General features: G+C 53.8%; 55 protein-coding genes (1 of these 55 cut by a window edge). 21 read left to right on the plus strand and 34 right to left on the minus strand.

The window, feature by feature from the left end; all coding sequences use genetic code 11:
• The 9 genes from ACLJPQ_RS11875 to fkpA form a co-directional block, all read right to left on the minus strand.
• The coding region (locus ACLJPQ_RS11875) for a GTP-binding protein (RefSeq protein ID WP_079965015.1) at positions 1-677 on the minus strand (677 nt) is incomplete at its 3' end.
• Between the two features lie 71 nt (positions 678-748).
• Positions 749-2,863 (minus strand): elongation factor G, encoded by a 2,115-nt coding sequence (gene fusA, locus ACLJPQ_RS11880; RefSeq protein WP_000124693.1) that lies wholly within the window; start codon positions 2,861-2,863, stop codon positions 749-751.
• A gap of 96 nt (positions 2,864-2,959) precedes the next feature.
• Positions 2,960-3,430 (minus strand): 30S ribosomal protein S7, encoded by a 471-nt coding sequence (gene rpsG, locus ACLJPQ_RS11885; RefSeq protein WP_001138042.1) that lies wholly within the window; start codon positions 3,428-3,430, stop codon positions 2,960-2,962.
• 95 nt (positions 3,431-3,525) lie between these two features.
• Entirely contained in the window at positions 3,526-3,900 is a 375-nt protein-coding gene (gene rpsL / locus ACLJPQ_RS11890) for a 30S ribosomal protein S12 (protein WP_000246815.1), read from the minus strand.
• A 125-nt stretch (positions 3,901-4,025) separates the two neighbouring features.
• Positions 4,026-4,313: a sulfurtransferase complex subunit TusB gene (tusB, locus tag ACLJPQ_RS11895; RefSeq protein ID WP_000903400.1), complete on the minus strand. Its 288-nt coding sequence runs from the start codon at positions 4,311-4,313 to the stop codon at positions 4,026-4,028.
• 7 nt (positions 4,314-4,320) lie between these two features.
• Complete coding sequence (tusC, locus tag ACLJPQ_RS11900) at positions 4,321-4,677, minus strand: sulfurtransferase complex subunit TusC (RefSeq protein WP_000820705.1); 357 nt, start codon at positions 4,675-4,677, stop codon at positions 4,321-4,323.
• Positions 4,677-5,063, minus strand: coding sequence for a sulfurtransferase complex subunit TusD (gene tusD, locus ACLJPQ_RS11905; RefSeq protein ID WP_001268010.1), 387 nt, complete (start codon positions 5,061-5,063; stop codon positions 4,677-4,679). Before tusD ends, tusC begins: the two co-directional genes overlap by 1 nt.
• Complete coding sequence (locus ACLJPQ_RS11910) at positions 5,063-5,785, minus strand: transcriptional regulator (protein WP_000091471.1); 723 nt, start codon at positions 5,783-5,785, stop codon at positions 5,063-5,065. Before ACLJPQ_RS11910 ends, tusD begins: the two co-directional genes overlap by 1 nt.
• A 276-nt stretch (positions 5,786-6,061) precedes the next feature.
• Positions 6,062-6,880, minus strand: a complete 819-nt coding sequence (fkpA, locus tag ACLJPQ_RS11915) for an FKBP-type peptidyl-prolyl cis-trans isomerase (protein WP_000838225.1) — start codon at positions 6,878-6,880, stop codon at positions 6,062-6,064.
• Positions 6,881-7,099: 219 nt separating this feature from the next.
• Between fkpA and ACLJPQ_RS11920 the strand changes: the two genes are divergently transcribed.
• Positions 7,100-7,318 carry a protein SlyX gene (locus ACLJPQ_RS11920; protein ID WP_001152701.1) on the plus strand — a complete coding sequence of 73 codons (219 nt, stop codon included), beginning with the start codon at positions 7,100-7,102 and terminating at the stop codon, positions 7,316-7,318.
• A 188-nt stretch (positions 7,319-7,506) separates the two neighbouring features.
• Here ACLJPQ_RS11920 and slyD read toward each other — a convergent pair whose 3' ends face one another.
• The 4 genes from slyD to kefG form a co-directional block, all read right to left on the minus strand.
• Positions 7,507-8,097, minus strand: a complete 591-nt coding sequence (gene slyD, locus ACLJPQ_RS11925) for a peptidylprolyl isomerase (protein ID WP_000861341.1) — start codon at positions 8,095-8,097, stop codon at positions 7,507-7,509.
• 94 nt (positions 8,098-8,191) lie between these two features.
• Positions 8,192-8,392, minus strand: coding sequence for a YheV family putative zinc ribbon protein (locus ACLJPQ_RS11930; RefSeq protein WP_001007735.1), 201 nt, complete (start codon positions 8,390-8,392; stop codon positions 8,192-8,194).
• Between the two features lie 10 nt (positions 8,393-8,402).
• A complete protein-coding gene (kefB, locus tag ACLJPQ_RS11935) occupies positions 8,403-10,208 on the minus strand; it encodes a glutathione-regulated potassium-efflux system protein KefB (protein ID WP_023138256.1) in 1,806 nt (601 codons plus the stop codon).
• On the minus strand, positions 10,208-10,759 hold the full coding sequence (kefG, locus tag ACLJPQ_RS11940) for a glutathione-regulated potassium-efflux system ancillary protein KefG (protein ID WP_080185142.1): 552 nt from the start codon (positions 10,757-10,759) through the stop codon (positions 10,208-10,210). Before kefG ends, kefB begins: the two co-directional genes overlap by 1 nt.
• Before the next feature lie 265 nt (positions 10,760-11,024).
• Between kefG and ACLJPQ_RS11945 the strand changes: the two genes are divergently transcribed.
• Together ACLJPQ_RS11945 and ACLJPQ_RS11950 are read left to right on the plus strand one after the other, a co-directional pair.
• Complete coding sequence (locus ACLJPQ_RS11945; protein WP_000634765.1) at positions 11,025-12,932, plus strand: ABC transporter ATP-binding protein; 1,908 nt, start codon at positions 11,025-11,027, stop codon at positions 12,930-12,932.
• Positions 12,933-13,094: 162 nt separating this feature from the next.
• Positions 13,095-13,316, plus strand: coding sequence for an ATPase component of ABC transporter with duplicated ATPase domain (locus tag ACLJPQ_RS11950; RefSeq protein WP_010835113.1), 222 nt, complete (start codon positions 13,095-13,097; stop codon positions 13,314-13,316).
• Position 13,317: 1 nt separating this feature from the next.
• Here the strand turns inward: ACLJPQ_RS11950 and ACLJPQ_RS11955 are convergent, their stop codons facing one another.
• A complete protein-coding gene (locus ACLJPQ_RS11955; RefSeq protein ID WP_000047689.1) occupies positions 13,318-13,629 on the minus strand; it encodes a monooxygenase in 312 nt (103 codons plus the stop codon).
• A 197-nt stretch (positions 13,630-13,826) separates the two neighbouring features.
• On the opposite strand from ACLJPQ_RS11955, the gene ACLJPQ_RS11960 reads away from it, so the two are divergent.
• The 3 genes from ACLJPQ_RS11960 to ACLJPQ_RS11970 are packed head-to-tail and all read left to right on the plus strand — an operon-like array spanning position 13,827 to position 16,030.
• Complete coding sequence (locus tag ACLJPQ_RS11960; RefSeq protein WP_001214115.1) at positions 13,827-14,894, plus strand: hydrolase; 1,068 nt, start codon at positions 13,827-13,829, stop codon at positions 14,892-14,894.
• Positions 14,891-15,109, plus strand: coding sequence for a YheU family protein (locus ACLJPQ_RS11965; RefSeq protein WP_000586568.1), 219 nt, complete (start codon positions 14,891-14,893; stop codon positions 15,107-15,109). The genes ACLJPQ_RS11960 and ACLJPQ_RS11965 overlap by 4 nt, the downstream gene beginning before the upstream one ends.
• Positions 15,110-15,160: 51 nt before the next feature.
• A complete protein-coding gene (locus tag ACLJPQ_RS11970; RefSeq protein ID WP_001274690.1) occupies positions 15,161-16,030 on the plus strand; it encodes a phosphoribulokinase in 870 nt (289 codons plus the stop codon).
• A gap of 95 nt (positions 16,031-16,125) precedes the next feature.
• Here the strand turns inward: ACLJPQ_RS11970 and ACLJPQ_RS11975 are convergent, their stop codons facing one another.
• Positions 16,126-16,530 (minus strand): OsmC family protein, encoded by a 405-nt coding sequence (locus tag ACLJPQ_RS11975; protein WP_001148919.1) that lies wholly within the window; start codon positions 16,528-16,530, stop codon positions 16,126-16,128.
• A 307-nt stretch (positions 16,531-16,837) separates the two neighbouring features.
• Here ACLJPQ_RS11975 and crp point away from each other — a divergent pair, with 307 nt between their 5' ends.
• Both crp and ACLJPQ_RS11985 read left to right on the plus strand, forming a co-directional pair.
• Positions 16,838-17,470: a cAMP-activated global transcriptional regulator CRP gene (gene crp / locus ACLJPQ_RS11980; RefSeq protein ID WP_000242758.1), complete on the plus strand. Its 633-nt coding sequence runs from the start codon at positions 16,838-16,840 to the stop codon at positions 17,468-17,470.
• 48 nt (positions 17,471-17,518) lie between these two features.
• Complete coding sequence (locus ACLJPQ_RS11985) at positions 17,519-19,606, plus strand: YccS/YhfK family putative transporter (RefSeq protein ID WP_000269311.1); 2,088 nt, start codon at positions 17,519-17,521, stop codon at positions 19,604-19,606.
• Between the two features lie 42 nt (positions 19,607-19,648).
• On the opposite strand, the gene ACLJPQ_RS11990 is transcribed toward ACLJPQ_RS11985, so the two are convergent.
• From ACLJPQ_RS11990 to ppiA, 5 genes are all read right to left on the minus strand, one after another.
• On the minus strand, positions 19,649-20,866 hold the full coding sequence (locus ACLJPQ_RS11990) for an aspartate aminotransferase family protein (protein ID WP_080185141.1): 1,218 nt from the start codon (positions 20,864-20,866) through the stop codon (positions 19,649-19,651).
• Between the two features lie 85 nt (positions 20,867-20,951).
• A complete protein-coding gene (gene pabA, locus ACLJPQ_RS11995) occupies positions 20,952-21,515 on the minus strand; it encodes an aminodeoxychorismate synthase component 2 (RefSeq protein WP_000601879.1) in 564 nt (187 codons plus the stop codon).
• Between the two features lie 31 nt (positions 21,516-21,546).
• Entirely contained in the window at positions 21,547-22,149 is a 603-nt protein-coding gene (locus ACLJPQ_RS12000; protein ID WP_024156916.1) for a putative adenosine monophosphate-protein transferase Fic, read from the minus strand.
• Positions 22,139-22,306: a YhfG family protein gene (locus ACLJPQ_RS12005; RefSeq protein ID WP_001519136.1), complete on the minus strand. Its 168-nt coding sequence runs from the start codon at positions 22,304-22,306 to the stop codon at positions 22,139-22,141. The genes ACLJPQ_RS12000 and ACLJPQ_RS12005 overlap by 11 nt, the downstream gene beginning before the upstream one ends.
• A 108-nt stretch (positions 22,307-22,414) precedes the next feature.
• On the minus strand, positions 22,415-22,987 hold the full coding sequence (gene ppiA / locus ACLJPQ_RS12010) for a peptidylprolyl isomerase A (RefSeq protein WP_000920478.1): 573 nt from the start codon (positions 22,985-22,987) through the stop codon (positions 22,415-22,417).
• Between the two features lie 276 nt (positions 22,988-23,263).
• Here ppiA and tsgA point away from each other — a divergent pair, with 276 nt between their 5' ends.
• The 7 genes from tsgA to ACLJPQ_RS12045 all read left to right on the plus strand — a co-directional run bounded on the left by tsgA (position 23,264) and on the right by ACLJPQ_RS12045 (position 36,367).
• Positions 23,264-24,445 (plus strand): MFS transporter TsgA, encoded by a 1,182-nt coding sequence (tsgA, locus tag ACLJPQ_RS12015; RefSeq protein WP_000185267.1) that lies wholly within the window; start codon positions 23,264-23,266, stop codon positions 24,443-24,445.
• Positions 24,446-24,705: 260 nt separating this feature from the next.
• The gene (nirB, locus tag ACLJPQ_RS12020; protein ID WP_000049247.1) at positions 24,706-27,249 is read left to right on the plus strand and encodes an NADPH-nitrite reductase large subunit; all 2,544 of its coding nucleotides are present in this window, start codon (positions 24,706-24,708) and stop codon (positions 27,247-27,249) included.
• On the plus strand, positions 27,246-27,572 hold the full coding sequence (nirD, locus tag ACLJPQ_RS12025) for a nitrite reductase small subunit NirD (protein WP_000084814.1): 327 nt from the start codon (positions 27,246-27,248) through the stop codon (positions 27,570-27,572). Before nirB ends, nirD begins: the two co-directional genes overlap by 4 nt.
• Positions 27,573-27,754: 182 nt before the next feature.
• Positions 27,755-28,564 carry a nitrite transporter NirC gene (gene nirC / locus ACLJPQ_RS12030; protein ID WP_000493576.1) on the plus strand — a complete coding sequence of 270 codons (810 nt, stop codon included), beginning with the start codon at positions 27,755-27,757 and terminating at the stop codon, positions 28,562-28,564.
• Positions 28,565-28,575: 11 nt separating this feature from the next.
• Complete coding sequence (gene cysG, locus ACLJPQ_RS12035; protein WP_000349889.1) at positions 28,576-29,949, plus strand: siroheme synthase CysG; 1,374 nt, start codon at positions 28,576-28,578, stop codon at positions 29,947-29,949.
• Between the two features lie 328 nt (positions 29,950-30,277).
• Positions 30,278-36,004, plus strand: coding sequence for an autotransporter adhesin BigA (locus tag ACLJPQ_RS12040; RefSeq protein ID WP_409527732.1), 5,727 nt, complete (start codon positions 30,278-30,280; stop codon positions 36,002-36,004).
• A 192-nt stretch (positions 36,005-36,196) separates the two neighbouring features.
• The gene (locus ACLJPQ_RS12045) at positions 36,197-36,367 is read left to right on the plus strand and encodes a YhfL family protein (protein WP_000472323.1); all 171 of its coding nucleotides are present in this window, start codon (positions 36,197-36,199) and stop codon (positions 36,365-36,367) included.
• 144 nt (positions 36,368-36,511) lie between these two features.
• Here ACLJPQ_RS12045 and trpS read toward each other — a convergent pair whose 3' ends face one another.
• The 12 genes from trpS to ACLJPQ_RS12105 all read right to left on the minus strand — a co-directional run bounded on the left by trpS (position 36,512) and on the right by ACLJPQ_RS12105 (position 46,797).
• A complete protein-coding gene (gene trpS, locus ACLJPQ_RS12050; protein WP_000165562.1) occupies positions 36,512-37,516 on the minus strand; it encodes a tryptophan--tRNA ligase in 1,005 nt (334 codons plus the stop codon).
• Positions 37,509-38,267: a phosphoglycolate phosphatase gene (gph, locus tag ACLJPQ_RS12055; protein ID WP_079820822.1), complete on the minus strand. Its 759-nt coding sequence runs from the start codon at positions 38,265-38,267 to the stop codon at positions 37,509-37,511. The genes trpS and gph overlap by 8 nt, the downstream gene beginning before the upstream one ends.
• Positions 38,260-38,937, minus strand: coding sequence for a ribulose-phosphate 3-epimerase (gene rpe, locus ACLJPQ_RS12060; protein WP_080185085.1), 678 nt, complete (start codon positions 38,935-38,937; stop codon positions 38,260-38,262). Before rpe ends, gph begins: the two co-directional genes overlap by 8 nt.
• A 17-nt stretch (positions 38,938-38,954) precedes the next feature.
• Positions 38,955-39,791 (minus strand): adenine-specific DNA-methyltransferase, encoded by an 837-nt coding sequence (dam, locus tag ACLJPQ_RS12065; protein WP_000742132.1) that lies wholly within the window; start codon positions 39,789-39,791, stop codon positions 38,955-38,957.
• A 180-nt stretch (positions 39,792-39,971) separates the two neighbouring features.
• On the minus strand, positions 39,972-41,249 hold the full coding sequence (damX, locus tag ACLJPQ_RS12070; protein ID WP_000343144.1) for a cell division protein DamX: 1,278 nt from the start codon (positions 41,247-41,249) through the stop codon (positions 39,972-39,974).
• Between the two features lie 97 nt (positions 41,250-41,346).
• Entirely contained in the window at positions 41,347-42,435 is a 1,089-nt protein-coding gene (aroB, locus tag ACLJPQ_RS12075; RefSeq protein WP_000439824.1) for a 3-dehydroquinate synthase, read from the minus strand.
• Positions 42,436-42,491: 56 nt separating this feature from the next.
• Complete coding sequence (aroK, locus tag ACLJPQ_RS12080) at positions 42,492-43,013, minus strand: shikimate kinase AroK (RefSeq protein ID WP_000818621.1); 522 nt, start codon at positions 43,011-43,013, stop codon at positions 42,492-42,494.
• Positions 43,014-43,477: 464 nt separating this feature from the next.
• A complete protein-coding gene (hofQ, locus tag ACLJPQ_RS12085; protein WP_000832803.1) occupies positions 43,478-44,716 on the minus strand; it encodes a DNA uptake porin HofQ in 1,239 nt (412 codons plus the stop codon).
• Positions 44,631-45,032, minus strand: a complete 402-nt coding sequence (locus ACLJPQ_RS12090; RefSeq protein ID WP_020899316.1) for a DUF2531 family protein — start codon at positions 45,030-45,032, stop codon at positions 44,631-44,633. The genes hofQ and ACLJPQ_RS12090 overlap by 86 nt, the downstream gene beginning before the upstream one ends.
• Positions 45,022-45,495: a hypothetical protein gene (locus tag ACLJPQ_RS12095; RefSeq protein ID WP_020899317.1), complete on the minus strand. Its 474-nt coding sequence runs from the start codon at positions 45,493-45,495 to the stop codon at positions 45,022-45,024. The genes ACLJPQ_RS12090 and ACLJPQ_RS12095 overlap by 11 nt, the downstream gene beginning before the upstream one ends.
• Positions 45,479-46,018: a PilN domain-containing protein gene (locus ACLJPQ_RS12100; RefSeq protein WP_000951390.1), complete on the minus strand. Its 540-nt coding sequence runs from the start codon at positions 46,016-46,018 to the stop codon at positions 45,479-45,481. The genes ACLJPQ_RS12095 and ACLJPQ_RS12100 overlap by 17 nt, the downstream gene beginning before the upstream one ends.
• The gene (locus ACLJPQ_RS12105; RefSeq protein WP_000874747.1) at positions 46,018-46,797 is read right to left on the minus strand and encodes a hypothetical protein; all 780 of its coding nucleotides are present in this window, start codon (positions 46,795-46,797) and stop codon (positions 46,018-46,020) included. Before ACLJPQ_RS12105 ends, ACLJPQ_RS12100 begins: the two co-directional genes overlap by 1 nt.
• Before the next feature lie 120 nt (positions 46,798-46,917).
• On the opposite strand from ACLJPQ_RS12105, the gene mrcA reads away from it, so the two are divergent.
• Positions 46,918-49,470 carry a peptidoglycan glycosyltransferase/peptidoglycan DD-transpeptidase MrcA gene (gene mrcA / locus ACLJPQ_RS12110; protein WP_000673808.1) on the plus strand — a complete coding sequence of 851 codons (2,553 nt, stop codon included), beginning with the start codon at positions 46,918-46,920 and terminating at the stop codon, positions 49,468-49,470.
• 95 nt (positions 49,471-49,565) lie between these two features.
• Here mrcA and nudE read toward each other — a convergent pair whose 3' ends face one another.
• Positions 49,566-50,129, minus strand: coding sequence for an ADP compounds hydrolase NudE (gene nudE / locus ACLJPQ_RS12115; RefSeq protein WP_000045725.1), 564 nt, complete (start codon positions 50,127-50,129; stop codon positions 49,566-49,568).
• A gap of 322 nt (positions 50,130-50,451) precedes the next feature.
• On the opposite strand from nudE, the gene igaA reads away from it, so the two are divergent.
• From igaA to hslO, 4 genes are all read left to right on the plus strand, one after another.
• The gene (igaA, locus tag ACLJPQ_RS12120) at positions 50,452-52,584 is read left to right on the plus strand and encodes an intracellular growth attenuator protein IgaA (RefSeq protein ID WP_000104092.1); all 2,133 of its coding nucleotides are present in this window, start codon (positions 50,452-50,454) and stop codon (positions 52,582-52,584) included.
• Positions 52,585-52,648: 64 nt separating this feature from the next.
• The gene (yrfG, locus tag ACLJPQ_RS12125) at positions 52,649-53,317 is read left to right on the plus strand and encodes a GMP/IMP nucleotidase (RefSeq protein WP_001520508.1); all 669 of its coding nucleotides are present in this window, start codon (positions 52,649-52,651) and stop codon (positions 53,315-53,317) included.
• Positions 53,318-53,327: 10 nt separating this feature from the next.
• Entirely contained in the window at positions 53,328-53,729 is a 402-nt protein-coding gene (hslR, locus tag ACLJPQ_RS12130; protein WP_000660721.1) for a ribosome-associated heat shock protein Hsp15, read from the plus strand.
• 24 nt (positions 53,730-53,753) lie between these two features.
• Positions 53,754-54,632 (plus strand): Hsp33 family molecular chaperone HslO, encoded by an 879-nt coding sequence (gene hslO, locus ACLJPQ_RS12135; protein ID WP_001135571.1) that lies wholly within the window; start codon positions 53,754-53,756, stop codon positions 54,630-54,632.
• A gap of 110 nt (positions 54,633-54,742) precedes the next feature.
• On the opposite strand, the gene ACLJPQ_RS12140 is transcribed toward hslO, so the two are convergent.
• Positions 54,743-56,452, minus strand: coding sequence for a DUF4153 domain-containing protein (locus ACLJPQ_RS12140; protein ID WP_080185086.1), 1,710 nt, complete (start codon positions 56,450-56,452; stop codon positions 54,743-54,745).
• Positions 56,453-56,831: 379 nt separating this feature from the next.
• Between ACLJPQ_RS12140 and pckA the strand changes: the two genes are divergently transcribed.
• Positions 56,832-57,520, plus strand: the 5' portion of a protein-coding gene (pckA, locus tag ACLJPQ_RS12145; protein ID WP_020899320.1) for a phosphoenolpyruvate carboxykinase (ATP). The gene runs 931 nt beyond the window's last position; only the first 689 of its 1,620 coding nucleotides appear in the window; its start codon is at positions 56,832-56,834; its stop codon lies off the right edge, out of view.

Below are 57,520 nucleotides of genomic sequence, written 5' to 3' on the forward strand. Positions count from 1 at the left end.
GTACCACGACCGGAGATGGAGAATACGTCTTCGATCGGCAGCAGGAACGGCTTGTCAATCGCACGCTCTGGTTCCGGGATGTAAGAATCCAGGAAGCCAGCCAGTTCGATGATTTTCGCTTCCCACTCTGCGTCGCCTTCCAGCGCTTTCAGAGCAGAACCACGAACGATCGGCGTGTCGTCGCCCGGGAAGTCGTACTGAGACAGAAGTTCACGAACTTCCATTTCAACCAGTTCCAGCAGCTCTTCGTCATCAACCATGTCGCATTTGTTCAGGAACACGATGATGTACGGAACGCCTACCTGACGACCCAGCAGGATGTGCTCACGGGTCTGCGGCATCGGGCCGTCAGTCGCAGCAACAACCAGGATCGCGCCGTCCATCTGCGCAGCACCGGTGATCATGTTTTTAACATAGTCGGCGTGCCCCGGGCAGTCTACGTGTGCGTAGTGGCGGGTCGGGGTATCGTATTCAACGTGAGAAGTGTTGATGGTGATACCACGCGCTTTTTCTTCCGGAGCGTTATCGATCTGGTCGAATGCACGAGCAGCACCGCCGTAGGTTTTAGCCAGTACGGTGGTGATTGCAGCGGTCAGGGTAGTTTTACCGTGGTCAACGTGGCCGATGGTGCCGACGTTAACGTGCGGTTTTGTACGTTCAAATTTTTCTTTAGACACGGCTATATTCCTTACTATAGCGCTCTCCCCTTCAGGAGAGAGCACGGGATTTTGGTTTTTAACCCTGCGGCTTATTTACCACGGGCTTCGATTACGGCCTGAGCAACGTTGTTCGGCGCATCATCATACTTCAGGAATTCCATAGTGTACGATGCGCGACCTTTGGTCAGAGAACGCAGCTGAGTTGCATATCCGAACATTTCAGACAGCGGTACTTCAGCGTGGATCTTAACGCCTGTAACTTCAGATTCCTGACCTTTGAGCATACCACGACGGCGGCTAAGGTCGCCGATAACGTCACCAGTATTCTCTTCAGGTGTTTCTACTTCAACCTTCATGATCGGCTCAAGCAGAACTGGTTTTGCTTTCTTAAAGCCTTCTTTAAAGGCGATAGACGCAGCCAGTTTAAACGCCAGCTCAGAGGAGTCAACGTCATGGTAAGAACCGAAGTGCAGACGCACGCCGAGATCAACTACCGGATAACCCGCCAGCGGGCCAGACTTCAGCTGCTCCTGGATGCCTTTATCAACGGCCGGGATGTATTCGCCAGGAATTACACCACCTTTGATGTCGTTGATGAACTCGTAACCTTTCGGGTTAGAGCCCGGCTCCAGCGGGTACATGTCGATAACAACATGACCATACTGACCGCGACCACCAGACTGTTTCGCGTGTTTACCTTCGATGTCGGTAACTTTCGCGCGAATCGCTTCGCGGTAAGCAACCTGAGGTTTACCCACGTTAGCTTCAACGTTGAATTCACGCTTCATACGGTCAACGATGATATCCAGGTGAAGTTCACCCATACCAGCGATGATGGTCTGGTTAGATTCTTCATCAGTCCATACGCGGAATGACGGGTCTTCTTTCGCCAGACGGCCCAGAGCCAGACCCATTTTTTCCTGGTCAGCTTTGGTTTTCGGTTCTACCGCGATGGAGATTACCGGCTCAGGGAATTCCATACGTTCCAGAATGATCGGGTTTTCCGGATCACACAGGGTGTCACCGGTCGTCACGTCTTTCAGGCCGATAGCAGCCGCGATGTCGCCCGCGCGAACTTCTTTGATCTCTTCACGTTTGTTGGCGTGCATCTGAACGATACGACCGAAACGCTCACGTGCGGTTTTCACGGAGTTCAGTACGGTATCACCAGAGTTAACCACACCGGAGTACACACGGAAGAAGGTCAGGTTACCCACAAACGGGTCGGTAGCGATTTTGAACGCCAGCGCAGAGAACGGCTCGTCGTCGCTTGCGTGACGCTCAGCCGGAGTATCTTTACCGTCGTCCAGAATACCGTTGATCGCAGGTACGTCTACCGGGGATGGCAGGTAATCAATTACCGCATCCAGCATCGCCTGAACACCTTTGTTCTTGAATGCAGAACCACAGGTTACCAGGATGATTTCGTTGTTCAGAACGCGCTGACGCAGAGCTTGTTTGATCTCTTCTTCAGTCAGTTCTTCACCACCCAGGTATTTTTCCATCAGCTCTTCAGAAGCTTCTGCGGCGGACTCGATCAGGTTCTGGTGCCATTCGTTAGCCAGGTCCTGCATGTCAGCCGGGATATCTTCGTATTCGAAGGTAACGCCCTGGTCGGCATCGTTCCAGTTGATGGCTTTCATTTTCACCAGGTCAACAACGCCGGTGAAACCTTCTTCAGCACCAATTGCCAGCTGCAGCGGAACCGGGTTCGCGCCCAGACGGGTTTTGATCTGACCAACAACTTTCAGGAAGTTCGCGCCCATGCGGTCCATTTTGTTAACGAACGCAATGCGCGGAACTTTGTATTTGTTTGCCTGACGCCATACGGTTTCAGACTGCGGCTGAACACCACCAACTGCGCAGTAAACCATTACCGCACCATCGAGAACACGCATGGAACGTTCTACTTCGATAGTGAAGTCAACGTGCCCCGGGGTGTCGATGATGTTGATGCGATGCGGTTCATACTGCTTAGCCATACCAGACCAGAATGCAGTAGTCGCTGCGGAGGTGATAGTAATACCACGCTCCTGCTCCTGCTCCATCCAGTCCATGGTAGCTGCGCCGTCATGAACTTCACCGATTTTGTGGTTTACACCGGTGTAGAACAGAATACGTTCGGTAGTAGTGGTTTTACCGGCGTCGATGTGCGCACTGATACCGATATTACGGTAGCGTGCGATGGGTGTTGTACGAGCCATTTGATTCCTCGTTGATATCTTTAGGCGTTCAGTTAAGTTATCCAACACGGGCGACTTACCTGAAGCGCCCGCCTGGTGACTATGACTCCGAAGGGATTACCAACGGTAGTGTGCGAACGCCTTGTTGGCTTCTGCCATACGGTGAACGTCTTCACGTTTCTTAACTGCAGTACCTTTGTTGTCTGCAGCATCAGAAAGTTCGTTCGCCAGGCGCAGAGCCATGGATTTATCACCGCGTTTACGAGCAGCTTCTACGATCCAACGCATTGCCAGAGCATTACGACGGACCGGACGGACTTCAACTGGTACCTGATAAGTAGAACCACCTACACGGCGGGATTTAACTTCTACAGTCGGGCGAACGTTTTCGAGAGCGACTTCGAAAGCTTCCAGTTCAGATTTACCAGAACGCTGAGCCAGGGTCTCCAGCGCGCTGTATACGATTGATTCTGCAGTAGATTTTTTACCATCTACCATCAGGATATTGACAAATTTAGCCAGCAGTTCTGATCCGAACTTCGGATCCGGCAGAATTTTACGCTGACCAATGACGCGACGACGTGGCATGGAAATACTCCGTTGTTAATTCAGGATTGTCCAAAACTCTACGAGTTTAGTTTGACATTAATTTAAAACGTTTGGCCTTACTTAACGGAGAACCATTAAGCCTTAGGACGCTTCACGCCGTACTTAGAACGAGCTTGCTTACGGTCTTTAACGCCGGAGCAGTCAAGCGCGCCACGAACGGTGTGGTAACGAACACCCGGGAGGTCTTTAACACGACCGCCACGGATCAGGATCACGGAGTGCTCCTGCAGGTTGTGACCTTCACCACCGATGTAGGAAGTCACTTCAAAACCGTTAGTCAGACGAACACGGCAAACTTTACGCAGTGCGGAGTTCGGTTTTTTAGGAGTGGTAGTATATACACGAGTACATACGCCACGTTTTTGCGGGCATGCTTCCAGCGCAGGCACGTTGCTTTTCGCAACTTTGCGAGCACGTGGTTTGCGTACCAGCTGGTTAACTGTTGCCATTAAATAGCTCCTGGTTTTAGCTTTTGCTTCGTAAACACGTAATAAAACGCCCTCACACAATATGAGGACGCCGAATTTTAGGGCGGTGTCGAAAAGGTGTCAAGAAATATACAACGATCCCGCCATCACCAGGCCATCTGGTTGGCATACTTAACCGTGAGTCTGACAAACTCAGTATAGTCAACCCTGACGACACTGTCTGAAATTTGACCACCCAGGCCGCGGGCGTCAATGTCTTCTTTCAAGGCATAGACCGTTATGGGGGCATCGCGCAGACTTTCAAGGAAGCGGTTACCTTCAATCGCGACGGTAACGCCATCCTGGAGCAACAAAAGCGCATCGCCCTCTTTTAGCAGGCGCAGCAAAGCGGGAAAATCAACGCTCGAAGCGCAATGAGGTAAGGTATGCAGCATAAACGCCTCAGAATCTCAGTATGACATCATAGTTGCCAAGCTCGCGGCGTAACGCCACGGGTTCCAGCGGCGTGGCGTCTACCACAAAATTAACGTTCTCCAGACCACGCTCGCGCAGCGATGCCGCGCAGATCCAGCATTGATCAATATCGTACAAATCAAAGAGCTTGAAAGTAGCAATATAGTCACGCGCCAGCACAGCGTCTGGTTTTTGTCCTGGTAATAACTGAAAGACGCCGTCGCTGATAAAAAAGACGCCCAGCGCTTCCGTTAGCGCTGACGTCGCCAGCAGCGCATCCAGCCCTTCACGGCCTGAGGCGCTACCATGTGGCGCGGTGGAAAAGACAAATGCAATACGTTTCATTAAAACTGCACCACCCGATCGCAGGTGAGAGAAGCCTCCGCCAGCGCGCCCAGGCCGCTTAGCGTAAAGCCCGGCTGAAGATTGGCGGACGGCAACGCCAGTCTGCCGGCTTCAGTTTCATCAATAATACCGCGACGAAGCGCCGCCGCGACACAGATGTTCAGCGCTACGCCATGCTGCGTATTCAATTTCTGCCAGGCGCGTACCAGATCATATTCATCGCTCGCCGGCGAGGTCAGGAGATTGGCGTTATAGACCCCTTCCCGATAGAAAAAGACGCTGGCTAACTCATGCCCCTCATTGAGCAGCGCGTGGGCGAACTGCAATGCGCTGCTGGCCTGCTGGGTGCCATATGCCGGCCCGGTGACCATAATGGCATAACGCATTATTTATCCTGCCCCTGAAAATCGCCGCTTTTGAACTGGCGAATATAGAGGTAAACCGTGTGTTTTGAGATATTCAGACGATCGGCTACCTGGTTAATGGCGTCTTTAATATCGAAAATGCCTTTTTCGTACAGGTTAAGGACGATCTGACGATTTTTCGCATTGTTAGAGACATTACGATCGGCATTCACTTCTTCGATCGTGAACTCCAGCGTCTGGGTGACTAAATCTTCGACTGAGGAGGCAAAATTAACCGCTGAGCCGACTTCCGGCGTTTCCGGCGGAATAAAGGTATTCATAATCTGTGAAAATGGCACATCAAGATTCATGTTGATGCACAGTAGACCAATGACGCGCTGCTCGCGGTTGCGAATGGCAATCGTCAACGACTTCATCAAGACACCGCTTTTCGCGCGCGTGAAATAGCATTTCGACACGCTACTGTCCGCCCCTGTCATGTCGTGCAACATGCGCAACGCCAGGTCGGTAATCGGCGAGCCAATTTTACGGCCCGTATGTTCGCCATTGGCAATACGAATGGCTGAACATTTTAGATCCTGCAAAGAGTGCAATACGATTTCACAATGGGAACCTATAAGCATCGCTAACCCGTCCACTACCGCTTCGTAGGATTTCAGAATATCGAAGTCGGTTTGCTCGAAGGGACGCTGATCCAGCAAATCAAGTTCACTGGTTTCGTTGGTTAAAAGCGACCTGGACATGAAAAAAAACACTCCTTTTCAGGAGCCTGTCGTTATGTTTTCAGGGCAGGCTCATTATTTACGCGGATGATTAAATTAATACAGTGAGGGTTCATCTTTCCAGTACTAATTTGCTCGTCTATTTCAGACTACGTGTGCGTTGGCGGTCATTCAGCCTACGGTCTCGCCCTTAACGACCAGCACAAGCGCCGTTATCCGCAAATCAAATTATGGTGAGTAATATATCCGGCCTGAATAAAAAAAACCGCCGCTATTACAAGCGGCGGCTCTCAGTTTTTATTTTTTAGCAGCATCTGCGGCTTTAGCGTCAGCCGCATCGGCAGGTTTAGCATCCGCTTTCGGCGCTGGTTTGATATCCAGCAGCTCTACGTCGAATACCAGGGTGGAGTTCGCCGGGATACCCGGAACGCCCGTTTTACCGTAGGCCAGCGCCGGTGGGATAACCAGCTTGATCTTGCCGCCTTTCTTAATATTTTTCAGGCCTTCAGTCCAGCCAGGGATAACGCCGTCCAGACGGAAGGAGAGCGGTTCGCCGCGCGTGTAAGAGTTATCAAACTCTTTACCGTCGATCAGCGTACCTTTGTAGTTCACCACAACGGTATCGCTATCTTTCGGCGCTTCGCCTGTGCCTTCTTTCTCTACTTTGTAAAGCAGACCGGTAGAGGAGGTTTTCACGCCTTTCTCTTTAGCAAAAGCGTCGCGGAACGTTTTACCTTTTGCTTCGTTATCGGCAGCGTCTTTTTCCATCTTCGCCTGAGCAGCGCTCTTCACACGTGCTTCAAACGTCTGCAGCGTTTGCTCAATTTCCTGATCGGACAGTTTGCTCTTATCGGCAAAGGCATCCTGAACGCCGGCAATCAACTGATCTTTATCCAGTTTGATGCCCAACTTTTCCTGCTCTTTAAGCGAATTTTCCATGTAACGACCCAGCGAGGCGCCCAGCGCATAAGCCGCTTTTTGATCGTCGTTTTTAAATGCTGCTTTGCTATCAGCGGTAGCTGCCGGTTTCGCCGCATCAGCAGCAAAAGTGATCGGTGCGTGCATAGCAACGGCCATCGTCGTTGCCAGCAGCGTGGCTTTAAACAGTGATTTCATCCATATCTCCAGGGCCGGGGCATCTCGCCCCATGTTAACTTACGTAAGAAGCGTACTATAAATCGTTGCAGAACAAATCAACATACGAACACGCCCTATTATCACTTCTTTTCAGACTCTTTTTGTTTAAATTAGTTTCGTAGGGCGCGTAATGGTTGCTGTGAAAGCCGGTAAAGTTAAGTAGAATCCGCCGACGGAGACAACATAAAGAGGTACATCATGCAGGATATCACGATGGAAGCTCGTCTGGCTGAACTGGAAAGCCGTCTGGCGTTCCAGGAGATTACCATAGAAGAACTAAACCTGACGGTAACCGCACATGAAATGGAGATGGCGAAGCTGCGCGATCATCTGCGTTTGCTCACGGAAAAGTTAAAAGCCAGTCAGCCGTCAAATATCGCCTCTCAGGCAGAAGAAACGCCGCCGCCGCATTATTGAGACGAAAAAAAAGCGGGGATAACCCGCTTTTTTTGTGCCCGATGATTTATCGAACCAATGATAATACCCTAAGGATTTCGAGTCACAGCAAGGCGGCAAGCTTGAAAATTCCCCGGGAGCATAGATAACTATGTGACCGGGGTTTGAAAGCGTAGCCAACACCGCGGTGGCTTGAAAGACGACGGGGATTAATGGCAACCGCAGCCGCCTTTACCACCACCGCCGCAGCAGCCTTCGCCGCCGTGCTCGTGACCATGGTCATGACCATGACCGCCACAGCAGCCATCTTCACCGTGATCGTGGTGGTGATCGTGCGCGCCGTGAACATGACCGTGGGCCAGTTCTTCTTCAGTCGCTTCACGAATCGCAACAACTTCTACGTTAAATTTCAGATTCTGGCCAGCCAGCATGTGGTTACCATCAACCACAACGTGATCGTCTTCCACTTCGGTAATCTCTACCGGTACCGGGCCCTGGTCGGTTTCCGCCAGGAAACGCATCCCTACCTGCAGTTCATCAACGCCCATAAAGACGTCTTTAGGCACACGCTGCACCAGATTTTCGTCATACTGACCGTAAGCGTCGTTCGCGCCAACAGCGACATCAAATTTGTCGCCAACTTCATGGCCTTCCAGCGCGGTTTCCAGACCAGAGATCAGGGAGCCGTGACCGTGCAGGTAATCCAGCGGCGCACTCACCGGAGACTCATCAACCAACACACCGTCTTCTGTACGTACCTGATAGGCCAGGCTGACCACCAGGTCTTTTGCTACTTTCATGATATCTCCTGAGCATGGGAAGAATAGTGGCGCAGATTGTAGCGGAATTCTGCAGCCGTGTACCCCTTAGCTTAAAAAAACCTGCGGCATATCGCTAGTCCGGATGAAAAATCCCGATCACTTGCTCTTCTTTGCGAACATGCTCGCGAACGTCTTTATCCGCTTCCCGCATTTGATGCCCGCACTTAACGCATTCAACAATATCGACATTATTTTCACGCCACATCGCCATTGTGTCCTGCGCCTGACAGGCCGGACATTTCGCGCCTGCAATAAAACGTTTACGGATTGCCATTGTTTTACCCCTACTCAAATTCATCCCAGCCATCCAACTGGCGCCGTTCCTGTTGCATTTCGCGCTGAAAAATCTCCTCCAGTTCGCGTCGGGCCTCTCTGGCGCGCGAAATCTGTACCATGTCGCTATGCTCCGGGATCAGTTCCCGCAACATTCGCATATCCAGCCGACGAAAATGCAACTGCGCGCGTTGCGCCTGATGCGGATGCATACCTAACGACACCAGAGTTTTACGTCCCAGTTCCAGCGCGCTGGAAAACGTTTCACGGGAAAACTGCGTGACGCCAGCCTGTAATAACTCATGGGCCTCCACACGTCCACGCGCTCGCGCAAGAATATGCAGATGAGGAAAATGCTGCTGACACAGCGCCACCAGCTTCATCGTGTCTTCCGGTTCATTACATGTGATGACTATCGACTCCGCCGCTTCCGCGCCCGCAGAACGCAGCAGCTCGACTTGTGTAGCGTCGCCGTAATACACTTTATAACCATATTTGCGCATCAGATTAACGGCGCCGATATCGCGTTCCAGCACGGTGATACGCATCTTATTCGCCATCAATAAGCGAGCGATCACCTGACCAAAACGGCCAAAGCCGACGACAATTACCTGGGGCTTATCATCCTCAACCCACGGCTTTTCATCATTCTCTTCCGGGCCATTAAGGCGGCGCGATAGCCACTTATCAATCCCTTTCATCAGTAGCGGTGTGGTCATCATTGATAACGTGACAGTCACCAATAATAACGCCATCTGATCGCCCTGAAACAGGCGCTGAGAAGAGGCGGTAGAAAAGAGCACAAAAGCGAACTCGCCCCCCTGACTCAGCACGCTGGCAAACTGCATCCGTTCAGAACTTCTTATTCCATATAACCGCGCCAGCAGATACAGCGTCAGCATTTTTATGACGACCAGAATAACAACGCTCGCCGCCACCCACAGTAAATGGGTATAAAGTACGCCGAGATTTAGCGACATACCGACGGAGATAAAGAACAGCCCAAGCAGTAAACCTTTAAAGGGATCGATAGCGTTTTCCAGCTCATGCCGGTATTCGCTCTCTGCCAGTAAAACGCCGGCAATGAAGGTTCCCAGGGCCATCGACAGTCCCAGCGCATCCATAAATAAGGCGGCGCTCAACACCAGCAACAGCGTCGCGGCAGTGAAGACCTCCCGCACGCCGGACGCAGCAATAAAACGAAATACCGGGCGCAGCAGGTAACGACCGCCAATCAGCATTACCGCGAAAGCCAGTACCTTCATTGCCACTTTAAACCAGTCGAAATGCTCGTCGGCCGATCCCGCCAATAAAGGCACCAACGCCAGCGCGGGGATCACCGCTAAATCCTGAAACAGTAAGACGGAAAACCCTAACTGCCCGGACTCGCTACGATTCATGCCTTTCTCGCGCATCAGTTGTAGCGCCATCGCCGTCGAAGACATCGCCAGGCCAATCCCGCCGACGACCGACGCCTGCCATAAGAAATCAGCAAGCATCAATAATCCCGCCAGCACCGCCGCGCTTAACAGCACCTGAGCAGCGCCGACGCCGAAGATAGAGCGCCGCAGTTGCCAAAGCCGGGACGGATTGAGTTCGAGACCAATGATAAACATCAGAAACACGACGCCCAGTTCGGAAAAGTGCAGGATCTCGTCAACATCGCTGATAAATCCCAGCCCCCACGGACCGATGGCGATTCCCGCCAGCAAATACCCTAGCACCGCGCCGATGCCCAGCCTGGCGGCCAGCGGCACCGCCGCCACCGCCGCGAAGAGGAACAACACTCCCGCTGTCAATAAATCAGCACCTTCCATCAATAGCCTCCCGCGCTCACAGGATTCGCCAGCCACTCGCCATAGGCTTTCGCATGACTGGCCAGCGTCTGCGGCGACTGGCGGCGCGCCCAGTACACAATAATGGGCGGCATCCAGTGCATCCGGCACATGGCCGCGGTCAGTTCAAAAGGGCGGAGTACATCGCTCATTGGATAGCGGTTTAGCGCGTCATACCGGTAAGCGCTCTCCGGCTCGCCGGTCGTAATCACGCTACGCCAGTACTTTCCCACCAGTTGGTTTCCCCCTGGTCCGCTGGCGAACCCCCGACTCAAAACGCGATCAAGCCATTCTTTCAGTAAAGCCGGACAGCTATAGGTGTAAAGGGGATGCTGAAAAACAATGACGTCGTGCTCACGTAACAGGGTTTGTTCATAGGGCGTGTCGATAAAAAAATCAGGATAACGCGCATAAAGATCGTGCACAGTTACGTTATTGTGCTGTATGGCCGGTTTAAGCAGTACCCGGTTAGCAACCGAGTCCTGAGATTCCGGATGGGCATACAACAGCAAGACTTTCGCTGGCTGAGACATCAATCCCCCTCCCGGTTGTTTTGGGTCGATACATGCCATTCTTCAGGCCGCTTCTACGTTGACAGCGTTTGTTCAACTCAGAAACGTACTCCATGTCCGCCGCTGGGGATTAATGAGAGATATTCTTGTCTCTCACCAAAGGCGGCCTGAATGATTTTGTGTATCGTTGTTGTTTTGAGCTACCATTGCGCTCCAGCGCGGCGGTACGCCCGAATATTACATTATCATAATGATAAATTAACATAGTCTGAACATACGGCGCCTTATGATTGTTTTCTCCTCGTTACAAATTCGTCGCGGCGTGCGCGTCCTACTGGACAATGCCTCGGCTACCATTAATCCAGGCCAGAAAGTCGGCCTGGTGGGTAAAAACGGCTGCGGTAAATCTACCCTGCTGGCATTGCTAAAAAATGAAATCAGCGCCGATGCCGGGAGTTTTACCCTGCCCGGAACCTGGCAATTAGCGTGGGTGAATCAGGAAACACCTGCGTTGCCTCAGCCAGCGATTGAGTATGTCATTGACGGCGACCGTGAATACCGGCAGTTGGAGGCGCAGCTTAACGACGCCAACGAACGTAACGACGGACATGCTATCGCCTCCATACATGGCAAGCTGGACGCCATCGACGCATGGACCGTTCGCTCGCGCGCCGCCAGCCTGTTACACGGCCTCGGCTTCTCTAACGATCAGCTGGAACGTCCGGTCAGCGACTTTTCCGGCGGCTGGCGGATGCGCCTTAACCTGGCCCAGGCGCTGATTTGCCGTTCCGATTTACTGCTGCTCGACGAACCGACCAACCACCTCGATCTGGATGCCGTTATCTGGCTGGAAAAATGGCTGAAGAGCTATCCGGGCACCCTGATTCTGATCTCCCACGATCGCGACTTTCTTGACCCGATAGTGGATAAAATTATCCATATCGAACAGCAGACTCTGTTCGAGTACACCGGCAACTACAGCGCGTTTGAAGTTCAGCGCGCCACGCGCCTGGCGCAACAGCAGGCGATGTATGAGAGTCAGCAGGAGCGTGTGGCGCATCTGCAAAGCTACATCGACCGTTTCCGCGCCAAGGCCACCAAGGCCAAGCAGGCGCAAAGCCGTATCAAGATGCTTGAGCGTATGGAGCTGATTGCGCCGGCTCATGTCGACAACCCGTTCCATTTCAGCTTCCGCGCGCCGGAAAGCCTGCCGAACCCGCTGCTGAAAATGGAAAAAGTCAGCGCAGGTTATGGCGATCGCATCATTCTGGAATCCATCAAGCTGAACCTGGTGCCCGGCTCGCGTATCGGCCTGCTGGGCCGCAACGGCGCGGGGAAATCGACGCTGATCAAGCTGCTGGCGGGCGAACTGGAACCGTTGCACGGTGAAATCGGCCTCGCCAAAGGCATTAAGCTCGGCTACTTCGCCCAGCACCAGTTGGAGTTCCTGCGCGCCGATGAATCCCCGTTGCAGCATATGGCGCGTCTGGCGCCGCAGGAACTGGAGCAGAAGCTGCGCGACTATCTCGGCGGCTTCGGTTTCCAGGGCGACAAAGTAACGGAAGAGACGCAACGTTTCTCCGGCGGCGAGAAAGCGCGCCTGGTGCTGGCGCTGATTGTCTGGCAGCGTCCAAATCTGCTGTTGCTCGATGAACCGACCAACCACCTGGATCTCGACATGCGCCAGGCGCTCACCGAAGCGCTGATTGATTTCGAAGGCGCATTGGTCGTCGTGTCGCACGACCGCCACCTGATTCGCTCCACCACTGACGACCTCTATCTGGTTCACGACAAAAAGGTCGAACCGTTCGACGGAGACCTGGAAGATTATCAGCAGTGGCTGAGTGACGTGCAGAAGCAGGAAAACCAGGCCGACGACGCGCCGAAGGAAAACAACGCCAACAGCGCCCAGTCACGCAAAGATCAGAAGCGTCGCGAAGCCGAGCTACGCACTCTGACGCAGCCGCTGCGTAAAGAGATTACCCGTCTGGAAAAAGAGATGGAAAAGCTCAACGCCCAGTTAGCGCAGGCGGAAGAGAAGCTCGGCGACAGCAGCCTGTATGACCCCAGCCGTAAAGCGGAGATGACCGAGTGTCTGCAACTGCAGGCCAGCGCCAAATCCGGGCTGGAAGAATGTGAAATGGCATGGCTTGAGGCGCAGGAACAGCTTGAGCAGATGATGCAGAACGACTAAGAGCCTATCCCATTAGGCTATTTTATTCGCCATTTTAGGGCCGGGCAGTGCTCGAAATCCTCACGTACTATGTGTACGCTCCGGTTTCTGCGCGCTGTCCTGCCCCAAACTGGCTTCAACAATTACGCCTACTGGGATAGGCTCTAACGCACGGAGCGGACGATGAACCTGTCGATCACCGATGACATTACCTTCCGCAAGCTCACCATCTTCATGATGTTTGTGGAGAAGGGTAACATCGCCCGCACCGCCGAGGCGCTGCACACGCTGAAAGAGAACGTTCGTTGTCCGCTGTTCGTCCATAAAGGCCTCTTCGGTACTCGTCCCGATATAAAGGTTACCGTTGCGGTCGGCAGCACCGGAACAGAAGGCTGCGTTATGTGATTTAGCGGCAAAGGTTGCCGTGATTTATTTTCGTCAGCGCGTCGTTCACGCCAAATAATTTAAACGTCACCTCATCAACGCCAAGATTTTTCAGACGCGCAGTGTGTTTTTTAATATAAGCCTGCGCCGTTTCTTCGGATTCAAACAAGTAAATCCCGCCAGCTTGCTGGTTTTTCTCGCTTTCTGTCCAGATTTTCCAGATGAAGCCCGGCTCCTCATTGATAGACTCCGCCAGCCCGACCAGTTGCTGAGTCATCTCCTCGCCAAAAGGGCCGCTAAAGTTAAAATGGATCTGTAAAAGTGTCTTCGACATGCCTTCTCCTTGAGTCACATAACTATCGTGTTGCCACACTACCACGATTAATTCGGCTGATGCAGAGGTTCACGCGATTTCTGTGGGGTATTGCGCGCGCCTTGCATACCGCCCCCTCTGGTGAAATGAGGCGCAATTTTATTTCGCCAGACGACCAATTGAACGTAAAATCACATATTGACTAATCTGTGAACCTTATGCGCGGTATAGTATTGTTTCCAATTATCAATTGTTCTGGTGCTATGGTTGAGATCACGTCCACAGAAATGACCCCGCCTGTCAATGACTCGCATGAATTTATTCCCATGCGTGGCATTCGTAATCGCCATTTACAAACTATGCTGCCGCGCTTAATCCGCCGCAAAGTGAAGTTCAACGCCCACTGGCAGCGGCTGGAGCTACCGGACGGCGATTTTGTCGATCTGGCATGGAGCGAAGAACCGCAACAGGCAAAGCATAAACCGCGGCTGGTGGTCTTTCACGGTCTGGAAGGCAGCCTGAACAGCCCCTATGCCCACGGGCTGATTGAGGCGGCGCAAAAGCGCGGCTGGCTGGGCGTGGTGATGCACTTTCGCGGCTGTAGCGGCGAACCCAACCGTCTGAATCGTATTTACCACTCCGGTGAAACGGAGGACGGAGCCTGGTTTTTACGCTGGTTACAGCGGGAGTTCGGCGCCGTTCCGACAGCCGCCGTGGGCTATTCGCTCGGCGGTAATATGCTGGCGTGCCTGCTGGCGAAAGAAGGCCGCGATATTCCCATCGAGGCGGCGGTGATTGTTTCTGCGCCCTTTGTTCTCGAAGCCTGTAGCTACCATATGGACAAAGGGTTTTCCCGCGTCTATCAGCGTTATTTGCTTAATCTGTTAAAAGCGAATGCGTCACGCAAGCTGGCGGCGTACCCCGGGTCGCTGCCGGTGAATCTGGCGCAACTGAAATCAATGCGCCGTATTCGCGAGTTTGACGACCTGATCACCGCGAAAATTCACGGCTTTGCCGACGCCATCGACTACTATCGTCAGTGTAGCGCCATGCCGTTGCTTAACCAGATTGCTAAACCGACGCTGATTATTCACGCTAAAGACGATCCGTTTATGGATCATCATGTGATCCCTAAAGCGGAAGATCTGCCCCCGCAGGTGGAGTATCAGCTAACTGAGCATGGCGGACACGTAGGATTTATCGGCGGTACGCCGCTGCGCCCTGAAATGTGGCTGGAACGCCGAATTCCTGACTGGCTGACAACGTACCTGGAGGCGTCATCATGATCATTCCCTGGCAGGGGCTCGCCCCCGACACGCTGGACAACCTGATCGAAAGCTTTGTGTTGCGCGAAGGCACCGATTATGGTGAACATGAACGTTCGCTTGAACAAAAAGTCGCTGACGTAAAACGCCAACTGCAATCCGGCGAGGCCGTGCTGGTATGGTCTGAATTACATGAAACGGTCAATATTATGCCGAAAAAGCAGTTTCGCGAATAAAACGCCTTTGCCGACAATACATTATTACTAAAGCTCAATCATGGAGTTGCCATGTCAGCCAAACATCCGGTGATAGCAGTAACAGGGTCAAGCGGCGCGGGGACCACCACCACCAGCCTCGCGTTTCGTAAAATTTTCGCGCAGTTAAATCTGCACGCCGCCGAGGTGGAAGGCGACAGTTTTCATCGTTACACCCGCCCGGAAATGGACATGGCGATCCGCAAAGCGCGTGACGCCGGGCGGCATATCAGCTATTTCGGGCCTGAAGCCAATGACTTCAGCCTACTGGAACATACTTTTATTGAGTACGGGCAGACGGGTAAAGGCCAGTCGCGTAAATATCTGCATACCTATGATGAAGCCGTACCGTGGAATCAGGTTCCCGGCACGTTTACCCCCTGGCAGCCGCTTCCCGAACCGACCGATGTGCTGTTTTATGAAGGGCTGCACGGCGGCGTCGTCACCCCGCAACATGATGTCGCGCGTCATGTTGATCTGTTGGTTGGCGTGGTGCCTATCGTCAACCTCGAGTGGATTCAGAAACTGATTCGCGACACCAGCGAGCGCGGACACTCCCGTGAAGCGGTGATGGATTCCGTGGTGCGTTCCATGGACGACTACATCAATTACATTACGCCGCAGTTCTCGCGTACCCATATCAACTTCCAGCGCGTACCGACCGTCGATACATCCAATCCGTTCGCCGCAAAGGGTATTCCCTCGCTGGATGAGAGTTTTGTGGTGATCCATTTCCGCAATCTGGAAGGGATCGATTTTCCCTGGCTTCTGGCGATGCTCCAGGGCTCGTTCATTTCTCACATTAATACATTAGTAGTGCCGGGCGGTAAAATGGGGCTGGCGATGGAGCTGATTATGTTGCCGCTGGTGCAGCGATTAATGGAAGGCAAAAAAATCGAATAACCGCGGTGAAATGCCCGATGGCGCTACGCTTATCGGGCCTACGAGATAAAAACGGGTAGGCCGGATAAAGCCACGCCGCCATCCGGCATCACATGTTACGCCGCAATCACTTCATACGAATGGGTAATATTGACCGCTTTTTCCAGCATTAGCGCCACCGAACAATATTTTTCCGCGGAGAGATCGACAGCGCGCGCGACGGCAGCCTCTTTCAGATCGCTGCCGGTAACGATAAAATGCAGATTAATGTGCGTAAACAGGCGCGGCGCGTCTTCCCGGCGCTCGGATGTCAGCTTCACTTCGCAGTTGGTGACATTCTGACGGCCCTTTTGCAGGATTGATACCACATCAATAGCGCTACATCCGCCAGCCGCCATTAATACCATCTCCATCGGACTCGGCGCTTTGTCACCGGAGTTACCATCCATTAAAATCTGGTGGCCGGAGGAGGACTCTCCGAGGAACGTGAGCCCTTCAACCCACTTTACACGCGCTTGCATATTTCGTAACTCCAATGTTTCAATTTTCCTGAAAGATTACGCGCATACAACAAAAGTCGCAATGGAAGGCGACCTGGGTCATGCTGAAGCGAGACACCAGGAGACACACGGCGAAAGCTATGCTAAAACAGACAAGATGCTACAGTAATACATTGACGTACTGCATGTATGCAGAGGACATCACATTACAGGCTACAATCTATTTTCGTAGCCCCCTTCCCAGGTAGCGGGAAGTATATTTTTGCAACCCCAGAGACAGTGCCGTTTTCTGGCTCTGGAGACAGCTTATAACAGAGGATAACCGCGCATGGTGCTTGGCAAACCGCAAACAGACCCGACTCTTGAATGGTTCTTGTCTCATTGCCACATTCATAAGTACCCGTCAAAGAGCACGCTGATTCACCAGGGTGAAAAAGCAGAAACGCTGTACTACATCGTTAAAGGCTCCGTGGCAGTGCTGATCAAAGATGAAGAAGGGAAAGAAATGATCCTTTCTTATCTGAATCAGGGTGATTTTATTGGTGAACTGGGCCTGTTTGAAGAAGGCCAGGAACGCAGCGCCTGGGTACGTGCGAAAACCGCATGTGAGGTCGCTGAAATTTCCTACAAAAAATTTCGCCAATTAATCCAGGTCAACCCGGATATTCTGATGCGCCTCTCTTCCCAGATGGCTCGTCGCTTACAAGTCACTTCTGAAAAAGTAGGTAACCTCGCCTTCCTTGACGTCACCGGGCGTATCGCTCAGACGCTGCTGAATCTGGCGAAACAGCCCGATGCCATGACGCACCCGGATGGGATGCAGATCAAAATCACCCGTCAGGAAATTGGCCAGATCGTCGGCTGCTCCCGCGAAACCGTTGGTCGTATTTTGAAAATGCTGGAAGATCAAAACCTGATCTCCGCGCATGGCAAGACCATCGTCGTCTACGGCACCCGTTAATTCCGTCAGAATGGCGCGTTTTATCATGCGCCATTTTTGTTTGCATCGATGTGGCGAAGACTGATTTATCACCCAGAGATTAATTACGCACTACGGCAAACGCTGGTGCTGTGCCTGCCTGTGGCTGTCGGTTTATTGATAGGCCAGCTACACCTGGGCTTGCTTTTCTCTCTCGTTCCCGCCTGCTGCAACATTGCAGGTCTGGATACCCCGCACAAACGCTTTTTTAAACGCCTGATCATCGGCGCATCGCTGTTCGCCGGATGCAGTCTGGTAACGCAACTTCTGCTGGCGGAATCCATCCCCCTGCCGTTGATCCTGACCGGGCTCACGCTGGTGCTTGGCGTGACGGCGGAAATTAGCCCGCTTCACGCGCGGTTACTGCCAGCGTCGCTGATTGCCGCCATCTTTACCCTGAGTCTTGCGGGATACATGCCCGTCTGGGAGCCGCTGCTCATTTATGCGCTGGGCACGCTATGGTACGGCGTGTTTAACTGGTTTTGGTTCTGGCTATGGCGCGAACAGCCGCTGCGCGAGTCATTGAGTTTGTTATACCGTGAACTGGCCGATTATTGCGAAGCGAAATACAGCCTGCTCACCCAACATATCGATCCGGAAAAAGCGCTGCCTCCCCTGCTGATACGCCAGCAAAAAGCGGTCGATCTCATTACCCAGTGTTACCAACAGATGCATATGCTTTCGGCGCACAACAATAATGATTACAAGCGCCTGTTACGGGCTTTTCAGGAAGCGATGGATTTGCAGGAGCACATCTCCGTCAGCTTGCATCAGCCGGAAGAGGTACAGAAACTGGTAGAACGCAGCCATGCGGAAGAGGTGATTCGCTGGAATGCGCAAACGGTCGCCGCCCGTCTGCGCGTGCTGGCGGATGACATTCTTTATCATCGTCTGCCGACGCGCTTCTCCATGGAAAAACAGATTGGCGCTCTGGAGAAGATCGCCAATCAGCATCCTGAAAATCCGGTAGGCCAGTTCTGCTATTGGCACTTCAGTCGAATCGCCCGTGTGCTGCGTACTCAGCGGCCGCTGTACGCCCGCGACCTGATGGCCGATAAACAGCGTCGTCTGCCGCTACTTCCGGCGCTGAAAAATTATATGTCGCTAAAATCGCCGGCGCTACGCAACGCCGGACGCATCAGCGTGATGATGAGCATCGCCAGTCTGATGGGCAGCGCGTTGCACCTGCCTAAACCGTACTGGATACTCATGACGGTGCTGTTTGTCACCCAAAACGGCTATGGCGCGACGCGCGTACGTATTCTGCACCGTTCGGTCGGAACGCTGGTCGGCCTGGTGATTGCCGGCGTCACGCTGCACTTACATATTCCCGAAAGCATTACGCTGGCGGTCATGCTGGTACTAACGCTGGCAAGTTATCTGATTATTCGTAAAAACTACGGCTGGGCGACGGTCGGCTTTACGGTGACGGCGGTATACACCATCCAGTTACTGACGTTAAACGGAGAGCAGTTTATTGTGCCGAGGCTGATCGATACGCTGATTGGCTGTTTAATTGCCTTTGGCGGCATGGTCTGGCTGTGGCCGCAATGGCAAAGCGGGCTATTACGTAAAAACGCCCATGATGCGCTGGAAGCCGATCAGGAAGCTATCCGACTGATCCTCAGTAACGATCCGCAGGCCACCCCGCTCGCTTATCAAAGAATGCGGGTCAACCAGGCGCATAACACGTTATTCAACTCGTTAAATCAGGCAATGCAGGAACCGGGATTCAATACCCACTATCTGTCGGATATGAAACTGTGGGTCACGCACAGCCAGTTTATTGTCGAGCATATCAACGCTATGACGACGCTGGCGCGGGAACACACCATGCTGACGCCGGATCTGGCGCAGCGCTATCTGGAATCTTGCGAGATTGCGATTCAGCGCTGCCAGCAGCGCCTGGAGTACGACAGGCCAGGCGGCTCCGGCGATGTCAATATTCTGGAGTCGCCGGACATGCCGTCACATGGCTTATTGAGCACTCTGGAGCAACATTTACAGCGCATCATTGGCCATCTGAACACCATGCACACCATTTCGTCGATGGCCTGGCGTCAGCGTCCGCATCACGGTATCTGGCTGAGTAAGCGGCTACGGGATACAAAAGGTTAAGACCGACTGCCGGATGCGCTACGCTTATCCGGCAATCCGCCATCAGGCAACCACCTTCCCTACCGCCTGCGCAAAGCGCTGCATTCCTTCATTGATATCCGCCTCTTCCACCACCAGCGACGGGGCAAAACGCATCACGTCGGCTCCGGCATTGAGCACCATCACGCCGGCCTCCGCGCCTGCGTACAGAAAATCGCGCGCCCGACCTTTGTACTCCGGTTTCAGTTCCGCGCCAATCAGCAGCCCCATGCCGCGAATATCGCTGAAAATGTCAAATTGCTCGTCAATCGCCTGCAAATGTTGCACAAACTGTTGCCGCTTAGTGTGAATGCCTTGTAGTACCTCTGGCGTATTAATAATATCGAATGCCGCGCCAGCCACCGCACAGGCCAGCGGATTGCCGCCATAGGTTGAACCATGCGAACCGACATGGAAGGCCGAGGCGATCTCCTGCGTGGTCAGCATGGCGCTCACCGGAAAACCGCCGCCTAACGCTTTGGCGCTGGTGAGGATATCCGGCGTGACGCCGTAGTGCATATAGGCAAACAGGTCTCCGGTGCGTCCCATCCCGCACTGCACTTCATCAAACACCAGCAACGCCTGATGCTCGTCACACAGGTCGCGTAACCCTTTGAGGAATTCCGGTGTAGCCGCCTGCACGCCGCCTTCACCCTGAATCGGCTCGACCACCACCGCGCAGGTGTGGTCATCCATTACCGCTTTCACCGCATGAAGATCGTTGAAGGGAACGTGAATAATATCGGCGGGTTTCGGCCCAAAGCCGTCGGAATATTTCGGCTGCCCGCCTACAGAGACGGTAAACAAGGAACGGCCATGAAAGGCGTTCTGGAAGGCAATGATTTTCGTTTTGAACGGGCTATGGCGCACGCAGGCATAATGACGCGCCAGTTTAAAAGCGGTTTCGTTCGCTTCGGTGCCGGAATTCATAAACAGCACGCGCTCGGCAAACGTGGCGTCGATCAGTTTACGTCCCAGACGCAACGCCGGTTCATTGGTAAAAACGTTACTGGTATGCCACAAGGTTTCCCCCTGGGATTTCAGCGCCTCGACCAGCGCCGGATGGCAATGGCCCAGCGCAGTCACTGCAATCCCGCCGGCGAAATCGATATACTCTTTGCCCTGCTGATCCCATACGCGGCTGCCTTTACCTTTGACCGGAATAAAGTCCGCCGGTGCATAAACAGGCAGAATCACCTCATCAAAAGTTGCGCGCGTAATAGCCGTTTGTTCAGTTGCCATATCATTACCACCCGGTTAAGTAGAAATGTCAGTGAAATTATAATCACAAAATATGAATAAAAAATCACTCAATAGCAACCACAAATCAACGCCGGAGGAAATTTTCCAGCAGAGCGTGTCCTTGTTCGCTGAGAATACTTTCCGGGTGGAACTGCACGCCTTCCAGATCCCACTCGCGGTGGCGAATGCCCATAATCTCCTGCGTTTCGCTCCAGGCGGTGATCTCAAAACACTCTGGCAACGTGGCAGGGTCGACAATCAGCGAGTGGTAACGTGTCACGGTTAACGGGCTGGGCAATCCCCGAAACACGCCCTGTCCATTATGCGTAACAGGTGACGTTTTACCGTGCATCACTTTCGCTGCCCGCACCACCGACGCGCCAAAGGCCTGCGCCATCGCCTGATGACCCAGGCAAACGCCCAGCATCGGAATACGTCCGGCATAATGGCGGATGACCGCCAGTGAAATGCCAGCGTCATTCGGCGTACAGGGGCCAGGAGAGATAACGATTTTTTGCGGGTTCAAAGCGTCAATGTGCGCCAGCGTCAGCGCATCATTGCGCCGGACCTGCACTTCCGCGCCCAGTTCACAAAAATACTGGTAGAGGTTCCAGGTAAAGGAATCATAGTTATCGATAAGCAGGATCATGGCGGCTCCGGGTGAGTAGAACCGCACTATTTTACTCAGTTTCGCGAGCTTCGCTTATCGCTTTCTGAAAAATCGCCTGCAAAGCGGAGAGATCGCCCATCGCGCCGCTCTGGTTCGCCTGCTTCCATGTTTCAACCGCAATACCTTGCCAACTCAGCGCATAGCCTGCATGTAACGCCAGCTGTTCAAAGAAGATGCGCTGCGCCAGCCCGCTCCCCAAACGAAACGGATGAAGCACGTTAATTTCGCAGTAGTAATGCGCCAGCCGCTCGACAAACTTCTCGTGCGCCAGACCGACCAGATAGCCCTCTTCTTCCAGATCCTGCATCAGAGCATTGCCCTCTTTTTCGATATAGGCAAAGTGGCAGAAACGGGTATCGCCCTGGTAAATATCGACCTCCCGCAGTTGCCCTGCCCAGTCGAAAATATCCTGATAGAGCTGGCGATGAATCGCGCACAGATGAGGCAAGCCGCGTATCAGCGGCCCCAGTTCAATCGTGGCGGCACGGAGCGCGGACATTTCATATGCCGCTTGCGCCAGTCGCTGGGCCTGATGAATCCCCAGCCGATTACGCATCACATTCAGCCCCGGATAGAGGTACGGATCGCGCCCTTCGCCAAATTTATCGCTCATAGTGCCTCCGAAGCTCGTCAAGACGTGCCAGCGCTTCATCGGCGGTCAGGGTTACTAAGGGGATCTCAATACCTTCGAGACGGCGGCTTTGCTGGAAGTTAACGTTGCGCCGCTGTTCCCAAAAGCGTGACTTTTGTTTATCGGTAAGTTTCTTCACCGGGCCTCCCTGAATATGTCTGTGCTTGACCACAAGTATAAGCAGCAATTTCAGGTTACGCTGAGACAGGGAGAAAACGCGGGCGGCTCGCGCCCGCGCAGGCATGTTTTATGGCAGGACTTTCGCGGAAAGGATAACGACTGGTTTTGTCGGCACATTCTGATAAGGCCCGACATCGTGCGTCGGTACCTGTGAGATTTTATCGGCGACATCCATACCTTTTACCACTTTACCAAATACCGCATAGCCAAAGTCGCGCTGGCCGTGGTCGAGAAAAGCGTTATCCGCGACGTTAATAAAGAACTGGCTGGTGGCGCTGTCTTTATCTGCGGTGCGCGCCATCGCGATCGTGCCGCGAGTATTACGCAGACCGTTGTCGGCTTCATTCTTAATCGGCGGATTCGGTTTCTTCTGCTGCATCTGCTCGTTAAAACCACCGCCCTGAATCATAAAGCCAGGAATAACGCGGTGAAACGTAGTGTTGTTATAGAAACCACTGTTGACGTAATCGACAAAGTTTTTCACAGAAACCGGCGCTTTCTGGCTGTTCAGCTCCAGCTCAATATTCCCGGCGGAGGTGGTTAACAGCACATGAGGATCGCCTTTTGCTGCCAACGCTGCGGGAGAAAGAGCAGAAAGAGCGAAAACAGCTGCGACAGCCGCCAGAGTCGATTTGAGCATGAGATTTCCTTAAAGAGAGCAGAAATAAAGCAAGTGGAATGATTTTAAAGAGCCTTCCTGGGCCAGGCCAGCCCTTTACCTAATTTTACGTATATGAAACAAATGTAACGTTACGACGCAACGCCGTATTCTTGCAATATGATGTGACAAACATCACATTAAAAAATGCAATGAACATTACTATCACTAATAATTATTTAAATGCATCACAAAAGCGCCTAAAATCTGCCCGCTTAACGCGCCCTCCACGCGCTTCACTTCTCTTCAAGGCCAGACATGACTAACAGCAACCGCATCAAGCTCACATGGATCAGCTTTCTTTCCTACGCCCTGACCGGGGCGCTGGTGATTGTCACCGGGATGGTGATGGGAAATATCGCAGACTATTTTCAGCTGCCCGTTTCCAGCATGAGTAACACCTTTACTTTCCTGAACGCCGGGATTTTGATCTCGATCTTCCTCAATGCGTGGTTGATGGAAATCATCCCGCTGAAAACACAGCTACGCTTTGGTTTTATCCTGATGGTGCTGGCGGTGGCCGGGCTGATGTTCAGCCACAGCCTGGCGTTGTTCTCAGCGGCGATGTTTGTGCTGGGGCTGGTCAGCGGGATCACCATGTCGATTGGCACCTTCCTGATTACGCAACTGTATGAAGGGCGTCAGCGCGGTTCCCGACTGCTGTTTACCGACTCCTTCTTCAGCATGGCGGGGATGATTTTTCCTATGGTCGCCGCCTTCCTGCTGGCGCGTAGTATTGAGTGGTACTGGGTCTACGCCTGCATCGGCCTGGTCTACCTGGCGATTTTCATCCTGACCTTCGGCTGTGAATTTCCGGCGCTGGGTAAACATGCGCAGCACTCTCAGGCGCCTGTCGTCAAAGAAAAATGGGGCATTGGCGTACTGTTTCTCGCCGTCGCCGCGCTGTGCTATATCCTCGGTCAATTAGGCTTTATCTCCTGGGTGCCGGAATACGCCAAAGGCCTCGGCATGAGCCTGAATGACGCCGGGGCGCTGGTGAGTGATTTCTGGATGTCCTATATGTTTGGCATGTGGGCGTTCAGCTTTATCCTGCGCTTTTTCGATCTGCAACGCATTCTGACCGTACTGGCGGGTATGGCGGCGGTACTGATGTATCTGTTTATTACCGGCACGCAGGCGCATATGCCGTGGTTTATTCTGACGCTGGGCTTCTTCTCCAGCGCCATTTATACCTCCATCATTACGCTGGGATCGCAGCAAACGAAAGTGGCCTCGCCTAAGCTGGTTAACTTTATTCTGACTTGCGGCACCATAGGAACGATGCTGACCTTCGTCGTCACCGGCCCGATTGTGGCGCACAGCGGTCCACAGGCGGCGTTACTCACCGCGAATGGTCTGTATGCGGTGGTCTTTGTGATGTGCTTTGCGCTCGGCTTTGTATCCCGTCATCGTCAGCATAGCGCGCCGGCTACGCATTGATAATCATTGCCGGATGGCGACGTCGCCCTCCGGCACTCTATCCCCTCCTGACGAGGTAGGCCTGTTGGTCTAAAACCCCCTCATTTTGTATGTTATTTGTACAAACCTGAAAAGCCTGACAATTCCGCCACTTATAAAAATCCTGACAAATCAGCCATATACCCATTAAGAGGTATATAAAGGTGAATTTGATTTACATCAATAAGCGGGGTTGCTGAATCGTTAAGGTAGGCGGTAATAGAAAAGAAATCGAGGCAAAAATGAGCAAAGTCAGACTCGCTATTATCGGTAATGGTATGGTCGGCCACCGCTTTATTGAGGATCTCCTTGATAAATCCGACGCTAGCCTGTTCGACATTACCGTGTTCTGTGAAGAACCCCGTAAAGCCTATGACCGTGTCCACCTGTCATCCTACTTCTCTCACCACACCGCGGAAGAGCTCTCTCTGGTGCGTGAAGGATTTTACGAGAAGCACGGCGTAAAGGTACTGGTTGGCGAACGCGCAATTACCATTAACCGTCAGGAGAAAGTGATTCACTCCAGCGCGGGTCGTACCGTTTATTATGACAAGCTGATCATGGCGACTGGCTCTTATCCGTGGATCCCGCCGATTAAAGGTTCGGAAACGCAGGACTGCTTCGTTTACCGCACCATTGAAGACCTCAACGCTATCGAAGCCTGCGCCCGCCGCAGCAAGCGCGGGGCGGTGGTCGGCGGCGGTCTGCTGGGGCTGGAAGCCGCTGGCGCGCTGAAAAACCTCGGCGTGGAAACGCACGTCATTGAATTTGCGCCAATGCTGATGGCGGAACAGCTCGATCAGATGGGCGGCGAGCAGCTACGTCGCAAGATCGAAAGCATGGGCGTGCGTGTACACACCAGTAAAAACACGCAAGAGATTGTTCAGCAGGGTAACGAAGCGCGTAAGACTATGCGTTTTGCCGACGGCAGCGAGCTGGAAGTCGATTTCATCGTCTTCTCTACCGGTATTCGCCCCCGCGACAAGCTGGCTACCCAGTGCGGTCTGGCCGTCGCGCAGCGCGGCGGGATCGTGATTAACGACACCTGTCAGACGTCCGACCCGGATATCTACGCTATCGGCGAGTGCGCCAGTTGGAACAACCGCGTTTACGGTCTGGTCGCACCGGGCTATAAAATGGCCCAGGTCGCCGTTGACCATATCCTCGGCAGTGAAAACGCCTTTGAAGGGGCGGATCTCAGCGCCAAGCTGAAGCTGCTGGGCGTGGACGTCGGCGGCATCGGCGACGCGCATGGCCGCACGCCGGGCGCGCGTAGCTACGTTTACCTCGATGAAAGCAAAGAAGTCTACAAACGTCTTATTGTCAGCGAAGATAACAAAACGCTGCTCGGCGCAGTGCTGGTCGGCGACACCAGCGATTACGGCAATTTGCTGCAACTGGTACTGAATGCCATCGAACTGCCGGAAAACCCGGATTCGCTGATCCTGCCGTCGCACGCGGGCAGTGGTAAACCCGCTATCGGCGTGGATAAACTGCCGGACAGCGCGCAGATCTGCTCCTGCTTCGATGTGACTAAAGGCGATCTGATCGCCGCTATCAATAAAGGCTGCCATACCGTGGCGGCGCTGAAAGCGGAAACCAAAGCCGGAACCGGCTGCGGCGGCTGCATCCCGCTGGTGACGCAGGTACTGAACGCCGAACTGGCGAAACAGGGTATTGAAGTCAACAACAACCTGTGCGAGCACTTTGCTTATTCTCGTCAGGAACTGTTCCACTTAATCCGCGTGGAAGGTATCAAAACCTTTGAAGAACTGCTGGCGAAACACGGTAAAGGCTACGGCTGCGAAGTGTGTAAGCCAACCGTCGGTTCGCTGCTGGCGTCGTGCTGGAACGAATACATCCTCAAACCGCAGCACACGCCGCTACAGGATACTAACGACAACTTCCTGGCGAATATCCAGAAAGACGGTACTTACTCGGTGATCCCGCGCTCCGCTGGCGGTGAAATCACCCCGGAAGGTCTGGTGGCCGTGGGTCGTATCGCCCGCGAGTTTAACCTCTATACCAAAATCACCGGTTCTCAGCGTATCGGTCTGTTTGGCGCGCAAAAAGACGATCTGCCGGAAATCTGGCGTCAGCTGATTGAAGCGGGCTTCGAAACCGGTCACGCGTATGCCAAAGCGCTGCGGATGGCGAAAACCTGCGTCGGCAGCACCTGGTGCCGCTACGGCGTGGGCGACAGCGTCGGTTTCGGCGTGGAGCTGGAAAACCGCTACAAAGGCATTCGTACCCCGCACAAAATGAAATTCGGCGTCTCCGGCTGTACCCGTGAATGTGCGGAAGCGCAGGGCAAAGATGTGGGTATTATCGCCACTGAGAAAGGCTGGAACCTGTACGTCTGCGGTAACGGCGGGATGAAACCGCGTCACGCGGATCTGCTGGCAGCCGATCTCGATCGCGACACGCTGATCAAGTATCTCGACCGCTTTATGATGTTCTACATCCGTACTGCCGACAAACTGACCCGTACCGCGCCATGGCTGGATAACCTGGAAGGCGGCATCGAGTATCTGAAATCGGTCATCATCGACGACAAACTGGGCCTGAACGAACATCTGGAAGAAGAGATGGCGCGCCTGCGTGCAGCGGTGGTCTGCGAGTGGACAGAAACCGTTAACACGCCAGCGGCGCAGGTTCGCTTTAAGCACTTTATCAACAGCGACAAACGCGACCCGAACGTCCAGGTTGTGCCTGAACGTGAACAGCATCGTCCGGCCACGCCGTATGAACGTATCCCGGTCACTCTGGTGGAGGAAAACGCATGAGTCAGTGGCAAAACATCTGCAAAATCGATGACATCCTGCCGGGAACCGGCGTCTGCGCGCTGTCAGGCGGCGAACAGGTGGCGATTTTCCGTCCTTACCATAGCGATCAGGTGTTCGCGATCAGCAACATCGACCCGTTCTTTGAGGCCAGCGTGCTGTCTCGTGGACTGATTGCGGAACACCAGGGCGAACTGTGGGTCGCCAGCCCGTTGAAAAAGCAGCGCTTTCGTTTAAGCGACGGGCTGTGCATGGAAGATGAGCAATTCTCTGTGAAACATTACGACGCGCGGGTAAAAGACGGCGTGGTGCAGTTGCGCGGTTAATTATTTTTGGGAGGCGCAACGCCTCCCCTTTTTTGACGTACTTGTAGGTCTTTTATTGGTAGGCCTGATAAGCGTAGCGCCATCAGGCAATTGCAAAAGCACATTGCCGGATGGCGGCATAAATGCCTTATCCGGCCTACGGTTACGATTTTTTTTATTTTTTGTACTTCAAGGATAATCAAATGTTTACAGACACTATTAATAAGTGTGCGGCTAACGCTGCGCGCATCGCACGCCTGTCGGCGAATAATCCGCTCGGCTTCTGGGTCAGTTCGGCAATGGCCGGGGCTTATGTCGGTCTCGGCATCATTCTTATTTTCACCCTCGGCAATCTGCTCGACCCGTCAGTGCGTCCTTTGGTGATGGGAGCGACCTTTGGTATCGCCTTAACGCTGGTCATCATCGCCGGTTCCGAACTGTTTACCGGCCACACCATGTTCCTGACGCTGGGCGTCAAAGCAGGCACTATCAGCCACGGTCAAATGTGGGCTATCCTGCCGCAAACCTGGCTCGGCAACCTGGTCGGTTCCGTCTTTGTCGCCCTGCTTTACAGCTGGGGCGGCGGCAGTTTGTTGCCGGTAGATACCAGCATCGTTCACTCAGTCGCGCTGGCGAAAACCACCGCGCCCGCCACAGTACTGTTCTTCAAAGGCGCGCTGTGTAACTGGCTGGTTTGTCTGGCAATCTGGATGGCAATCCGCACCGAAGGCACGGCAAAATTTCTTGCTATCTGGTGGTGTCTACTGGCGTTTATCGCTTCCGGCTACGAGCACTCCGTCGCGAATATGACGCTGTTCGCCCTCTCCTGGTTTGGTCATCACAGCGACGCCTATACCCTGTCCGGAATCGGACACAACCTGTTATGGGTCACTCTGGGTAATACTTTGTCCGGCGTCGTGTTCATGGGATTGGGTTATTGGTATGCTACGCCGAAATCGGAGCGTCCTGTTCCGCAAAAAACCAACCAAATTAAGGTTACAGCCAACCATTAAGGGGTAATGTCGTGGACCATTTGCCTATATTTTGTCAATTACGCGACCGCGACTGTCTGATCGTCGGCGGTGGCGATGTCGCAGAACGCAAAGCACGGTTACTGCTGGAAGCAGGCGCACGTTTAACGGTCAATGCGCTAACCTTTATTCCACAGTTCACCGTATGGGCAAATGAAGGCATGTTGACTCTGGTTGAGGGTCCGTTCGACGAAGCGCTTCTCGACTCGTGTTGGCTGGCGATCGCGGCCACCGACGACGATACCGTCAACCAGCGCGTCAGCGACGCGGCGGAGTCACGCCGTATCTTCTGCAACGTGGTGGATGCGCCGAAAGCCGCCAGCTTTATCATGCCCTCCATTATTGACCGCTCGCCGCTGATGGTCGCCATCTCCTCGGGCGGCACTTCCCCAGTGCTGGCGCGTCTGCTGCGCGAGAAACTGGAATCGCTGCTGCCGCAGCATCTGGGGCAGGTCGCGCGCTATGCCGGGCAACTCCGCGCCCGAGTGAAAAAGCAGTTTGCCACGATGGGCGAACGTCGTCGCTTCTGGGAAAAATTTTTCGTCAATGACCGGCTGGCGCAGTCGCTGGCGAATGCCGATGAGAAAGCGGTTAACGCGACAACCGAACGCCTGTTTAGCGAACCGCTGGATCACCGTGGCGAAGTCGTGCTGGTCGGCGCCGGGCCGGGCGATGCCGGACTGCTGACGCTGAAAGGGTTACAACAAATCCAACAGGCGGATATCGTGGTTTACGATCGCCTCGTCTCCGACGACATTATGAACCTGGTACGCCGCGATGCCGATCGGGTCTTTGTGGGGAAACGCGCAGGTTACCACTGCGTCCCACAGGAAGAAATCAACCAGATCCTGCTGCGTGAAGCGCAAAAAGGTAAACGCGTGGTACGCCTGAAAGGCGGCGATCCCTTTATCTTTGGTCGCGGCGGCGAAGAGCTGGAAACGCTGTGTCATGCCGGTATTCCTTTCTCGGTAGTGCCGGGGATTACCGCGGCTTCCGGCTGCTCCGCCTACTCCGGTATTCCGCTAACCCATCGCGATTACGCACAGAGCGTACGTCTGGTCACGGGTCACCTGAAAACCGGCGGCGAGCTGGACTGGGAAAACCTGGCGGCAGAAAAACAGACGCTGGTGTTCTACATGGGGCTGAATCAGGCAGCGACTATTCAGGAAAAACTGATCGCATTCGGTATGCAGGCCGATATGCCGGTTGCGCTGGTAGAAAACGGTACCTCTGTGAAGCAACGCGTCGTCCACGGTGTGCTGACGCAGCTTGGTGAATTAGCGCAACAGGTTGAAAGCCCGGCGCTGATTATCGTTGGCCGGGTCGTTGGCTTACGCGATAAATTAAATTGGTTCTCTAATTATTAATTAAAATAACGCCCTGAATAACAGGGCTTTATTTTACAACTACTCGTAATCTCAAATTATTTTTACTTAAAAGTGAATTAAGAAATCAACTTTAAATACACCAGAAAAATTTAAATAGTAATAATTCTGCCTAAAAACCCTTTTATTCGTCAAATTCACCTCTTATTCATTCATACAATAAATAACACCGTTAAGCACTCAATTTGACCTGACCTGGTTATCGGGTGATAAAATAAACACTAAAGCATAATTTTTCTTCTGGCCATTTCATCATTGCCTGTACCGCTCTCTGCATATGTTTAGTACGCAAGGAAAATATTAATTAAGGATGAACCCTATGCAAAAGAAAAAACTTATTTCTATCGCTATCGCTTTAACGCTACAAAGTTATTACATTCCGGCCATCGCCGCAGAAAATAACGATGATGAAAAAGAATGTCCCAGTAATATCTCCTCCCTGCCTAAAGAAAAACGCGCAAAACTCTCACCGACCTGCCTTGCTACACCTGAAAATGATAATCACTGGGGCTGGGTTGCTGGCGGCGTTGCTGCACTGGTCGCAGGTGTGGCTATTGGCGTTGAAAATAACGGTGGCGGAGATTCTAATCATTCTTATACCCCCCCTACGCCCGATAATGGCGGCGACGTTACCCCGCCCGACGATGGCGGCAACGTCACCCCGCCTGACGATGGCGGCGATGACAATGTGATCCCACCCGATGATAGCGGCGATGACGATGTAACCCCACCCGATGATAGCGGCGATGACGATGTAACCCCGCCCGACGATAGCGGCGATGACGATGTAACCCCGCCCGACGATAGCGGCGATGACGATGTAACCCCGCCCGACGATAGCGGCGATGACGATGTGACCCCGCCCGATGATAGCGGCGATGATGACGACACGCCCCCAGATGACTCTGTTATTACCTTCAGCAACGGCGTCACCATCGATAAAGGCAAAGACACCCTGACCTTCGATAGCTTCAAACTGGATAACGGCAGCGTTCTCGAGGGTGCCGTGTGGAATTATTCAGAACAGGACAACCAGTGGCAGCTCACCACCGCAGACGGCAAAACGCTGAACGTCACCGGCTGGGACGTGACCGACGCCAATGCCGCCGTGATTGAAGGCACCCAGGAAAACGGTCTCTACTGGAAGTACGACAGCCGTGGCTATCTGATTATTGCCGACGATAAAACCACCGTTATCAGCGGCGATGACCAGGCGCATAATTCCGATCGCGGCATGGATATCAGCGGCCAGGATCGCACCGGCGTGATTATTTCCGGCGATCGAACCGTCAACACGCTCACCGGGGACTCCAGTGTGACCGACGGCGCCACCGGCATGGTTATCTCCGGTGACGGCACCACCAACACCATTTCGGGCCACTCCACGGTGGACAACGCCACCGGCGCGCTGATTTCCGGCAACGGCACCACCACTAATTTCGCCGGTGACATTGCCGTGAGCGGCGGCGGCACCGCCATCATCATCGACGGCGACAACGCCACGATTAAGAATACCGGTACCTCTAACATCAGCGGCGCAGGCTCCACCGGCACCGTCATTAACGGCAATAACGCCCGCGTCAACAATGACGGTGATATGACCATCACCGACGGCGGCACCGGCGGCCACATTACCGGCGACAACGTGGTTATCGATAACGCCGGGAGCACCACCGTCAGCGGCGCAGACGCCACGGCGCTGTATATCGATGGCGACAACGCGCTCGTTATCAACGAAGGTAATCAGACTATCTCCGGCGGCGCCGTCGGTACGCGCATTGACGGCGACGACGCCCATACCACCAATACCGGTGATATCGCGGTGGATGGCGCGGGCTCTGCCGCCGTGATTATCAACGGCGACAACGGCAGCCTGACCCAGGCGGGCGATCTGCTGGTCACCGACGGCGCGATGGGCATCATCACCTACGGTACCGGAAATGAAGCAAAAAATACCGGCAACGCCACCGTACGTGATGCGGACTCGGTGGGTTTTGTGGTTGCAGGCGAAAAAAACACCTTCAAAAACAAAGGGGATATTGACGTCAGCCTTAACGGCACCGGCGCGCTGGTGAGCGGCGATATGTCGCAGGTTACGCTGGATGGCGATATTAACGTTGTCTCAGTCCAGGACAGCGAAGGCGTATTTAGCTCAGCGACAGGCGTGAACGTGAGCGGCGACAGCAACGCCGTTGATATCACTGGCAACGTAAATATCAGCGCCGACTACGGGCAGGATGCTCTGGCTGCCGGGGCGCCCCCGTTAACCGGCGTTGTTGTCGGCGGTAACGGCAATAACGTTACCCTTAATGGCGCGCTGAATATTGATGACAACGATCTGTCCGCCACCAGCGGACAATACCTGGACGTTGTTGGCCTGAGCGTAACAGGTGATGATAACGACGTTGAGATTGGCGGCGGTATTAATATCACCCACAGCGAGGATCCACGTGATGGAACCTCTTCAGACGTTACCGGCATCAGCGTCAGCGGTAACAGTACCGTTACGCTAAACGGTCATTCTACCATTGATACCAACACGTTAGTGGGTGGTCACGTTGTACTGGCGCGGGTCAACAACGGCGGCTCCCTGATTCTGGATGATGGCTCGGTTGTTGACGTTAATGTCAGTTATATACCCACAGGCTTTTTCACCTACAACGCGTTGCTGATGGCTGATGGCGAAGGCACATCAATTGAAAATAAAGGCGATATTACAAGCCATGGCGTATATTCCGTCATTCGCGCAGATAACGGCGCGAAAGTCAGCAACAGCGGAGATATTCTTGTCTACGCGACCAATAGCAACAGCAGTGAGGATCGTGCAGCCATCACAAGGGCTAATGGCGAGGGATCGGCTGTTCATAACAAAGCCGGCGGCGATATCACCATCATTTCTGACCAGACGCCGCAGGGCAGTGGCGGTGATGGCGCATACCCACTGAAATGGTACACCCATACCTTTTACGCCATGTTGGCTACGGGTGATGGCGATGTCGTTAGTGATAAGGACGCCACTATCCATTTGCAGGGCGCGGGTGTATATGGCGTTAGCGCCAGCAGAGGAACAGCCTCAAACGCAGGCGATATCTATCTGGACGGTTTTGTCCCGACGCTGGACGATGAAAATAACATCACCAGCACCAGCTACTGGCAGCCGTCATCGCTCTATCTCACCAGCTCAGGAATGGTGGCGGGGTCTACCGATGCCGATGGCGACGCCACCGCTATCAACACTGGCACCATTACCGTTAACAACGCCGGGTTCGGCATGATGGCGCTTAACGGCGGAACCGCCATTAACCAGGGCGTAATCACCCTGACCGCCGATGACGGCGTTGAAGGCCAGGCAAACGAGCTGGTCGGCATGGCGGCGCTCAACGGCGGCACCGTCATCAACGACACCAGCGGTATCATCAATATTGATGCCGATTACGGCCAGCCCTTCCTGACCGACGGCAGTAGCACCGTAGTTAACTACGGCACCGTTTGCTATGACAGCGCTTGCCAGAACAGTGACGAGTACAACCCAACCGATAGCAATGTATCCCTTTCCTTTAGAGATGGTGATGAGATTACCGCCGAGGGTGAAACGCTGACCGGTGAAACCATCATCACCAATCCGGTTGCAACAGAAACCGTACACATTAGCAATGCGGGAACCGTCAGCGGCGGCCAAGTTATCATTAAAAATTACGGCGATGTCACCAACGAATCCACTGGCAGTATCAGCAGTGTAAGTATTGAGACAGGGGGTATCTACACCAACGACGGCACAACGGCCGCCGTTTCCGTAGACGGCGGCGTCTTCAACAATACTGGTACCGTCACCGGGAAAACCGGCACCACGGTAGCAGGTTCCGTTATTAACAACAGCGGTTCCATGAACACGGTTGAGCAGTGGACCAGTACCATGAACAATACCGGTACGGTGACAGCCTGGACTGGCGCATCGGGCAGTGCGGTACTGAACAACAACACAGGCGGCGAGGTTGATAAACTGACCTTTACCGCCGCTGCAACCGTCAATAACGCCGGCGTGATTAAAAACGGCTCTGTCGATAAAAGCGGGACGCTTAATAACCTCGAAGATGGTGTGATGACGCTGGCGGATAACGGCCTGTGGTCCGGCACCTTCAATAACTGGGGGACGGTAAACAGCGATGCCGATATCGCGACGGGAGGAAATGGACACACGCTGTACAACGGTTCCACCGGCGTCATTAACGGGCAAATTACTACCTCGAAAAATAATGGCGGCAGTAAAGCCATTAACGACGGCACCATCAACATTGATAAAACCAACAATGTGGCGATGTCCGCGCACGGCAGCGCGAAGATGGTCAATAACGGCACTATCAATGTGGGTACAGTCGGCACCACGCAAACCGGAATGGTCGGGATGCAGTTGGAATCAGATGCAAAATCCGATGCAGTGATCGAGAACAATGGCACCATCAATATTTACGCCAGCGACTCCTACGCCTTCAGCCAGTTGGGCAGCAACGGCCATATCGTCAACAACGGCACGGTCTACATTGATGACAGCGTGACCGGTTCCGGCTTTATCAAGCAGGACGGTAAAACCATTGAAGGCAGCGGCGAAAACGGCGACGGTACGGAAGTGCATTATGTTGACTTCACTGCCCCCACGGAACCCACCATTACCGATGGCACGACGACCGTTACCACCAGCGACAGTGCAGATTCATCTGCCACCAACAACCTGTCGGGCTACGTAGTCGGCACCAGCGCTGATGGCAGCGCCGGTAAATTGATGGTCAGCAACGCCAGCATGAACGGTGTGGAAATTAACACCGGGTTCACCGCAGGCACCGCCGACACCACCGTCAGCTTTGACAACGTGGTCGAAGGCAGCAACCTGTCCGACGCGGGCGCGATTCAGTCCACCTCCGTAGTCTGGAACGCCCAGGGAAGCCAGGATGCCGACGGCAACGTTGACGTCACCATGACCAAAAACGCCTATGCCGATGTGGCGACCGACAGCTCGGTAAGCGACGTGGCGCAGGCACTGGACGCCGGTTACACCAACAACGAGCTGTACACCAGCCTTAACGTGGGGACTACCGCCGAGCTGAACAGCGCACTCAAGCAGGTGAGCGGTGCTCAAGCCACCACGGTATTCCGTGAAGCGCGTGTACTCAGCAACCGCTTTACCATGCTGGCCGACGCCGCGCCGCAAATTAAAGATGGCCTGGCGTTCAACGTCGTAGCGAAAGGCGATCCGCGTGCGGAGCTGGGCAACGACACCCAGTACGACATGCTGGCATTACGCCAGACGTTGGATCTCACCGCCAGCCAGAATCTGACGCTGGAGTACGGTATTGCGCGTCTGGATGGCGACGGTTCGAAAACCGCAGGCGATAACGGCCTGACCGGTGGCTACAGCCAGTTCTTTGGCCTGAAGCACAGCATGGCGTTTGATGAAGGTCTGGCGTGGAACAACAGCCTGCGTTATGACGTGCATAACCTCGACAGCAGCCGCTCCGTCGCCTATGGCGATGTCAACAAAATTGCCGATTCCGACATGCGTCAGCAGTACCTTGAGTTTCGCAGTGAAGGGGCGAAAACTTTCACCATGATGAGTGATACGCTGAAAGTCACGCCGTATGCCGGAGTGAAATTCCGTCACACCATGGAAGATGGCTACAAAGAGCGCAGCGCCGGAGATTTTAACCTGTCGATGAACTCTGGCAACGAAACGGCGGTAGACTCTATTGTCGGCCTGAAGCTGGATTACGCCGGGAAAGACGGCTGGAGCGCCACCGCTACCCTGGAAGGCGGCCCGAACCTGAGCTACAGCAAGAGCCAGCGTACAGCGTCATTACAGGGTGCGGCGGGTCAATCGTTCGGCGTGGATGACGGTCAAAAAGGCGGCGGCGTTAATGGTCTGGCAACCATCGGCGTGAAATACAGCAGCAATGATACCGCGCTACATCTGGATGCCTACCAGTGGAAGGAAGACGGTATCAGCGATAAAGGCTTTATGCTTAACGTTAAGAAAACATTTCGTTAAATAAACGACATTATATAACACTAATAAAGGCCGCTTATTATTAAGCGGCCTTTTTAAATCATATCCCCTGGTAAAGATAAAGTCCTTATTTGGACTACCTGGATGATTCATTAATTGCTATCGTACTATACGCTAAATAGATCTTATATTTATTCCACCAGTAGTGCTCGTTTTATCAACAAGGATTTTGAAATGTTTAAATTTGTAAAAATTGCCGTTGTGGCAGGGGTTCTGGCGACGCTCACTGCTTGTACTGGTCATATCGAAAACAAAAAAAATAACTGCAGCTACGATTATTTGCTGCACCCTGCAATTTCTATTTCTAAAATTATTGGCGGTTGCGGCCCGGCTGCCGATCAATAATAGAAACGACTGCGCAGATACAAAAAAACCGGGATTTTCCCGGTTTTTTTACAGGTCTGATAAACGGTACGGCGCAGATGCCTTGTCCAACTTACGCTCGTTTGTAGGCCCGATAAGCTCGCGCCATCGGGCAAGCAATAACCCTTACGGTTTCGCCACAAAGCCAATGGCTTCGTAAACGGCTTTCAGCGTTTCGGCCGCACGTGCGCTGGCTTTTTCCGCCCCGTCTTTCATCACCTTCTGCAAGAACGCTTCGTCGTTGCGGAAACGGTGATAGCGCTCCTGCAACTCAGACAGCATTCCGGAAACCGCCTCCGCCACTTCGCCTTTCAAATGGCCATACATTTTACCTTCAAACTGTTTTTCCAGTTCAGGAATGCTCTGACCGGTCACGGCGGAAAGAATATCCAGCAGGTTAGAGACACCCGCTTTCTCTTTCACATCATAACGCACTACCGGCGGCTCGTCGGAGTCAGTGACCGCACGTTTGATTTTCTTCACTACCGATTTCGGATCTTCCAGCAGGCCGATCACGTTATTACGGTTATCGTCCGATTTGGACATTTTCTTTGTCGGCTCCAGCAGCGACATCACGCGCGCGCCGGATTTTGGAATAAACGGTTCCGGTACTTTGAAAATATCGCCATATAGCCCGTTAAAACGCTGGGCGATATCGCGGCTCAGTTCCAGATGCTGCTTCTGATCTTCGCCTACCGGCACCAGATTGGTTTGGTACAACAGGATGTCTGCCGCCATCAACACCGGGTAATCAAACAGGCCGGCGTTAATGTTTTCCGCATAGCGCGCAGATTTATCTTTAAACTGCGTCATACGGCTCAGCTCGCCGAAATAGGTATAGCAGTTCAGCGCCCAGCCAAGCTGCGCATGTTCCGGCACATGGGACTGAACGAAAATAGTGCTCTTTTCAGGATCAATACCACATGCCAGGTACAGCGCCAGCGTATCCAGCGTCGCTTTACGTAGCTGCTGCGCGTCCTGACGCACGGTAATCGCATGTTGGTCTACGATGCAGTAGATGCAATGATAGTCATCCTGCATGTTTACCCACTGACGCAATGCCCCCATATAGTTGCCAATGGTCAATTCACCTGAGGGCTGTGCGCCACTAAAAACGATGGGCTTAGTCATTTTTTATTTCCTGGTTATCGCTATGCGGAAGCCCAAGTGCGGGCAAAAGATCGTTAAAACTGTCATAAATGACGTCCGGCTCGCTAAGAGCGATCGCTTCGCCATAATTGTAGCCGTATGTCAGGCCAACCGAAGGGCAGCCCGCCGCTTTTGCAGCCTGAATATCATTACGCGAATCGCCGACAAAAAGCATCTGCTCCGGCATCATGCCCAGCCGGCTTGCCACCAGCAACAGCGGCTCCGGATGCGGCTTCTTATTTTGCACATCATCGCCGCCGATAACCACACTAAAGTATTTGGCGATATCAAGCGATTCCAGCAACGGCGCGACGAACGGCGTCGGTTTGTTGGTCACCAAACCTAATGGCAATCCGCTGGCGTGCAGCGCGCCCAGCGTGTCGGCGACATGCGGAAATAAAAAAGTGCCTTCTTCCGCCACTTCGCCATAATACCTGTCGAACAGTTTACGCAGAATGCGTACCTGTTCCTCGGCAGGAATATCTTCATCAACGGGCGGTTTCCCCATCGTCTTACGCAGCGTGGCGCGCTCCTCGCGAGCCCAGGTCAGCGCGCGTTCCATCAATACGTCTGCGCCGTTACCAATCCAGGTAATCACGCGCTCCTCGCCCGCGACCGGCAGTTCCAGCGCATACAACGCCATATCCACCGCCGCGGCAAGACCCGGCGCGCTATCCACCAGCGTACCGTCAAGATCAAAGGCGACGCCCCGAATATTCTGCAACTTATCCATGAGTTACCTTTGCCAGCTCACTGCGCATTTCATCAATCACTTTTTTGTAGTCGGGTTTATCGAAAATTGCCGACCCCGCAACAAACATATCCGCACCTGCTGCGGCGATCTCGCTGATATTGTTCACCTTCACGCCGCCGTCCACTTCCAGGCGAATGTCGTAACCGGAGGCATCAATGCGGCGACGCACTTCGCGCAGTTTATCCAGCGTCTGCGGAATAAAAGACTGGCCGCCGAAGCCTGGGTTCACGGACATCAGCAGGATCACATCCAGTTTGTCCATGACGTAATCGAGATAACTGAGCGACGTTGCCGGGTTGAATACCAGCCCCGCTTTACAGCCGTGTTCTTTAATCAACTGTAGCGTGCGGTCAACATGTTCGGAGGCTTCCGGGTGAAAAGTAATGATGCTCGCGCCAGCGGCGGCAAAGTCGGGCACGATACGGTCGACTGGCTTGACCATCAGGTGGACATCAATAGGCGCGGTAATACCGTACTGACGCAGGGATTTCAGCACCATCGGGCCGATAGTCAGGTTCGGCACATAGTGATTATCCATGACGTCAAAGTGTACAACATCAGCACCGGCAGCCAGCGCTTTGGCGGAGTCTTCACCCAGGCGAGCAAAATCAGCCGACAGAATTGAGGGGGCAATCAAATACTGTTTCATCCGCTTCTCCTTGAGAATTATTTTCTTGCAGGCGTTGCGACTCCTGGTTGGTACAGAGCCAGCAGTTCGTCCACCTTTTTACGTGTGCCGCCGTTGCTGCTTATACTGCGTCTAACTTTGACGACATGCAATTTTGCGAGTTGATACCACTCGCGTGTGAGCGCCGTATCATGGTTGGAAATGAGCACCGGTATCCGGTTACTGACCAGATTCTCAGCGATTTCCGCCAAATGCGCTTGTTGCGTCAGGCTAAAACTATTGGTGTGATACGCTGTGAAGTTAGCCGTGGCGGACAACGGCGCATAAGGCGGATCGCAATAGACCACCGACGACTTGTCCGCACGCGCCATACTGTCTGCGTATGACTCACAGTAAAAGAACGCATTCTGCGCTTTTTCTGCAAAGTGGTACAACTCCGCTTCCGGGAAGTAAGGTCTTTTATAACGACCAAACGGTACATTAAATTCCCCGCGCAAGTTATAGCGACAGAGTCCGTTATAACCGTAGCGGTTCAGATATAAAAACAGTACCGCCCGACGAAAGGGGTCCTGGCAGGTGTTGAACTCCTCACGGAGTTGGTAATAGACCTCAGCCTGGTTAGTTTCAGGCATAAACAGCTCGCGCGAAGCCTGTACGTACTCGTCAGTACGTAACTTCACGATGTTATAGAGGCTAATAAGGTCGCTGTTGATATCGGCGAGGATATAACGAGAAAAGTCGGTGTTAAGAAACACCGATCCGGCACCCACAAAAGGTTCAACAAGGCACTCGCCTTTTGGCAAATGTCGTTTGATATCATCAAGCAGAGGGTATTTTCCCCCTGCCCACTTCAAAAAAGCGCGATTTTTTTTCATGCTGACTAACTAATTACACCTTCTCCGGCTGTGGAGAAAGCTCCGACAGCATCCTGCGCTTTAGGCTGTGCCGCGTTGCTTTACGGCGCATTTGACGGTAGCAAATGCGCCCCTCGCGCCTGTCCTGAACAAAAATAGCTGTCAGCGACACTCACAGGCAATTGCAGGACACAGCCTGGATTATTTCAGATCGGCCTGAACCTGATGCAACGGTTTTGCCCACGGGTTTTTCGCCTGCACATCGGCAGGTAAGGTGGACACCGCACGTTTAGCATCTTCTTTCGAAGCATACATCCCCGTTACCAGCACATACCACGGTTGTCCATTACGCGTCGTCTCGTATACCACATAATTTTTCAGGTTCTCTTTCTTCGCCCAACCGTTCAGGTTGTCGTAATTTGAAGAACTACTGAGCTGCAATGTGTAGTGGCTGGATGGCGCGCTCTTTAATGCGCCAACGTTGCCGGCGCTTTTCCCGCCGCCTGCGACAGGCGTCGTCGAGGCTTGCGCTGGCTTCGCGGTTTGTACCGGCGCAGCGCTTGCCGTCGCTGTCGGCGCAGCCGTCGTGGTGGTCGCTTTCGGCGTCGCGGTCGGCGCTGCCGGTTCCGTGCGTTTCACTGGCGCGACCGGTTTCTTCGGTTCCGCAGTGGTGGTTTTCGCCGTGGTCTGCGGTTTCTTAGGTTCAATGACAGCCTGTTTACGTTCCGGACGCGTGGTATGACGCTCAGCAGGTTCGCTAACCGCCGCCTGACGCGTCGTGCTGCCATTGCGAACTGGCGCGACGGTTGCAGGCTCTGTCGGCAACGTAGAGTTCACCGCAACATTGTTCATCTGCTCTGGATTCTGCGTCAGCGCATTATTCAGATCGCCCTGCACTTCCACGCGCTGCTGACCGTCAGCGACCACAGGCGACTGTCCCTGCGTCGGCGTTGAAGAAATCGGCGGCAACGAAATATCCTGCGACGTATTGCCCGCGGTTTGTTCTGCGGAGGTGGCGCCCGGCGCAGGCTGGGTCGCATTCGCCTGATCGGCGGCGTTACCGGAAAGATCGATACTCTTTTCGCCAGAGGCCGACGGCTCACTGGAAGACGTAGAGGGGGCTTTCAGCGCGGAGCCGATACCGATAATCAACAGCAGCAGCACCAGTACGCCAACGCCCATCATCATGTACTGACGAGAGGCTGGCTTATGGGCCGCTTTTTTACGCTTACGTGGACGGCGTTCAACACGCTCTTCGTCCACCGTATCGTCTTCATCGGATTCGTACTCTTCTTCAACTTCAGGTTCTTCACTACGCGCTTTACGCGTACGCGTCGGACGGCGATCGTCGGCGTCCAGATCAACGTCATCAAAGTTGATCTGCGGCTCATTATCGCGTTCTGAAGATTGACGAGAACGACCAGTACGACGATCGCTGGGATCGGGTTTCAGCTCGTCTTCTGGTTTGAATTCATCCATTTAACACCCCACTCAAAGGTTAATGCTTACGACATTGCACATAACCTGAAGCTAAAAGACTGACATCTACGCAATATCAGTCTGACCTTTCTTGTTGTTACGCCTGCTGACAGTCAGCAATCGCGCTAAGAACGACTTCGTGCGACACTCCGCCGCGCACTTCACTTTTCCCTATGGCCAGCGGAAGCACTAAACGCAGCTCCCCCGCTAACACTTTTTTATCTCGCAGCATGTGCGGCAAATAGTCCTGCGCGGACATCTCGCAAGGGCCATTGACTGGCAACCCGGCCCGTTCGAGTAGAGCGATGATGCGCTGCGTATCAGCAGAACTGAACTGCCCCAAACGCTCGGATGCGCGCGCAGCCATCACTATACCTGCGGCAACGGCTTCACCATGTAACCAATTGCCATATCCCATTTCCGCTTCAATGGCGTGGCCAAAGGTATGTCCAAGATTCAGTAAAGCACGTAAGCCCGCTTCACGCTCGTCGGCGGCAACAACTTCGGCTTTCAGCTCGCAACAACGACGAATACAGTACGCCATCGCCGGGCCGTCCAGACGCAACAGCGCATCCAGATTACCCTCAAGCCAGGTGAAGAAGTCCGCGTCGAGTATAATGCCGTATTTGATCACCTCTGCCAGTCCCGATGCCAGTTCGCGTGCGGGAAGCGTTTTCAGGCAATCAAGATCGACAACCACAGAAGCGGGTTGGTAAAACGCGCCAATCATGTTTTTGCCAAGGGGATGGTTGACGGCGGTTTTCCCGCCCACGGAAGAATCAACCTGCGACAGTAAGGTAGTTGGCACTTGGATGAAACGTACGCCTCGCTGGTAGCTGGCCGCCGCAAAACCGGTGAGATCGCCAATCACGCCGCCGCCAAGCGCGACCAGCGTGGTATCACGACCATGCGGTTTTTTCAGTAACGCCGTAAACACCGTATCCAGCACCGTCAGGCTCTTATACTGCTCGCCGTCAGGAAGAATCACGCTGTCTACGTTAACGCCCGCCCGTTCGAGTACGCCGCGAACCTTGTCCAGATAAAGCGGCGCCAGGGTTTCGTTGGTCACTAACATGACCTGATCGCCTGATTTCAGCGGCAAGAATGAAGCTGGTTCGTTAAACAAACCAGCCGCGATGGTGATCGGGTAACTACGTTCCCCGAGAGTGACTGTAATCCTCTCCATGACGCGACATCCACCTTAGTTACTTGTGCCCGCTTACCCAGCGTATTCTGCTTGAATTAGTTGCTTTCCAGCATATGAATAATCTGGTTTGCCACAACCTTAGCGCTTTGATCGTCGGTGCGAATGGTGACGTCGGCAATCTCTTCGTACAGCGGATTGCGTTCGTTAGCCAGCGCTTCCAGAACTTCGCGAGGCGGCGCTTCAACCTGCAACAGCGGGCGTTTTTTATCACGCTGCGTGCGCGCCAGTTGTTTTTCGATGGTCGTTTCAAGGTAGACCACGACGCCACGCGCGGAGAGACGGTTACGCGTTTCACGCGATTTTACAGAGCCACCGCCGGTTGCCAGCACAATACCCTGTTTTTCCGTCAATTCGTTGATAACTTTTTCTTCACGATTACGGAAGCCGTCTTCACCTTCAACATCGAAGACCCAGCCCACATCAGCTCCGGTTCGTTTCTCAATCTCTTGATCAGAATCGTAAAATTCCATATTGAGTTGTTGAGCTAACTGGCGCCCAATAGTGCTTTTTCCGGCACCCATAGGCCCAACCAGAAAGATATTGCGTTTCTCTGCCATTTTTTCGGTACTACTAAGACTATTCGTTAATGGTAAACCCGCTTCACAGACACCCAGCGCAGCAGGACATGAACTGAAACCTCATAAGATATTGCGAGAGTCAGACTGAAAATTATCTCAATACTCAAGCGGGTTTGGCAACTGAATAAATCACCAAGCCTGATTGTTGCAAAACCCGAGTTAGCGTTGCCGGATGGCGACCAGAACAACATATCCGGCCTACAAATTGCTCTACTTTCAAACAATTGTGCGCAATCCGCAGAACCAATACGTCTGCATCAGCGGACATTCAGCCGTTTATCATCGGTCTTATGCACACCTTAGGCAAGGCAAAGCGCATTAATCAATGCGTAAGCAACGAAAAGCACGACTCTCAAATCGGTACTCCTTGTATGCTAAATACATCCGCACGTCAAATCCCGCAGATGCGTTCAGTGCAAAAACAGCGCTTTTTTATGCATAAATTATTCTGTCGCCACCAGTCTGGGGGTGATAAACACCACTAATTCGCGTCGCTCGTCCTCTTTGCCGTCATGGCGGAAGAGCTGACCAAGCCAGGGAATATCCCCCAACAGCGGCACGCTATCGCTACCCGATTTATTTTTTCGCGAAAAAATACCGCCCAGCGCCAGCGTCTCGCCGCTTTTTACCTCTACCTGCGTTTCAATTTCCTGTTTATCTATCGCCAGCACTTCGCCGTCAGCCTGTTGTAGTACCTGACCGGGGACATTCTGGCTGATATGTAACTTCAGGCGGATGCGCCCTTTTTGCAAAACGGTGGGCGTCACCTCCATCCCCAGCACCGCTTCTTTAAATTCCACGGAGGTCGCGCCGCTTTCGCCGCTGGAAACCTGATAAGGAATTTCGCTGCCTTGCTTGATACTGGCTGGCTGCAGATGCGAAGCCAGCAGCCGGGGGCTGGCGATAATATCCAACTGCTGCTTTTGCTCCAGCGCTGACAGCTCCAGATCCAGCAAGCGTCCGTTAATGCGCCCGATGTTAAACCCGACGCGTGAGGTGGCGGCGGCGACGGATAAATCACTGGAAAGCGTCGTCACGTCACCCACCGCGCCCGCTTGCGTCGCGTCAGCCAGCGTCCACTTTACGCCCAGTTCCCGTAGACTCTTTTCGTTAATGGTGACGATATGCGCCGCCAGTTCCACCTGCGCCACCGGCAGATCCATTTGCGATACCCATTTTTCCAGCTCCGCCAGGGCCGCGCGGTTATCGCGCAACAGCAGGCGGTTGGTGCGCTTATCTACCATGATGGTTCCCTTCGCACTCAGGAGTTTCTCGCCCGCTTTCGCCAGTTCGGCGGCATCGGCGTATTGCAGGCTAATGCTGCGGTTTTCCAGCGGTAAATTAGCCTGAAGCCTTAACCGCTCGGCATCCTGCCGCGCACTGTGTTCTTTCTGCCAGGCCTGTGAATGAACATGGAGAATATTCCCCTCCTGACGCAGCACCAGCCCCGCGCTATTGACCACCGTCTGTAGCGCCTGTTTCCACGGCACATCCGTCAGATGTAGCGATAATGTCCCGCTGACGTCCGGCGACACCACCAGATTCTGCCGCTCCTGCTCAGCTAAAGTCTGCAAAACCTGCACCACAGGGACGTCGTCAACCACCAGCGTCACTTTCGCCGCTTTTCCCGCCTGCGCGGCGGGCATCAAGGCTATCAGTATTATGGCTATCCATCGCTTCATTGTCCGCTCCCTGACGTAGCCACCGCCACTGCGGCGGCGCACAATTTTCACCGGTCGTTAACGTTAAGGCTTCCGCCGTCAGGCGGACAATCGTCCAACCGTTTTCCAGCGTCTGCCCTTCTTCCACTCGCCGCCATTTTTGCTGGCTGTCTTTAAGAATGCCTGTCCATCGCTCGCCTTTACGCACCGCGCCCTGATACCGCCACTGCGAGAGTTCGGCTATCCGGCAGCGATCTTCCGGCGGGCGGAAGGGATCGCGCATTCCTGTCAACATCAGCAAACAAAAACAGAGCAATACACCGCGGCTAGCCTTCATGAGCCAGGCGCTCCAGTTGCAGCGTCATCAATAATTCCGCCCCCTCTTTACGCAATGAAAACCGACTTACGATCATCTCGCTTTCGGCCAACCGGACAAACAGCGACGGCACCGCATCCCAGGACGTTTTCAGCGCCATTTCTCCCCCCTGCGCCGATGGCTGCCAGTGCAGCAAACGTAGGGGAGGGGCCTGGAAATCTAACGGCGAAAAAGGACGCGGATTTTCAACGGCGCGCCCGAAAAGCGGTTCAGCCGCGACGCTCAGACGGCGCAGATGACGCCACTGTTGCCGGGCGGCCTCGCGCTGCTGGCTTAACTGCATTTGTTGCGTATCCAGCGTTTTCCAGCCGGGATAGCCCACAGATAACGCGACCGTCAGCGTCAGGCACAGCACGCCTGCACACCAACAAAAAACCCGACCACGGCGCGACATCCCGTACCAGAGATCAAAGAGCGCGTTCACGGGCGGCGCTCCTCGTTAACTGATAATGGAACTGCCAGCGCCCTTGCGCATCCTGCCGCGTGGCGCCCGTGCGGTTTAGCGGAAAACTGACATAGTGACGAAGTGATGTTTCAAGCGTGAGCAGGGCGTCAAACGTTCTCGCCAGCCCTTCCAGCTCTAGCGTCTCTTGCTGATAATTGAGGCTTGTCAGCCATGCCTGTTCTGGCAACAGGTTGGCAAGGTCAGTCAAGATAGATTGCCATGCTTGCGTCAGTTCACGCTGCGCCTGACGTTGTAATCGCGCCTGTTGCTGTCGCTGACGCTGCTGCAACTGCGGTATGTTCGCCGCAAGCGCCGTCGTGCGTCCGTTTTCCGCCGTCAGTAGCAGTTCATTAATCCTCCCCTCCTGCCAAAAAACCAACCGGGCGATCGTCGCGAGGCTTGCTATCAGCAGCAGGGACGCGCCCCATACCACGCACCACAGCCGCAGACGCGCTACGTAATGTTGGCGCCGCCAGGGGAGCAAATTGACAGAATGCGCCATCAGCGTATCTCCCCTATGGCTAAACCCAGCGCAATCGCAAAGCGATAACCGTCCGGCGGAACCGGCGGTTGGCGGACGGTAACGGCGCGCCAGGGGTCGAATTCGCCTTCGGCGCATAACGAAATATGTTCCGGCACGACGGATAATGTTGCGGCAAGGTCATGCAGCGTCGTCGCCTCTCGCGCCGATTTACGCCCCCACGCATAGCGCGTCGCCCACAGCCACTGGCTCTCATCGCGCCAGACCAGACATTGCCGCCCCGAAGGTATAAACGGCAGCAAGCGCTGTAACGCGCAGGCATCGGGCGTTACAGCAGCGATGCGCACATTGAGCGTTTGCGCCAGCGTTAACAGCTCTGAAATTTCTTTGCTTTGCACGGCGGTAACGTTGAACGCGGGACTTAGCGCATCGTCCTGAAAGTCGAAACGCAATAAGTCCGGATCCATATCCAGCTCACGCGCCATCGTTTGTGAAAGCCATGCGACTTGCTCACGTTCCCGCAGACGCATCGGCGGATGTGGAAAAGCGCGTTGCAATGTCCGATTTGCGGGAAAAGAGAGATAAATACGGTGACGTAGCGGCAGCTCGCGGCTCCAGGGTCGCAGTACGTGAGCCAGCGATTGCGGGTCAGGAATCGTACCCTCTGCCGTGGAGGCGTTCATCAGCGGCAGTCGCCACCAACGTTGCAGGGACCAGCCCGATGCGCCGCGAATAACGGCGATGGCCAGCGCTTCATGCTGCTGAATATGCAATCCTATTTGCCAGGTTTTAAAAGCCATAACGGTCGATCTCCTTATCACCCGTCGCGTTAACGGGTATATCAATGCGTCTGGCTTGCCTTTATACTACCGCGCGTTTGTTTATAAACTGCCCAAATGACACTAAATGGGAAATCTCCAGTGAAGTTCGTAAAGTATTTATTGATCCTTGCAGTATGTTGCATCCTGCTGGGAGCAGGCTCGATTTATGGCCTTTATCGCTATATTGAGCCACAGCTACCTGACGTCGCGACATTGAAAGATGTGCGTTTGCAAATTCCGATGCAGGTTTACAGCGCGGATGGCGAACTTATCGCGCAATATGGCGAAAAACGTCGTATTCCCGTTACGCTCGATCAAATTCCGCCGGAAATGATCAACGCCTTTATCGCCACCGAAGATAGCCGCTTTTATGAGCATCACGGCATTGACCCGGTAGGTATTTTCCGTGCGGCCAGCGTCGCGCTCTTCTCCGGTCACGCATCGCAGGGAGCAAGTACCATTACCCAGCAACTGGCGCGAAACTTCTTCCTTAGCCCCGAACGCACGCTGATGCGCAAGATCAAGGAAGCGTTTCTGGCGATTCGTATTGAGCAGTTGCTGAATAAAAATGAGATCCTCGAACTCTATCTGAACAAGATCTATCTCGGCTACCGCGCCTATGGCGTTGGCGCGGCGGCACAGGTCTACTTTGGTAAGACGGTCGACCAGCTTAGTCTAAGCGAAATGGCGGTTATCGCCGGGCTACCTAAAGCGCCTTCTACCTTTAACCCGCTCTACTCGATGGATCGGGCGATAGCGCGCCGTAACGTAGTGCTTTCGCGAATGTTAAGCGAGGGATATATCACTCAGGCGCAGTACGATCAGGCACGTAGCGAACCTATCGACGCAAATTATCACGCGCCGGAAATCGCCTTCTCCGCGCCTTATCTGTCGGAAATGGTGCGCCAGGAAATGTATAACCGTTATGGCGAAAGCGCCTACGAAGATGGTTATCGTATTTACACGACCATCACCCGCAAAGTGCAGCAGGCCGCGCAACAGGCGGTGCGTAATAACGTGCTGGACTATGACATGCGCCACGGTTATCGCGGCCCGGCGAATGTGCTATGGAAAGTGGGCGAAACGGCGTGGGACAGTAAAAAAATTACCGATACGTTGAAAGCGTTGCCGACCTACGGACCGCTGCTTCCCGCCGTGGTCACCAGCGCTAATCCGCAAGAGGCGACCGCTGCGCTTGCCGACGGTACGTCCGTTTCGCTACATATGGAAGGAATGCGTTGGGCGCGGCCTTACCGCTCGGATACACAGCAGGGGCCGACGCCGCGTAAAGTTACCGATGTCGTCCAGACAGGTCAGCAAATCTGGGTTCGTCAGGTGGATAACGACTGGTGGCTGGCGCAGGTACCGGAAGTGAACTCCGCGCTGGTTTCGCTTAACCCGCAAACTGGCGCGGTACTGGCGCTGGTCGGCGGTTTCGATTTTAATCAGAGTAAATTTAACCGCGCGACGCAAGCTTTGCGTCAGGTGGGGTCGAACATCAAACCGTTCCTCTACACCGCCGCAATGGATAAAGGGCTGACGCTCGCCAGTATGCTCAACGATGTGCCGATTTCCCGCTGGGACGCCGGGGCAGGTTCAGACTGGCGTCCGAAAAACTCCCCGCCGCAGTACGCCGGACCGATTCGTTTACGCCAGGGGCTGGGGCAGTCGAAAAACGTGGTGATGGTACGCGCCATGCGCGCCATGGGCGTCGACTATGCGGCGGAGTATCTGCAACGCTTCGGCTTCCCGGCGCAGAATATCGTGCATACCGAATCGCTGGCGCTGGGCTCCGCCTCCTTCACGCCGATGCAGGTTGCGCGCGGTTATGCGGTGATGGCGAACGGCGGTTTCCTGATCGACCCGTATTTCATCAGCAAGATTGAGAACGATCAGGGCGGCGTGATCTTCGAAGCGAAACCGAAAATCGCCTGCCCGGAGTGCGATATCCCGGTCATTTACGGCAATACGCAGAAATCCGACGTGCTGGAAAACACCAATGTGGAAGAGGTCGCGGTTTCGCAAGAGCAGCAAAACAGCGCCGTACCGATGCCTGAGCTGGAACAGGCAAACCAGGCGCTGGTCGCGCAAAACGGCACGCAGGAGTACGCGCCGCATGTGATCAATACACCGCTGGCGTTTCTGATTAAAAGCGCGCTGAACACCAATATCTTCGGCGAACCCGGCTGGATGGGTACCGGCTGGCGTGCGGCGCGTGACCTTAAACGTCGCGATATCGGCGGCAAAACCGGTACAACCAACAGCTCGAAAGACGCATGGTTCTCCGGCTATGGCCCTGGCGTCGTCACTTCCGTATGGATCGGCTTTGACGATCACCGCCGTGATTTAGGCCGCACCACCGCTTCCGGCGCGATCAAAGATCAAATCTCCGGCTATGAGGGCGGCGCGAAGAGCGCGCAACCAGCATGGGACGCCTATATGAAAGCCGTGCTGGAAGGCGTGCCGGAACAGCCGCTAACGCCGCCGCCGGGCATCGTCACGGTGAATATCGACCGCAGTACCGGACAACTGGCGAGCGGCGGTAACAGCCGTGAAGAGTATTTCATCGAAGGCACGCAGCCGACACAACAGGCGGTACACGAGGTGGGAACCACCATTATTGATAATGGTGAAACACACGAACTGTTCTGATCAAAAAAGGCGCTCCGGCGCCTTTTTTATTGTGTTTAGCGGATGACGGCGAACGGGGAGACAAACTTTCCGTTGGCTTGATCAACGCCGCGCCATCAGGCAATTCGGCCCTGCGCTTTCAACCACTCGCGTACCAGAAACAGCGCGCTGACGTTGCGGGCCTCGTTAAAATCGGGGTCTTCCAGCAGATCCATTAAATGCGCCAGCGGCCAGCGTACCTGCGGCAATGGCTCAGGCTCGTCGCCTTCCAGCGACTCCGGATAGAGATCTTCCGCCACCACGATATTCATTTTGCTGGAAAAATAAGAGGGCGCCATGCTGAGTTTTTTTAAGAAGGTCAGGTTATGCGCGCCAAACCCGACCTCTTCTTTGAGCTCCCGGTTCGCCGCTTCAAAAACGGTCTCGCCCGGGTCGATCAATCCTTTCGAGAAGCCCAGCTCATAGGATTCGGTTCCCACCGCATACTCACGAATAAGAATCAGATGCTCATCAACGATCGGCACAATCATTACCGCCTCACGGGTTGATGGTCGCATACGTTCATACACGCGACGCACGCCGTTGCTGAACTCCAGATCCACGCTTTCTACGTTAAACAGTCGGGATTGTGCGACGGTTTCCACTTTCAGAATGGTGGGTTTTTGTAATGATTTGCTCATTGTGAGAATCTTTGCAGTGTAATCTGTGGTCATTGTGCGACATACCGCACGGTTTCGGCAATGCGAATTGCCGTTTATTTACATTTATGTAACGTAATAAAAATTAATTCTTATTTCAAATTAAAAGTCAATAGGTTGAAATAACTCCAGGAATTTGCTGATATTCCGTTTTTGGTGGTATTGCTATGATTTGCCTTCACTGGGATGCGCTTTACAATGCTCAAGTTCAACTCCACGCTTGCCGATAGCCAACCACAGAAAAATGTTTATTGGACAGGGTGCGACTGACCACGCCTGACAGACTTAGTAAGATGGGGAAAGCATGAGCACCATTCTGATTTTTATAGCTGCTTTGCTGGCCTGCTCTCTACTGGCAATATGGCGGTTCCGGGTAAAGTCCAGACGAGGAAGCTTACCGTGGATCAGCGCCTTTCAGGACGCGCAAACGCGTAAACTGTTGCCCGAAGAGCGCAGCGCGGTAGAAAACTATCTCGATAACCTTAGCCAGATCCAGCAAGTTCCGGGGCCGACAGGCGCCAGTGCTGCGCCCATCTCGCTGACGCTGAACGCGGAAAGCAACAGTGTCGTGATACTGACCCACTCCATCACCCGCTACGGCATTACCACTGACGATCCTAATAAATGGCGCTACTACCTCGACTCCGTCGAAGTCCATCTGCCGCCTTTCTGGGAACAGTACATCAATGATGAAAACAACGTTGAGCTGATCCTCACGGATACGCTGCCGCTGGTGATCTCTTTAAACGGCCATACGCTGCAAGAGTATATGCAGGAGTCGCGCGGCTACGCGCTACAGAATACGGCCTCTACGCAGGCGTCGATTCGCGGCGAAGAGAGCGAGCAGATTGAGCTGTTGAATATCCGTCAGGAGACCCACGAAGAATATGCGCTCAGCCGCCCGGCTGGCTTGCGCGAAGCGTTGTTAATCGTCGCCTCCTTTTTGTTATTCTTTTTCTGCCTGATAACGCCAGACGTTTTTGTACCGTGGATGATAGGCGGCGCGATCCTGCTGCTGGCAGCCGGACTTTGGGGACTTTTTGCGCCGCCGTCGAAAAGCGCGCTGCGGGAAATTCACTGTCTGCGGGGAACGCCCCGCCGCTGGGGACTGTTTGGGGAGAATAATCAGGAGCAGATTAACAATATCTCCCTGGGCATCATCGACCTTATTTACCCTGCCCACTGGCAACCCTACATTACGCAGGATCTTGGGCAACAAACGGATATTGATATTTACCTTGATCGCCATGTCGCCCGCCAGGGCCGTTTTTTATCCCTGCATGATGAAGTGAAAAACTTTCCGTTGCAGCACTGGTTACGCAGCACTGTTATTGCTATCGGTTCGCTGCTGGTGTTGTTTATGCTGCTGTTCTGGATCCCGCTGGATATGCCAATCAAGTTCACGCTATCGTGGATGAAAGGCGCGCAAACCATTGAAGCGACAACGGTAAAACAGCTTGAAAAAGCTGGCGTGCGGGTGGGCGATACGCTGCACCTGAGCGGTAAAGGAATGTGTAATATTCATTCCGGCGCGACCTGGAGCGGCCAGTCTAACTCACCGTTTATGCCGTTCGATTGCTCGCAAATCATCTGGAATGACGCGCCTGCGCTACCGCTGCCGGAATCAGACCTGGTGAATAAAGCGATGGCGCTAAGCCAGGCGGTAAATCGTCAGCTCCATCCAAAACCCGAAGACGACTCGCGCGTCAGCGCATCTTTACGCTCCGCGATCCAAAAATCGGGCATGGTATTATTAGATGACTTTGGCGATATTGTTCTGAAAACTGCTGATTTGTGCGCGGCGGAAGACGAGTGCGTGCGTCTGAAAAATGCGCTGGTTAATCTCGGTAACAGTAAGGACTGGAACGCGCTGGTGAAACGCGCGAACGCCGGCAAACTGGACGGCGTCAACGTGCTGCTACGCCCCGTAAGCGCAGAGTCGCTGGAAAATCTGGTCACGACCTCAACGGCGCCGTTTATTTCTCGCGAGACCGCGCGTGCCGCCCAGTCGCTGAATAGCCCCGCTCCCGGCGGATTCCTGATCGCCAGCGATGAAGGCAGCGAACTGGTTGATCAGGCCTGGCCGTCAACGCCGCTGTATGACTATCCCGCGCAGGAACAGTGGAGCGCCTTCCAGCGTCTGGCGCAAACGCTCATGCAGACGCCATTTAGCGCCGAGGGCATTGTCACCAGCGTGTATACCGATGCCAACGGCACGCAGCATATCAGCCTGCATCGTATCCCCGATAAATCCGGCTGGTGGCGTTACCTCGGCACCACGCTGCTGATGCTGGCAATGATAGTGAGCGCGGTCTACAACGGCATTCAGGCGTTCAGACGTTATCAACGCCACCGTACCCGTATGGCGGACATCCAGGAATACTATGAAAGCTGCCTCAATCCCAGGTTAACCGTCTCTCCGGAAAATCTCATCTGATAGCGCCGCCGTGCGACAGGGTATGCTACCCTGTCGCGCAAATTGCGTTACCCTGGAGTTCCCCATGCATATTGATATTGACTGGCAAAACGTGGATACCGTTTTGCTGGATATGGACGGCACACTGCTCGATCTCGCGTTCGATAACTATTTCTGGCAAAAGCTGGTACCGGAAACCTACGGCGCGCAGCAGGGTATTTCGCCGCAGGACGCGCAGGAATATATTCGTCAGCAGTATCATGCCGTACAGCATACGCTAAACTGGTACTGTCTGGATTACTGGAGCGAGCGTCTGGGTCTGGATATTTGCGCCATGACGACGGCGCAAGGGCCGCGCGCCGTTTTGCGCGACGATACCGTACCGTTTCTGAATGCGTTAAAAGCCAGCGGAAAACGTCGGATTCTGCTCACCAATGCGCATCCACATAACCTGGCGGTGAAGCTGGAGCATACCGGTCTGGCCTCACACCTTGATTTATTACTTTCCACCCACACATTTGGTTATCCCAAAGAGGATCAGCGGTTATGGCGCGCTGTCACTGAGGAAACGGGAATAAGCGCAGAGAAAACGCTGTTTATCGATGACAGCGAACCGATTCTCGACGCCGCCGCCCGGTTTGGTATTCGCTACTGTCTTGGCGTGACGAATCCTGATTCCGGCCTGGCGGAAAAGCACTATACGCGCCATCCGTCCCTGAACGACTACCGCCGTCTGATCCCCTCGCTGATGTGAAGGAGACGCCATGAAAGAAAAGTCCTCCGTTGAGGTCAGACTGGATAAATGGCTGTGGGCCGCGCGTTTTTATAAAACCCGCGCGCTGGCCCGCGAGATGATTGAAGGCGGTAAGGTGCATTACAACGGCCAGCGCAGTAAGCCGAGCAAAATCGTCGAGCTGAACGCAACCCTTACCCTGCGTCAGGGAAATGACGAACGGACGGTGATCGTTAAAGCCATCACCGAACAGCGCCGTCCGGCCAGCGAAGCCGTCGCTCTGTATGAAGAGACGGCGGAAAGCGTGGAAAAACGCGAAAAAATGGCGCAGGCGCGCAAGCTTAACGCCCTGACCATGCCGCATCCGGACAGGCGACCGGACAAGAAAGAGCGCCGCGACCTGTTACGATTTAAACACGGCGACAGCGAATAACTGTCACCCGCAAGAGAGATGATTATGCCGCAACATGACCAATTACATCGTTATCTGTTTGAAAACTTTGCCGTTCGCGGCGAGCTGGTGACCGTTTCGGAAACCTTGCAACAGATCCTCGACAATCATACCTACCCGCAGCCGGTGAAAACCGTACTGGCCGAACTGCTGGTCGCCACTAGCCTGCTGACCGCGACGCTGAAGTTTGCCGGTGACATTACGGTACAGCTCCAGGGCGACGGGCCGTTAAGCCTGGCGGTGATCAATGGCAATAATCAGCAGCAGATGCGCGGCGTGGCTCGCGTTCAGGGCGATATCCCTGACAATGCGGATCTCAAAACGCTGGTTGGCAACGGCTATCTGGTGATCACCATTACGCCGGAAGAGGGTGAACGCTATCAGGGCGTGGTGGGTCTGGAAGGCGATACTCTGGCGGCGTGCCTGGAAGATTACTTCCTGCGCTCCGAGCAGTTGCCGACGCGCCTGTTTATCCGTACCGGCGATGTCGACGGTAAACCGGCGGCAGGTGGAATGTTGCTCCAGGTGATGCCGGCACAGAACGCGCAGGCGGAGGATTTCGACCATCTGGCTATGTTGACGGAAACCATTAAAAGCGAAGAGCTGCTGACGTTACCGGCAAATGACGTGCTGTGGCGTTTGTATCACGAAGAAGAAGTCACGCTCTACGATCCGCAAGATGTTGAATTCAAATGCACCTGTTCACGCGAACGTTGCGCGGGCGCGCTGAAAACATTGCCGGATGAAGAAGTGGACAGCATTCTGGCGGAAGAAGGTGAAATCGATATGCACTGCGATTACTGCGGCAATCATTACCTGTTCAATGCGATGGATATCGCGGAGATCCGTAACAACGCCTCTCCTGCCGATCCACAGGTTCATTAATCGCCTTTCAGTCGACAACATCATTGCCTGATGGCGCTGCGCTTATCTGGCCTACAGCATCCCGCTCCGTAGGCCGGATAAGGCATTTATGCCGCCATCCGGCAAAAAGCTTACTCGTTGTAGTAATCCACATCCAACCGCTGACCATCAACAATGATATCGCGCCAGGCTTTGGGGGCTGAGTCTAACCGATGCCCGGCAATCGCGTGCAACAGTTGCGTCTTAGAAAACCCGTCCGGCAATCGGGCGAACGCTTTCTGCGTCCATTTCCCCTCTTTTAAGCCGTAGACCTGGCTCTCGGCAACAATAAAGTTATACAGCACCTGCTCAGGCTGACCGTCGCCGTTAAGATCCTGACTCACCAGAACGCAGGCATCCGGTTCAAGGCAGGAATCGTCCGAATAACTCTGCTCTTTGACAAACGCCCAAAATGCGGCATCCGGCTTCTGGCTACCGGGCGCAATCATCACCACCCGCGCTAAATCGTCCGCCGTCGGAGAGACCTTATTTCTCTGCAAAAACGTCATCAGTTTACGATTGCGCTTTCTGTTCTGCGTAAACGCCTCGTCATCCCGCAACGATTTCAGCGCTTCCTGGCCAGGTTTGCCGCTGTGATCCAGCATATACAGGCTGATCTGATCCGCAGTAATTTTACCGCTATGGTAACGCGCCATATGGCTGTTGACGCTAATACGCCAGACATCAAGTACAGGCGAGGCCAGCAACAGCAATATCACCAGCGTCAACAAAGAGACGCTCAGTATCACCTTGCCTTGCCACTCACCAGGGTCGCGTCCGCGGCGTAACAGACCGATCAGATAACCGAAGGACCATACCAGCAAGACAGACGCCGTCAGCGCGCCATACAGACGATCCGGCGTCCAGCCGTATTGCTGAATGCGTACCCATAACGCCCAGCCCGCCAGCAGCATATATATCGGGGCAACGCACAGCGAGGCGCTAATCATGCCGCGTAGTACGCGCGGATAGGGTAATACGCGCTTTTGCGGTTCATTGACAATCGCCACGAGGAGCAGCAGCATCAGCGTCAGCGTGGATAGCAGCCCCGCAGCGGAAACACGCGCAGAAATCGCCTCCAGTCCGGTAAAGGGTAACGTCACAATAAACAGCAATGCCAGCAGCGACACCACCGGCAGTAAACCTGTCGCGATCAGCGTCAACAGCTTTTGCACCGCCGCCACAAGGCGCGACTGCGTGCGGGCGAGAATGACCGCCAGCGCCGTAATCAGGCCGATGGTCACATAAATAAAGGCTTCAGTTTCAAAGAAAAGGGTGCTGAAAAAGCGGATGCCCACCAGCCTGAATAGCGCGCTCCAGAGCAGAAGCACCAGCCAGAACAGTCCGTTGGCGACCAGGACGATAAACAATGTCAGTACGTTATGCCATAACCGCAGATAAAACTGGGGATAACGCGCCGAACCGGTTTGCGAATGTAACTGATATTGCATCCAGGGTAAGACCAGCATCGCCATCAACACAAGCCGGAGACCATACAGCCAGAGGAGCTCGGCCAGGCGCCATTTCTCCACCGCCTCAACCTGCCATTTCAGCCAGCCGCTCATTGCCAGCACGACCACAAAGGTCAGCCCCAGCCAGCCCCACAGCGCGCGCTGTTTAAAAGAAACCACGGTAAGCAATAGCATTGACGACAACGCTATCGTCGCAGGCATACCATAGAACAGCCAGTCGCTATTTTGTGGTACCAGCCAGGCCATCAGCAGGTAGCACAAGACGCCCTGCAGCAAACCGGTGAGCAACATACCCCAGCGAGTAGTACGTGAAAGCGCTACACTTTCCATGTCGTTATCCAGAATGATGAGAAAGCCGCATTATTGCACCATCTGTTCACCGCCAGGCGTCGTCATGCATAATTCAGAAAAAAACGCAGAGAGGTGAATCGATATTGTTCATGTTGGTGTTACGTAACTTTCTTACATGAATGCGATTACAGTCACATTATGTCGGTCAAAAACACTTCCTTTTAACGTTTTCAGAACATTTTCCACAACAAAAGTAGGTTTCCTGCCATAATAACCGCCGCTGCGTGACAGGAGTCACAGTGTTTTTCGTCAATCGTGATTTTGTCCAGATACGTAAATCTATGAGCCTTGTCGCGGTTAACCAACCTCAAAAAACCTTACTATTTTCGGTAATATATATTGGCTAAGGAGCAGTGATATGCGCGTTAACAATTTAACCCCGCAAGATCTCAAGGCTTATGGTATCAACGACGTCCAGGATATCGTTTACAATCCCAGCTACGACACCCTTTATCAGGAAGAACTTAATCCTGGTCTGGAAGGCTATGAGCGTGGCGTGTTAACTAACCTGGGCGCTGTTGCCGTTGATACCGGTATTTTTACCGGTCGTTCGCCTAAGGATAAGTACATTGTTCGCGACGACACCACGCGTGATACGCTGTGGTGGTCCGATAAGGGTAAAGGTAAAAACGATAATAAGCCGCTTTCCCAGGAAACCTGGCAACACCTGAAAGGTCTGGTGACGCATCAGCTTTCTGGTAAACGCTTATTCATTGTTGATGCGTTCTGCGGCGCAAATGCCGATACGCGTCTTTCCGTGCGCTTTATTACGGAAGTCGCCTGGCAGGCCCACTTCGTTAAAAATATGTTCATTCGCCCAACGGACGAAGAGCTGGTAGGCTTCAAACCTGACTTTATTGTCATGAACGGCGCGAAGTGCACCAACCCGCAGTGGAAAGAGCAAGGGCTGAACTCGGAAAACTTCGTGGCGTTCAACCTGACTGAACGTATTCAGCTTATTGGCGGCACCTGGTACGGCGGCGAAATGAAAAAAGGAATGTTCTCGGTAATGAACTACCTGCTGCCGCTCAAAGGTATCGCCTCAAT

The organism is Salmonella sp. SAL04213 (assembly GCF_046550535.1).
Classification (GTDB): Bacteria; Pseudomonadota; Gammaproteobacteria; order Enterobacterales; family Enterobacteriaceae; genus Salmonella; species Salmonella enterica.

What these genes read in the sequence shown, in the direction of transcription:
- fusA (WP_000124693.1), bottom strand. Translation starts at nt 2,863, where the DNA reads ATGGCTCGTACAACACCCATCGCACGCTACCGTAATATCGGTATCAGT.
- rpsG (WP_001138042.1), bottom strand. Translation starts at nt 3,430, where the DNA reads ATGCCACGTCGTCGCGTCATTGGTCAGCGTAAAATTCTGCCGGATCCG.
- rpsL (WP_000246815.1), bottom strand. Translation starts at nt 3,900, where the DNA reads ATGGCAACAGTTAACCAGCTGGTACGCAAACCACGTGCTCGCAAAGTT.
- tusB (WP_000903400.1), bottom strand. Translation starts at nt 4,313, where the DNA reads ATGCTGCATACCTTACCTCATTGCGCTTCGAGCGTTGATTTTCCCGCT.
- tusC (WP_000820705.1), bottom strand. Translation starts at nt 4,677, where the DNA reads ATGAAACGTATTGCATTTGTCTTTTCCACCGCGCCACATGGTAGCGCC.
- tusD (WP_001268010.1), bottom strand. Translation starts at nt 5,063, where the DNA reads ATGCGTTATGCCATTATGGTCACCGGGCCGGCATATGGCACCCAGCAG.
- ACLJPQ_RS11910 (WP_000091471.1), bottom strand. Translation starts at nt 5,785, where the DNA reads ATGTCCAGGTCGCTTTTAACCAACGAAACCAGTGAACTTGATTTGCTG.
- fkpA (WP_000838225.1), bottom strand. Translation starts at nt 6,880, where the DNA reads ATGAAATCACTGTTTAAAGCCACGCTGCTGGCAACGACGATGGCCGTT.
- ACLJPQ_RS11920 (WP_001152701.1), top strand. Translation starts at nt 7,100, where the DNA reads ATGCAGGATATCACGATGGAAGCTCGTCTGGCTGAACTGGAAAGCCGT.
- slyD (WP_000861341.1), bottom strand. Translation starts at nt 8,097, where the DNA reads ATGAAAGTAGCAAAAGACCTGGTGGTCAGCCTGGCCTATCAGGTACGT.
- ACLJPQ_RS11930 (WP_001007735.1), bottom strand. Translation starts at nt 8,392, where the DNA reads ATGGCAATCCGTAAACGTTTTATTGCAGGCGCGAAATGTCCGGCCTGT.
- kefB (WP_023138256.1), bottom strand. Translation starts at nt 10,208, where the DNA reads ATGGAAGGTGCTGATTTATTGACAGCGGGAGTGTTGTTCCTCTTCGCG.
- kefG (WP_080185142.1), bottom strand. Translation starts at nt 10,759, where the DNA reads ATGTCTCAGCCAGCGAAAGTCTTGCTGTTGTATGCCCATCCGGAATCT.
- ACLJPQ_RS11945 (WP_000634765.1), top strand. Translation starts at nt 11,025, where the DNA reads ATGATTGTTTTCTCCTCGTTACAAATTCGTCGCGGCGTGCGCGTCCTA.
- ACLJPQ_RS11950 (WP_010835113.1), top strand. Translation starts at nt 13,095, where the DNA reads ATGAACCTGTCGATCACCGATGACATTACCTTCCGCAAGCTCACCATC.
- ACLJPQ_RS11955 (WP_000047689.1), bottom strand. Translation starts at nt 13,629, where the DNA reads ATGTCGAAGACACTTTTACAGATCCATTTTAACTTTAGCGGCCCTTTT.
- ACLJPQ_RS11960 (WP_001214115.1), top strand. Translation starts at nt 13,827, where the DNA reads ATGCGCGGTATAGTATTGTTTCCAATTATCAATTGTTCTGGTGCTATG.
- ACLJPQ_RS11965 (WP_000586568.1), top strand. Translation starts at nt 14,891, where the DNA reads ATGATCATTCCCTGGCAGGGGCTCGCCCCCGACACGCTGGACAACCTG.
- ACLJPQ_RS11970 (WP_001274690.1), top strand. Translation starts at nt 15,161, where the DNA reads ATGTCAGCCAAACATCCGGTGATAGCAGTAACAGGGTCAAGCGGCGCG.
- ACLJPQ_RS11975 (WP_001148919.1), bottom strand. Translation starts at nt 16,530, where the DNA reads ATGCAAGCGCGTGTAAAGTGGGTTGAAGGGCTCACGTTCCTCGGAGAG.
- crp (WP_000242758.1), top strand. Translation starts at nt 16,838, where the DNA reads ATGGTGCTTGGCAAACCGCAAACAGACCCGACTCTTGAATGGTTCTTG.
- ACLJPQ_RS11985 (WP_000269311.1), top strand. Translation starts at nt 17,519, where the DNA reads ATGTGGCGAAGACTGATTTATCACCCAGAGATTAATTACGCACTACGG.
- ACLJPQ_RS11990 (WP_080185141.1), bottom strand. Translation starts at nt 20,866, where the DNA reads ATGGCAACTGAACAAACGGCTATTACGCGCGCAACTTTTGATGAGGTG.
- pabA (WP_000601879.1), bottom strand. Translation starts at nt 21,515, where the DNA reads ATGATCCTGCTTATCGATAACTATGATTCCTTTACCTGGAACCTCTAC.
- ACLJPQ_RS12000 (WP_024156916.1), bottom strand. Translation starts at nt 22,149, where the DNA reads ATGAGCGATAAATTTGGCGAAGGGCGCGATCCGTACCTCTATCCGGGG.
- ppiA (WP_000920478.1), bottom strand. Translation starts at nt 22,987, where the DNA reads ATGCTCAAATCGACTCTGGCGGCTGTCGCAGCTGTTTTCGCTCTTTCT.
- tsgA (WP_000185267.1), top strand. Translation starts at nt 23,264, where the DNA reads ATGACTAACAGCAACCGCATCAAGCTCACATGGATCAGCTTTCTTTCC.
- nirB (WP_000049247.1), top strand. Translation starts at nt 24,706, where the DNA reads ATGAGCAAAGTCAGACTCGCTATTATCGGTAATGGTATGGTCGGCCAC.
- nirD (WP_000084814.1), top strand. Translation starts at nt 27,246, where the DNA reads ATGAGTCAGTGGCAAAACATCTGCAAAATCGATGACATCCTGCCGGGA.
- nirC (WP_000493576.1), top strand. Translation starts at nt 27,755, where the DNA reads ATGTTTACAGACACTATTAATAAGTGTGCGGCTAACGCTGCGCGCATC.
- ACLJPQ_RS12040 (WP_409527732.1), top strand. Translation starts at nt 30,278, where the DNA reads ATGAACCCTATGCAAAAGAAAAAACTTATTTCTATCGCTATCGCTTTA.
- ACLJPQ_RS12045 (WP_000472323.1), top strand. Translation starts at nt 36,197, where the DNA reads ATGTTTAAATTTGTAAAAATTGCCGTTGTGGCAGGGGTTCTGGCGACG.
- trpS (WP_000165562.1), bottom strand. Translation starts at nt 37,516, where the DNA reads ATGACTAAGCCCATCGTTTTTAGTGGCGCACAGCCCTCAGGTGAATTG.
- gph (WP_079820822.1), bottom strand. Translation starts at nt 38,267, where the DNA reads ATGGATAAGTTGCAGAATATTCGGGGCGTCGCCTTTGATCTTGACGGT.
- rpe (WP_080185085.1), bottom strand. Translation starts at nt 38,937, where the DNA reads ATGAAACAGTATTTGATTGCCCCCTCAATTCTGTCGGCTGATTTTGCT.
- dam (WP_000742132.1), bottom strand. Translation starts at nt 39,791, where the DNA reads ATGAAAAAAAATCGCGCTTTTTTGAAGTGGGCAGGGGGAAAATACCCT.
- damX (WP_000343144.1), bottom strand. Translation starts at nt 41,249, where the DNA reads ATGGATGAATTCAAACCAGAAGACGAGCTGAAACCCGATCCCAGCGAT.
- aroB (WP_000439824.1), bottom strand. Translation starts at nt 42,435, where the DNA reads ATGGAGAGGATTACAGTCACTCTCGGGGAACGTAGTTACCCGATCACC.
- aroK (WP_000818621.1), bottom strand. Translation starts at nt 43,013, where the DNA reads ATGGCAGAGAAACGCAATATCTTTCTGGTTGGGCCTATGGGTGCCGGA.
- hofQ (WP_000832803.1), bottom strand. Translation starts at nt 44,716, where the DNA reads ATGAAGCGATGGATAGCCATAATACTGATAGCCTTGATGCCCGCCGCG.
- ACLJPQ_RS12090 (WP_020899316.1), bottom strand. Translation starts at nt 45,032, where the DNA reads ATGAAGGCTAGCCGCGGTGTATTGCTCTGTTTTTGTTTGCTGATGTTG.
- ACLJPQ_RS12100 (WP_000951390.1), bottom strand. Translation starts at nt 46,018, where the DNA reads ATGGCGCATTCTGTCAATTTGCTCCCCTGGCGGCGCCAACATTACGTA.
- ACLJPQ_RS12105 (WP_000874747.1), bottom strand. Translation starts at nt 46,797, where the DNA reads ATGGCTTTTAAAACCTGGCAAATAGGATTGCATATTCAGCAGCATGAA.
- nudE (WP_000045725.1), bottom strand. Translation starts at nt 50,129, where the DNA reads ATGAGCAAATCATTACAAAAACCCACCATTCTGAAAGTGGAAACCGTC.
- igaA (WP_000104092.1), top strand. Translation starts at nt 50,452, where the DNA reads ATGAGCACCATTCTGATTTTTATAGCTGCTTTGCTGGCCTGCTCTCTA.
- yrfG (WP_001520508.1), top strand. Translation starts at nt 52,649, where the DNA reads ATGCATATTGATATTGACTGGCAAAACGTGGATACCGTTTTGCTGGAT.
- hslR (WP_000660721.1), top strand. Translation starts at nt 53,328, where the DNA reads ATGAAAGAAAAGTCCTCCGTTGAGGTCAGACTGGATAAATGGCTGTGG.
- hslO (WP_001135571.1), top strand. Translation starts at nt 53,754, where the DNA reads ATGCCGCAACATGACCAATTACATCGTTATCTGTTTGAAAACTTTGCC.
- ACLJPQ_RS12140 (WP_080185086.1), bottom strand. Translation starts at nt 56,452, where the DNA reads ATGGAAAGTGTAGCGCTTTCACGTACTACTCGCTGGGGTATGTTGCTC.